The organism is Chryseobacterium nakagawai (assembly GCF_900637665.1).
Classification (GTDB): Bacteria; Bacteroidota; Bacteroidia; order Flavobacteriales; family Weeksellaceae; genus Chryseobacterium; species Chryseobacterium nakagawai.
Genome location: NZ_LR134386.1, coordinates 230,687 through 288,026, shown reverse-complemented (window position 1 = coordinate 288,026; position 57,340 = coordinate 230,687). Strand labels below are relative to the sequence as shown.

The following is a 57,340-nucleotide window of genomic DNA, read 5'->3' as shown; positions in this document are numbered from 1 at the left end:
AAAAATCTAATTATATAAACAGCTACATGCCTAATTATTATAAGGTAGAGATATCTGGATATTCTTTTTTATCAAGCTCGAGATATATATCTGGTTATTTTGATCAAAATGCAATTAATACATATTTCAATGAATTTACTCAGCCTGAAAACGGTAATATTCTCAAAAATAACACATTTACAAATGAAACAGGAAATGAGTTAGTATTAATATTTTCAACAAATGCAAAAGCTATTACAAATCAAATAGGATCAATTTCTAAGAGCCAAACTGTATTAAATTCATTAGCCTCTATTGTTGAAAAAGGCAAAACTGAAGAAAGTAAGAAAATTAATTCTCAATTGGAGATCTTAGATATAGACATTAACCAATTAAAGTCTCACGTAGATTTCTATTTAAAAGATATTGAAAACTTACCAGTTGAGCAAAAGAAACTAGCGATTGAACAATTAGCTCATACACTAAGAATAAAAGAGGAAAATAAATGAAAACAATAATTACTTTAATATTATCTGTTAGTATTCTTACAAGCTGTTGTAGTAAATTAAAAGTTGTTGTTAAAGTTGCTGATAGAGATAAAATTGCTGATAATCACAAGGATTATGGTAAAGAACAAGTTCTAGCTTCTATAATTTCACTTCAATCATATATTGATCACTGGGACAAAGAAAACATCTTAAAAACTATTTTTGATTTTGTATCCACATTAGGTAATAAAAATGGAGAAAAGGATAACATTGATGAAGTAAAAGAGAGCTATAGAAAAAAATTTTCAGAAAGATATGATCCACAAATTATACAGATCACAGAATATTTATCACAGGCAAATGCACTTTATATAAATAAAAAATATCAAGAAGCTTCTGTTTACAGTGAAATTGCATATTTGCAAATTGTCAGTATTAAAAATGAGCTAAAAACATACAATGTAGCTGGAACTAATATTGATATTTCAGATCATGTACCCGACATAAATAAATTACAAAAGCCAAGATCAAGATTTCCAATTTTAGGAGATCCTATCGCATCTTACATTGCGAAGGAAAACAATGACGAAATTTGGAAAAGTATTTTTAATAAGACTGTTTCTTCCAGTTTTTTAGGCAATTCTGATGTTGCTTATATTTTGAGATCTAATCCTCCTGAAGAGGAAGTTAAAAGTGGTGATTATAATAACAATTTTACCATTAAAGGAGTTAGAATGGATGCTGCCGATGTTACAAATGCCGTGTTTACAACACTAACTCAGACAATTAATTTTGTAGCTGCATCTCAAGGAGTGCCGTTAAGAAGCCAATCAAATACCGAAAATCCACAACCAGTACAGTCTCCTGAAATATTGAATCTAGCAAATGATCAAAAAAAATTAGAAATAAAATCTAAAAAATACAAGGATTACACTCATCTTTTACTTGAGAAGATTAATATGGAAAATATCCAAAATAAAGATGGAGAAAATTTAAATGAAGCAATTAAAAGGATACAAGAATATTGGGAATTCATAAAGAAAGATTTAACCTAAAAATTAATATGAAATGAAGGGAAAAACTTTTATTACAAATAAAAACATCAACATTAAAGATTTAAACTTTATTGTAAAAAAAGACAATACATTCTATGTTAAGGATACTTACATTTTGAAAAGTGGTTTAGAAATGGCAAAATTACAATTTGGTCAAATGAAAGGAGTTTACAGAATTCCAAGATTTGATATTCAAACGCTATTAGACACTAATTCATTAAGGCTCCCCACTCCCCCAATATTCCAAATAAATCAAATTGTATTTAATAATAATAAAGGGAGAGGTATCATTCTTGGTGCCGAATATGATCCAGTTCTCGAAAAATGTTGGATTTATAGAGTTTTATTTGATAATTATCCTTCAGTAAAATATAAAATATTTGAACGAGATCTACAACCAAGCAATTAAAAAAAATAAAAAATGGAAAGACTATACTACGAAAAAACAATTAACCCCAATCAACCTAAGGCATTTAATGGAGAAAAACAAGGGCTTGACGATTACCTAAACAAAGTAGCTCGTTTAGTTCCAAGTGAAATAATTGCAGGTTATTTAGCAGTAATTGGGATAATTGAATCAGCTAAAAATGCTAACTCAGAACGCATTCTGGTTTTGTTAACATTAATAATTTGTACTATTCTAACGCCCATATATTTAAACAAGGTCGCTAATCCTGAAAAGCCTAAGCGTAATCATTTAATTTTGTCTACAATTGCTTTTTTAGTATGGGCTTATGTTACAACAGGAAAACAAATAATTAAAGCAATTTCTCCAAATGACACAGAAATATTTGATCCTGTAATTGCTTCAGCAATAATGATTTTATTCAGTTTAATTAGCGCAGCAATACCATTAAATAAATAACCATGCAAGTATTTTTAGATTTCATTGAAGAAAATCCTAAATTAAGAAACATTTTTGAACAAGTTTCAACAATTGAGGGGCACCAAGGAAATATCATTTACTTATCAAGTGTATTTTTGGCATTCCAATATCTAACTGAGACCGGAAAGAGTGACGATTTTATTGATAACTTTTTTTACTCTCATCATAGATATGTCAAATGGGGAATAAGATCTGACCCACACTTCCTATCTCTACCATTGTCAGACATTTACAGCTCATCACACATTTATGACTCCAAAATAGAACTTTCTGATATTAGAAAATTTCAAATGCGAATACCAGAAAATTTAGATAAATCAGATTTTAGCCCTTTTGAAGTTATTATCAGTATTTTTAATGATGCTGAAAAAAAATCTTTTGAAAGAATTCTTAAGGAATATTCTAAAGATAATGATTTTACAATTGTAATTGAAAAAAGAAATAGAAATGTACTTTTAAACTCAAAGAAGTCCCATGATCCATTAATTGGTGGAATTAGTATTAGTGAGGACAAAAGTAATGTTTTTGGGACCTTAGGCGGTTTTTTGAAAGATAAAAATGGTGAAATATTCGGCGTAACTTGTGCTCATGTATTTAAATCCGGAAAACCATCTGTCCTTCAGCCTGCACTTTATGATTCACAACAAAAAACTAGAAAGATAGGAGATGTTGCATTTTGCAGTGAATTTATGTTTTCAGATCTTACTGCATCCTGTAATCCCCAAACATCTCAAGGCAATATGGATTTAGCTTTAATTAAAATCAAAGATGAAGAATGTGAGTTTGGAATCCATAAGTTGGGTAAAGTTAGTGGAATGAAAGAATTCAATCAAATTTATCAAGGAATGAATGTAGAATTTAATGGACGTTCAACAAACAAAAGAAAACAATTAGTAATAGGAGGCCTGTGCGTCTCATACAAAGTAGTATATGAGGTAAATTCTAAATTACAATATGCTTGTTTTACAAATTTAATTGAATTAAGAAATAAATCTCCTAAAAAAATAGGTTTCTTGGGGAATTATTACATCACGAAACCTCCTGCAAAAGATGGGGATTCCGGAGCTTGGATTTGTTCAAATGATTCAAAAGGGTATAATTGGTGTGGCATGTTAATATCTGGGGATTTAGATAGAGCATATTTTTTGCCATCTGAAGATATAATGAATTGGGTAACCAAAAACACCAATTTAGTGCTAGATTTATAACATATTCACTTTTCAAATACACAATTACCTATCTGACAAAATTAACAATATATATTTCATATCATTTCTCTTTATAACGAAATAATTATGAGATATTACTTGCTTGTCTTTTGTTTTTCAATTCTTTCATCTTCCAAAATATCAGCCATAATCTGTGCTTGTAGTTTACAATCATTAAGTTCAACTTTCAAACTATCAATTGTTTTATTTTTAGCAACGATAATTAACTTAGTTTCATTTTTTGAAGAACAGCCAACTGTTAATGTAAGACAAATTAAAAAGTACTTCATATTATACTATTTTAAATTAAAGATATATTTTCGCATCTACTCTGCAAATTTTTGCATTTACTTCGCTAATTCGCATTTACTCTGCAAAATCACACCCCCTACAAGGGCAACATCCGAAATTGTATGGTGTGGAGACCTAAAAGGGCGAACCGTCATTAATGACGCTTCTGTTCCTATCTTTCCTGCCACAGAATGTATTTTAGTAGTTTCCAGAGCCTCTTTTAATGTTAGTGGAGGCAAAATACTCGGAACCCTTTTTGCCAACATTGTTTTTCCGCTTCCGGGTGGTCCAATCAGAATGATATTATGACCACCGGCAGCAGCTACTTCCATGGCTCTTTTTGCCGCTTCCTGTCCTTTAACTTCTGAAAAATCAAATGGAAAATTATTAATTCTTTCCTGAAATTCTTTTTGGGTATCTAGTATCACCTTCTCAATCGATTTCCCTTCATTAAAAAAGTCGATGACTTCCTTTATATTTTTTACGCCATATACCTCAAGATCACTAACAATAGCTGCTTCTCTGCCATTTTGAATAGGAAGAATTATTCCTTTAAATCCTTCTTCTCTTGCCTGAATTGCTATAGGTAAAACTCCTTTGATGGGCTGTAGGCTTCCGTCTAAAGAAAGTTCTCCCATAATGATATAGTCCTGAATTTCTTCAGCCAGAATCTGATCCGAAGCCGCTAAAATTCCAATGGCTATACTGAGATCATAGGCTGATCCTTCTTTTCTCAAATCTGCCGGAGCCATGTTAATCGTAATTTTCTTTCCAGGAATTTTATATCCCACATTTTTCAATGCCGCAGAAATCCTGTAACTGCTTTCTTTGATGGCATTATCGGGAAGTCCTACCAAATGGTATCCTACTCCGCCAGTATCTACATTTACTTCAATCGTTATCGTCTGGGCCGCAACGCCATGAATGGCACTGCCATAAATTTTGATCAGCATAGTGTGTTTTTGAAGTAAATATAATTAATATACTATTTTAAAAATCTGATAGTTATACTGATAATTTCCAACAGAAAAAGGATTTTAAGAAAAATAAATAGCAAAATCTAATAATACAAAGATATAGTAGAGACACTTCGGGCAGATAAAACAAAACAGCGAAGAATAAATATATCTTCGCTATTATATTTTACATTAAAAAATATTTTTAATTTTCTAATTTTTTCCAACTCATCCATGTATTATCATTAAGTGCCTGCCTTGTCCACTTAACACCTAACGGGTCATACGGTAAAAAAGTCTGATAAACTACAGGTTTATTATTGTAATCTTCTAATCTTTCATTTCTGACTAATCCTTTTGTATTCCCAAGATAAGCTTCTGGAAAAACTCCTTCACTTTCAAATTCACTTTTGTGATACAAAATATTTGATGGTATCATAACAGCGCTATCATAATTATATGAATACCCTTGATTCATAATTGAATAGAAATCAATTTTAGGAATATTCCCAAGATATTCATTTCCTTCAATTATTGCGTTTCTAAGATTATCAACACTTGGATTAGTTAAAAGACACATACCAGGATTAGTTGAATTATAGAACTGATTATACTTTATAGTGCCAATTGGTTTTGACTCATTAACAGTTATTATATTGGTAGTAAAATTTTTAAAGATGCACTTTATAAAATCTATATATTTTCCACCACCAATAAAAGAAAGACCTGCGGGATTATTAACAGTATCAAATTCACATTGTTCAAATAAAACTTTATATCCCCCACCATCACATACTGATAGATAAGTACTTAAAATGTTTTTAAAAATAACATTAGAAACCTTTACTCTGCTAGCACTATTAAAATATATAGCTCTTTCCGCATTTAAAACATTCGAGTTTTCAAATACTACACTATACACTCCATTATAATCCTTATCATCGTTTGCCAGTGAATTATAATTACCATATACCGTTAAAGCACTATTAACGTCTTCAAATTTACAATTATCAATTTTAAAACTTTGACAATTTAATCTTTCATTCTGTTGAAAATCAATAATTAACCTATCTTTTGAAAAAATGCAAATTGCCCCCAAACCTTTTATATCATTAAAATAACAGTTAGTTATTAATCCATTATTGGTAATCGTTAAATTAGGGTCGTCGGATTCTACATCTATTGCACCAATCATTTTTTCTCTGGTCGTTCTATAGAAATCACAATTATCGATTATAAATCTATCGCAATAATAAATTGAAATAGCTTGTCGATTATCATGGTTTACCCCATCGAATTTACAATTTTTTATGATAACGTTTTTATTATAGGCGTTCCGATATCCTCCTTCAGTTAAGCCCCTACATATAGCAATTCCATCTCCTTGAAACCCTGTAAATGTACAGTTTTCAACAGTGAAATCACTTACGCCATGTGCAGCAATATGATGAGAAAGTTCATTAAAGTGCATGGTTTCAATATCTGTAAAAAAATTGAGCCCACTAATTTTAATGTTTTTTATTGAGTTTGACTCGTCTGATTGATTAGATACACCAGCTTCAAAAGCAAAAATTCCATCTGCCGCAGTATTTCTACCTTTTGTTAGTCCTATTAGTTTCGAATTATTTCCTATAATCTCAATATTTGAATAAGCTTTAGTCATAAAGTCAATATGATCAATGGCATAGCTGCCACTTGGTATTAATAATTTACCACCACCTATTGTACTTAAAAAATCTACAGATTTCTGAAATGATTGTGTGTCGTTTGTGACAGCATCTCCTACAGCACCAAACCATTTTACATTTACTGTATCTTTGATTAAAATCCTCCTATAAAATATATTGTTTATACTCTTGTATATAATATCATTGCACATTGCAAGAGTAATGGGTACTCCATTATAAGTAACAGAGGATTCTAAAAATACTGTCCATTCACCTGTAAATGGATCGTTTTGTTCTATTGTATTCATATATTTTATTTTGTTATTACAAATATCTATATAGGCCACGACAAAACTTGACGTATAAAAAGAGAACTTTAAGAAAAGTAGGTATTCAAAATCTATTTAATTCTTAGTTATTACAATTGGCAACAAACAGAGGTTTCCCTAACTTTTTTACAGCAACCCGAGGCTGTGAAGTGCCCGTAATTCTATCAAATTTCATCAATACATCATTATAATGATAGTCTTTACTTTTAAAATTCAGTTGTTTGACTGGCACAGCAGGATTTATGTATACATTCCTTAATTTGTCATATTTATAGTCATTCAAATCTATTGTGCCGTTCATATCATCATTTGTATTATAGGAATTGTTCACCAACTTATAATCTGCGGCAAAAGCCATATTGAAAGATTGATTCAAAAATTCTAATTCTTTTTCATTGGAAAACACCTCTTTAACAGAATGTTTTTTAATAATTTCATCTGAATCTCTATTCACATCTGACAACCCTTTTTTTGTAATTTTAAAAATAAAATCATGATGATATAAGCTATCCTGCATATGCTGAACAATAAAATCATTATAATCACCGGTTAAAAATTGATACATCAATTTTGGAATATCTACCTCTATCCTATTTTCAGAGTTTTTTTCTTCCAATAAGGTAATAGCAGAAAATTTTTCTTTGAAAATATGGACATTGGGATAATCCAGGCAGTTGGCTCCATCGTTGAAAAGAGATTGCATTTTGTTTGGAAATTCACCCACTACAATATTGCTATTTCCTATACCATCACCAGTAAAATTGACTCTCATTCCTTCTTTTATGTCAGGGTTTTTGCGGGCATACAAATAAAATTTAGCTTCTGGATTTATAGGCTTCAGATAGAGAAGATCTTTTTCAACAGTCCATGTTCCTTTTATCAAGGTTGCATAGGCAATGATCACAAATGTTTTATTTTTATTAATAACAAAGGCCGCTCCCTTTGCTTTATACACCCCATCGATGTTTTCTTCATTTTTTTGAGCATATACCAACACGGTACAGAATACCATCAAAGGCAAAAGCAGTTTATTAAGATTCAATTCCATCATTAAACATTTTGATAAATATCGTAAAAATCTCACGGCAGAACTCTAAAAATTTTCATAAAGGTGAATTTTCACTTGAATTGATCTAAAAAAATGATTGTAAACTAGACTTTTATAACCATACAAAGTATCATGAAATACATGGATCTGATTCGTTTGGAAAGGGTAAAGCCCATGGTAGTTTTATGTGAATGATGAATAATGGCAGAACAATCTCCGGATTCTTGCAAATTTTAGTTGTTGGATAAAGTATTATTTGATGATTTTTGCTTTATTCATAGAAGATATTATCAAACACGGCAAAAACACACTTCGGATAACTTATTAAAATAAAATACCTTACAATAAAAAATGATCCATAATAACAAAAAAACATACTCATTGTTTCATGTGAAACATAAAAAGTCTATTATTCTCATTTCATCAGGGCCATATTTCAATATCATTGATAATCAAACAGAAATACAATATTATATAAAATCAAGTTCAAATAACAAAGTCTTTATCCCTATATACAAAGCAGATATATAGATAAATCTTTCAATTTATAGCTGTTTTTTATAAGATACTCATCACAGAATTATAGATAATCTGTATCAAAATAAAATCGGCACAAATACATGTACCGATTTAACCACTATTAAAAACTAACGAAAAGATTATTTAATCCTTTATTTTTTTATGAATTTATTTCTATAAACTTCTCCTTTACTACTTTTAGAAACGATGATATAATTTCCGGGAACCAAATGGCTTACATCAATGGCTTGTCTGTATTGATGGTCATTTTTCTTCAAAATCAGTTTCCCGGACATATCCATAATGTTAATCTCTTTATATTCTTCTGATTCTTTGCCAATATAAAGGAACTGTGCTGTAGGATTGGGGTATATATTTAATTTATTTTCTTTAGGTTTTACTTCTCCTGTTCCTAATTTTCCACAGAACTCCCAATTACCATATTCTAATTTTACAAAGGCAAAAGGATCTAACATTTGGCATTGATTGGGACAATATTCTGTACAGGCATAGAAACCATATTCTCCAGGTTCAGAAGTGGTATAGCTATCCCCGGTCTGATTAGGAATTACACAAGGATCTCCGGTAAATGGGGCCGTAGTTGTCGGAACACATTTGAACCATGTATGAGGGCCATACACTAAAGGAAATACATCATCAAACTTTACAGGAGCTTCATTGCATACATGGGCTATTCCACCATCTACAATCTCATAAGTTCCGGGAACAAAGGTAGACATCATGGCAGGAAGACCATAAACATACCCATCTGCCATTACTGCAGGACTTTCTTCAATACAATCTCCTTGTGTAACTTTTACTTTAAAATAATACAATTGATCATTCCCATTGATCGTTAACTGCTGTGATGTAGCTCCGGGAATGACCTCCCAAGGATTATTATTAGGACTTTGCCAGGTCCATTCCTGTTTGTACCACTGATAAGAAGAGTACGTCTGTGTAGTAGAAAGAATTTCATCTTCACTTTCACAAAACAGGATTTTATCTGCAAAGATAGCCCCCAGCCTTGGACTGGTAATAGTAGGGTTACACTGCGCCTTTACAATCAGAAGGTTAAATAATAAAAATGTTAAAAAAATCAGTTTTGTTTTCATATATATTGACATTTAAGTTGATTTCTGTTTTAAAAGTCATCAGCATTAATCAATCAACAATCTGATCCCGAATTTCACATTAAAATGCAGGGGTTTTTCTTTATAAATGGTGTTGGGAGAATTCTCATCTTTGAAATGATAACCAATCCCCGGCTCCGCATAAATTCCTAGTCTATTAACCACTTTCACCTGGAGCCCTACTGCCGTATTCACTGAAAATGACAGCGGTTTATGATCCAGATTTTCCTTAGAAGTCTCCTTTACCTCATCATGTACTACATAACTTGTTGTAATACTCCCTGCTATTGGTTTTTCTACCAGTGCACCTCCTGTAATATACCCTGTAAACCTTCCTTTCTGAATAACATTATAATTAACCTGAACAGGAATTCCGAGATAGTGAACTTTCTGCTCTCCTTTAATATAATTATCATTGCTTCCTGAATGAAGTTCTGAAGCCAGTTTGGTATAATTCAAACCTGTCCCAATTCCCCATCTTTTTCCCAGATTATAATACACCGATAGCCCGAATGTTACCGGAACTTTATGTTTGATCCTGGCTTCTACCGGCTTACTTTGGTTGGCCAATAGTATTTGTGTCAAAGGATCATCTACATACTCGGAAGCGCTCCATACCTGCTCAAAATTCATTGGTTTTCCGCTGACAGAAGCATAACCATGAAACTGCTGCTCTGCAGAATTGGAGGAGGCATTTCCTGTAAGCATACTGAGCATCCATTTCCTCTCAGAACGAGCCTTTATATTCTTCACTTTAGCATTATCTGCATATTTTTCAGATAGCTCATTTTCCACCTTATTTATCTCTTTTTCAGCCTCTTTATTCTCTAGTTTATCATTCGCCAGAGGCATTTCCTGCGGTTTATTATCATAAATGGATACTGATTCCTTTGTTACAGGTATTTTGATAATAACCTGATTATTTCCTTGATTTTCAGCGCTTCTTTTCTCTTTCTCTTCAGCCTTTGTGTATTTTATATTTTTGACAGGAGAATCTATTGTATTAAAATCATTTTGTGCTATAGAAAAATCCGCCTTTGATTTCTCCTCAATCTTTATATTCTCCTGCTGTTGTTCATTTTTCAAAGGCAGCTTTCTATCTGTTCCTTTATCAGGATCTGACGAATTTTGTGTAAGTTTTTTTTGATTTTCTTCCGGCCACATCTTTATCATCATAAAAATCAGAACAGCTGCTGCAGCTACACTTCCGATACGATAAAGCCAGATTGTACTTCCAACACCTCCTCTATCGGTCTTCTTTTCTTCATTTTCAGTGTCGGTTGCAGGAATAATTCCTGTCACCAGCTTATTTTCCTCTTCTCCTGAGAACAATTCATCCTTGATGTCATCCCACAATCCTTCCGGAACCTCTTCTTCATGGTTCTCCATTCTGCTTCGCAGGTTATTGAGCCATTCGTTATTCATATTGTGCTTTTTTTGACATTTTAAATTCCTTTACTTTCTGAACCAACAGCCCTTTTGCACGGTGAAACTGTGATGCTGAAGAGTTTTCTGCAATTCCCAGCAACAATGCAATTTCCTTATGACTTTTCTTTTCAAACACGTATAGGTTGAAAACAGTTCTATATCCATCTGGAAGAGAATGAATTAACTTCATAATATCTTCTTTCGGAATTTCCTCAAAATCAGGTTCTTCTTCATTGGGAAGATCAGGAAGCTCCTCTACTTCAACGGAAGATTTAAAGTCTCCTTTCTGCCTGATATGCTTCAGAGATTCATTTACGGTAATACGGGTAATCCATGCTCTAAGAGAACCATCACCTCTATATTCAAATGACTCTATGGAGCGAAACATTTTGATAAAACTGTTCTGAAGGACATCATGCACATCTTCTTTTTCTGTTATATACCGGGAGCACACATAGGACAGATTACCTGAATAAGCTCCAAAAAGCTCCTTCCAGGCGGTTTCCTCCTTCTGCAGAAGGCGGTTTACCAACATCTGTTCTTTACTTTCTCCCATGTACTGCTCCAGTATACGATATTTTGATTAAAATTTTAAAGCTAAAATAGATTGCATCGTATAAATACAATCTATTTATAGTAATAACCGTTAATTAATATTTTACACAGAACGGAAAATTATAATTAATAGCTTCATAAGGGGCAAGTACTGTACCGTCTACGGTAATTTTCTCTGCTGTTAAAGCAAATCGCAGTGAGCCATCCATTCCCACATAAAACCCTTTCTGCTTTGCATTCAATACCACTTCTGCCTTTTTGTTCACTCCATCTACAGGAATCAGAATCATCAATGGTTTAGGACTCAAGGATAATTCAATCACATTATTGCCTGCATTTATAGACGCTGTATATTTAATATCATATTTTACCTTTCCTACTGCTTTAATCGCTGCTTCTGCTTTTAACGGATCTTTCACCACTGTTTTCACAATTTCATCCACCGGAAATTCTGAAAACATAATCGTATCTTTTTTTGCTTTAAAATTTTTTATTTTTTCTGACTTGCTATCTCCTTGTATGGTAATAAGTCTTCCTTTATAATTTCCATTCACATCTTCCAGTTTTACGGGTCTTATTTCCGGACCATCAACACTGCATGAATACAAAGAAAACCCTGTTAATACGATTAAAATAGCTGTTAAAAATTGAGTTACTGTAAATTTTTTCATTCCATTATTTTTTTTCATTAAACATTAATTATTTTGAGTACTCATTGATATAAATCTCATTTCCCGGAAATCTTGCATGTTTTTTTCAAAAAATATCAAATCTTTACGTAACTCATTGATTTCATGAATAGAAAAAATCAAATCAAATGATTAGTTTTTCAATAAAAAATGATAGTTGTTCTGGAATTCATATTGTCGTGTTTAGGTTTTCGATCCACTTATCCCTTAATAGTATATGATCTCTGTAATCAAAAAAGGAAGCTACATTGTGTAACTTCCTTTCCTCTGTTTTCATCTGCATTTTACTCTACACCACCACCTAGGGCACGGTATAGATCTACCTCAGCATTTAATCTTTCCAACGTTACGTTGATCGCTTCCAGATCGTTCTGAAGCTTATTATTCTGAGCTGTAATCACTTCAAGATAGGTTGCCATTCCGCTTTTATACAGCTTCAGCGCATCGCCGATTCCTTTATCTAAAATGGCTGTTCTCTGTTCTAAAAGCTGTAATCTTTCTGAAGTACCCTGGGATTTCGCCATGGCATCAGAAACTTCTCCAACAGCCGTCATTACTGACTGTTTAAAGTTGATTGCTGCTTTTTCCTGTTCAATTAATGCCGTTTCATAAGCTGTTTTCAGTTGTTTTTTCTGAAAAATTGGTGCTGCCAGGTTCGCCGCAATTGCTTTAGTAATAGAACCCGGAATATCAAACCATGAACTGAATTTATTTGAGTTTACTCCAATCTGTGGGCTCAAACTAATGCTTGGGTACATCGCTGCTTTTGCCAATCCTGTTTTTGAATTCAGGCTTATCACATTAAATTCAGCCATCTTAAGATCCGGTCTGCGGCTTAATAGTTGTGCTGGAAGTCCTTCTGAAAGTTTATTTCCCGGGATCATCATTTTCAAATCTCCTGATCTTTCAATCTTCGCTGGATACTCTCCACAAAGAATACTCAAAGCATTCTCCTGAATGGATATATTCTGTTTGGCTAAAGGAATCAAAAGTTCTGCTGTTTTCTTCTGCGCTTCTGATTGCTGTACCGCTAATGAGTTGATCTGTCCTGCCTTAAACTGAAGATCCATCATTTTCAGGGTATTATTACTTAGTTCAATATTCTGCTCCGCGATTTTCATCTGCTCATCCAAACTTATCAGATTATAATACGCCTGGGCCACCTGAACAATAATTCTGCTTTTTACAGCATTTAAATTTTCTTTTTGAGCAAAATATTCCGCTGCCGCCGATTCTTTCTGCATTTTCGCTTTTCCCCAGATATCAACCTCCCATGAAAGTCTCAGATTGGCACTGAAATCATCCATGTGCGTTGTTCCTACAAACTGCTCATTAAGCGATCCGTTAAGCGTATTTTTAGAAGCCCAGCTTCTGTTGGCTCCGGCATTGAGATCCAATGTTGGAAGAAGAGATAACTTCGCTTGCTTATACATCAGGTCAAGTTGTTCTATATTTTTCAGCGCAACGTTTACTTCATTATTTCTTGTTAAAGCTTTATCTATTAACCCAATCAGTTTAGGATCTTTGAAGAACGTTTTCCACGGTAGCACTACAGTATCTCCTGTTACCTGCACAGATTCTTTGTAGGATTCCGGCACCTGAAGCTCTGTTCTTGCATAAGGTTTTCCTACAGTGCAGGACACCAGTACCGCTACCATTGCGCCTGAAATAAGGAAATTCTTTATATTAAATATTCTCATTTGTCAATTGATTTTGGATTACGGGATACTTCTTTTTAGATGAAAATTTCTCATCAAGATATTGGAAAAACATATACAGGATAGGAATTATAAATACTCCTAACACCACTCCACTCAGCATTCCTATAGCCGCACTCACACTGATAGATTTATTTCCTGAAGCCATTCCTCCTGTAGAGATCATTAATGGAATCATTCCCACAATAAAGGCTAATGATGTCATAATGATCGGGCGTAATCTTGCCTTCGCTCCTTCCAATGCAGAATCCATAATGGAAAGCCCCGTTTTTCTCCTCTGGACAGCGAACTCCACAATAAGAATTGCATTTTTAGCCAGCAATCCGATAAGCATAATCAATCCTACCTGTACATAGATATTATTATCCAATCCAATAGCTTTGATTCCCAGGAATGCTCCTACAATTCCCGTTGGGATAGAAAGCATTACTGCCAATGGAAGGATGTAACTTTCATATTGTGCTGCAAGAAGCAGATATACGAACAGTAAACATAATCCGAGGATTACAGCCGTCTGGTTTCCTGCTGATTTTTCTTCTAAACTTAATCCGGTCCATTCATAACTATAATCAGAAGGAAGTTTATTCAAGGTTGGTTCAATTTTATCCATCAAAGCTCCGTTACTGATCCCTGGTTTTGGGACCACATTAATGTTCAATGAATTATAAAGATTATATCGTTGAACGGATTCCGGACCATATACTTTTTTCAAGGTGATTAAGGTATTGGCAGGAACCATTTCTCCTTTATTATTTTTCACGAAAATATCATTAAACGCCTGTTCATCCATTCTAAAAACACCATCAGCCTTGATATTTACTCTGTAAAATTTTCCAAATCTTGAGAAGTTCTGAGACTGATCTCCTGAGAAATACGTCTGAATAGATCCTAATAAATTAGCGATACTTACTCCTAACTGTTTGGCTTTATCTTCGTTTACTTCAAGCTCAAGCTGTGGATAATCTGCTCTGAACATCGTGTAGGCATAAGCTACTTCCGGTACCTGCATCAATTGTCCGATCACATCATCTGCTTTTGCCTTAAGAACCTGTGGGTCTCTACCCATACGGTCCTGAAGAACGATCTCTGCATCATTCGTTACTCCATATCCTTCAACCGGAGGCATTCTGAAGCTCATTACACTTCCTTCTTTGATAACAGACAGCTTATCATTAACGATATTCATGATTTCATCAATATCCTGAACGGCTCCCCTTTCTTTCTTAGGTTTTAATTTCACAAACCCCATGGCATAAGCTGGTCCGGCGCTGTTACTTAACAAGTTAAATCCTGTAATGGAAGTATTTTCCTGAACGGCATCTACCGTTTTTAAAATGGCATTGATCTTATTGGAAACTTCTGTAGTTTTTGTCAATCCGGTTCCCGGAGGCATACTCAATGAATAAATAAAGAATCCGTCATCTTCCATTGGAACAAAACTCTTGGTAGTACTCGTCATCAACCATGCTGAAAGCCCTATAATTCCAGCCACTAATCCTGCTGCAATCCATTTACGACCAATTAAAAATCTTACACCTTTTGCATAACGTTCTGTCATATTATTGAAGCCTGCATTAAAAGCAACGGCGAATTTTTGTCCGAAGCCTTTTTTCTTTTCGCCTTCTTCTGCATGGTGATTTTTCAAAAATACCGCACATAAAGCAGGCGTTAAAGTAAGAGCGTTTACCGCAGAAATAATAATTGCTATGGCTAATGTATAAGCAAACTGCTTATAGAATAACCCGGCAGAACCAGACATAAACCCAATGGGAATAAACACTGCAGACATCACCAATGTAATGGAAATAACAGCGCCTGTAATTTCACCCATCGCTTTGTGTGTAGCATCTCTTCCTGAAAGGTCTGTCCCTTCCATATTACTATGAACCGCCTCTACAACGACAATTGCATCATCGACGACAATACCGATCGCCAGTACAAGAGCGAACAATGTCAATACGTTAATTGTAAACCCTAATACCAAGAGGAAGAAAAAAGTACCAATAATGGCTACCGGAACTGCAATCGCCGGAATAATGGTAGACCTGAAATCCTGTAAGAAAATAAATACAACAATAAACACAAGGATAAATGCTTCTATCAGGGTAGATTTCACCTGTCCTGTTGCTTCATCCAATCTTTCCTTGGTACTCATTACCTTGGTATATTTAATACCTGGCGGGAAGGATTTTGAAAGCTGGTCAATCGCTTTATTGACTCCTATTTCAATTTCATTGGCATTAGACCCTGTGGTCTGCATAATGGCTACGGTAACCGCATTTTTACCATTGGAAAGGTTATCTCCACTGTTATTAATGGATCCAAATTCTACCCTGGCAACATCTTTAAGCCTGATTACATTGGTTCCATCATTTTTAACCACGATATTTTCGTATTGTTCTGGCTTATTCTTCTTTCCTTTGTATCGGATTACATATTCCAATGCAGCATCTGATTCTTCCCCCAATTTACCAGGAGCAGATTCTAAACTGTGATCGGCAATTGCATTGGAAACATCTGTTGGTTCCAATCCATAAGATGCCATTTTCTGAGGATTCAGCCAGATTCTCATGGAATAATCTTTAATTCCAAAAATCTGTGCCTGCCCTACTCCTTTTACCCTTTTAATCTGTGGGATAAGGTTGATGTTGGCAAAGTTCTGCAGAAAAGTTTCATCATATTGTTTATTATCTTCAGTATAAATATTGAAAATCAATACCATACTATTCTGTTGCTTTGAGGTCGTTAATCCCATTCTTACCACTTCCTGAGGTAATATCGGTGTGGCCTGCTGTACTCTGTTCTGTACATTTACCGCCGCCTGATCAGCATTTACTCCCTGCTTAAATATTACAGAAATGGTAAATGTTCCGTCATTACTTGCTGTAGACTTCATGTAGCTCATGTCTTCTACCCCGTTGATCTGCTCTTCCAAAGGGGTTACCACAGAACGGATTACCGTTTCACTGTTTCCTCCTGGGTACGACCCTGAAACGGTAATGGTGGGTGGAGAAATGTCCGGGAACCTGGTCACTGCCAGCTGGTTTAACCCGATGATCCCTAAAATGACAATGATAAGGGATATTACCGTCGCCAGTACCGGACGATCTATTATCTTTTTTAACATTTTCGAATTTTCTAAGAATGATTATAAAATTATTTTGAAGGAGATACTTTAGCCACAACCTGTGCCCCATTTGCAAGAGCATCTATTCTGTTGATGGCGATTTTGTCTCCTGCATTCACTCCATTTTTCACAAAGTAATCTTGAGAAGTGCTTCCTGATACTTCAATCTGCATCATTTTCACTTTATCTTTACCTTCTAATTTATAGACGAAGAACTTATCCTGAATATCTTTTACAGACGTTTTCGGAAGCTTTACTACACCATCTAATGCATTGTGTATCATCACACGTCCTGTTCCTCCGGATCTTAGAAGTTTATCCGGATTCTGGAACACAGCTTTCATCTGGATACTTCCTGTATTTCTATCAAAGTTCCCACTGGCATTTTCCAACCTTCCTTTAAAACCATAGGTAGAACCGTCTGCTAAAATAAGCTCTACATTCTCTGTGTTTTCACCTGAAGCAGCAGCTCTGCTATGAGCAATAAAGTCCGCCTCATTCATTGAGAAATAAACATTTACACTGCTTATGTTAGAAAGTGTTGTTAATGGTGATGCATCAGACGGGCTGATGAGGTTTCCTACCCTGTTTGGGATTCTTCCTATATAACCGCTCACCGGTGCCTTAATGTATGTGAAATTAGCATTGATCTTTGAAGAACCTAAAGAAGATTGTGCCTGAGCCACTTGTGCTGATGCTGCCTTTAAACTTGCCTGCGCTGTTTTCAGCTGCATATCAGAAACTACTTTTCCTTCTACAAGAGGTTTTAGCTTTTCAACTTCCAGTTTTGCTGATTCCTGAGCTGCTAAAGCTGATTTCAAAGCAGCTGCATTGGTATTTACCTGTTCATTGTATACGGATGGATTAATTCTAAACAGCGTTTGCCCTTTGCTCACATATTGTCCTTCTTTTATGTATACAGCTTCCAGGTATCCTGTTACCTGAGCTTTTATTTCTACATTGTCCTGCCCCTCTATACTTCCGGGATACCCTGTTGCAACATCTTCATTTCCAGACTTCACCTGGATAAAGTCAGTAGGAAGCGCCTGTACCTGCTGCGCATTTTCCTGCGCGTTTCCCGAACCGCAGGAGTACAATATTGCTGCAGCTATAAGTGAAAGTGCCAGATATCCTTTTCTGTAGTTCATAACATTTGTTTTTAAATTTTACAACAGCAAAATAAGTTCATATAATAAGGATGTGCATGTAAAAATCCGGTGAAACGTAGTTAATCGCAGATGAAACGTATGATACCAAAAATGAAAGGAAAAGTGGTTATTTCTGCCATTCAGATCAATAAAAAAGGGCTTTATCACCTTAGTATTTCAAAAATACGGTTGAGGCTTCAATTTATACGTTTCACTTTTAAAACTCATCGTTCAGGTTATTTTCCCTTCTAATTTCGCAGTATCAAAACATCAAAAAATAAGTCAATAATTTAAATTTTTATCAAATGAAAAAGTTTTTAGCAATCACAGCGATCGTATTAGGATTAGGAGTACAGGCTCAAACTACAACACCGAAAAAGGAATCAGGGATAGAATTAATTCCAAAGGCCGGAATCAATATTGCCAATCAATCTATTAAAAATGTAAATGGTGAGAAATCAAAAACATCCTTTCAGGCTGGCTTAGGAGTAAATATTCAAACAGGAATAAAAAACTTTTCTGTACAGCCTGAAGTTAACTTTATCAGCAAGGGAACAAAGTTTAAAAACAGCTTTGGAAGTGAAACGTACAACTTTAATTATTTGGAAATTCCGGTGTTAGCCAAATACAGCTTTGGTCCGGTGTATGTAAATGCAGGACCTTCTATAGGTTTCCTGATGGGAAAGAATGATAAGATAAAAGCAGCCTATGGTAAAACCAACTCAATAGATTTTGGATTACAGATGGGAGCTGGTGTAGCTATTCCCGCAGGACCCGGAAAAGTAATTGTAGATGGCAGATATAATTTAGGATTAAATAATATCTCCGATGAGAAAGGAGTAGATGTAAAAAACAGAGGTTTTGCAATTTCTTTGGGATATGCTATTCCGTTGTAATCTTTAGCTCATAGCTTTTTCTTCATATGATCCCTTCATGAGTAATTCCTGAGGGGATTTTTAATTATAAGATTGGAAGCAGGAGGCTGGAAGTTACTATTGTGCAGACAAAATCTAATAGCTACAGAAAGGTTTGAGGCTCTCTGAAAAGCCTTAATTAAATTGATTTTCTTTTGTTTTCAGTCTTCAATAACCTCCAGCTTCCTATTAATAATCCATCCAGGATTTAAAAATAGAAGCCTTTTCCCGGCTCACGATCACTTCCATCTCAGGTTGTTTTCTCAGTTCCAGTTTCAGTTTTCCATTGAAGTGATTTAAAATCTGCTTTACAGAATCAATATGTATGATAAACTGCCTGTTGGCCCGGAAGAAGAACTTCGGATCCAATTGTTTTTCAAGCTCCTCCAGTGTTTGGGGAATATTTTCCACTACGCCCGTGTTCAGCATTGCTTTGCTGATCCCCAATTCCGTATAGAAGTACAGAATGTCTTCTGCCAACACGGTTTTGTATCCATCACGGTGAACAATAAGGAATCTTTTTCTGTAATCTTTTGGCTGAATATAATTAAGTAATCCTTCAATGGCTGATCCTACAACAGGAACCGACTCCATAAATGTTTCATATCGCTTTAATGCCGCATCCAGTTCTTCTTCTTCTATAGGCTTCAGAAGATAATCTATACTGTTATATTTAAAGGCCTGTACAGCATATTCATCATATGCTGTTGTAAAAATTACGGCACTTTTAATTTCATGTTTATTAAAAATTTCAAAGCTTAAACCATCTGCCAGGCGAATATCCATCATAATGATATCCGGAACGACATTGTTTTCCAGCCAATTAACAGTGGAGGTTATTGAGTCTTCTACGGAAAGAATTTCAATGTGTGGTCTTAACTTTAGCAACAGCCTTTTTAACCGGTCTGCATTAGGTCTTTCATCCTCGACTATTAAAATTTTATTAATCTTCATATCAATGGAAGTTTTACAATAAATTTATTTTCAGTTTTTTCTATAATCGGTTTTGTATAGCCAAGGATCTCATACCTTGCAACGATATTGGTAAGCCCAACTCCAGAGGAATCCGGCTTATTAAGTAATGGTAAAAAAGTATTGGCAACTACCAATTCTTTTTCTGAGTTTGTATACACATGTATTTCCAGTGGGTTAGCCCTTGAGATTTGGTTATGTTTAATAGCATTTTCAACCAACAGCTGCAGAGATAATGGAAGAGTGTACATCGTTCTATATTCTTCCTGAATATCAATTTTAAATAGTACTCCTTCTCCAATTCTTTTTTCAATCAGGAAAATATAGGAATCTAAAAATTTTAGTTCTTCTTCTACGGCTATGATATCTTTTTTAGAATTCACCAGCAAATACCGATACACTCTTGCAAACTTTTCTGAATATTCATATCCCAACTGCTGATCTTCCAGAATCAGTTCGGAAAGGACACTCAGGTTGTTAAAAATAAAATGCGGGTCGATCTGTAATTTAAGGGCCTGAAGTTCAGCGGCCATGGCTGCCTGTTTATGTTTGGAAGCCCTGAGTTTATGCTGAGCCGCTTCTACAGCGGTTTTCTTCCAGTTTTGAAGCAGATAATCCACTGTATTCAAGCCACTTATAATCAAAGAAATCACAATATTGGTGGCCACCCATTGTCCCAGCAACGTATATTCTTTTCTGGAATCCATTTCGGGTAAATTATCTGAAGTGCAGTCCACAATAGTATTAATAATCATTACAATCAAAACACTTCCTACAATCTGAAGAAATCCCTGAATGAGTAATCGTTTAATGGTTCTGTCTTTCCATGGAAGCCATTTATTGAGCATCATATCAATCAGTAGACTAACCTCTGAAATGATGATTGAAAAAAAGAACACCCACAAAGCATCTTCAATGAACATCTTCAAAGGAGTTTCCCAATAGCTTTGCCAAACCGGATCAAAGGGATTAATAAGATAAGAAAATCCACAGAAAGCAATTACTGCCACTGCCCAAATTACCAGCCTCCTTTTCATGGCGGAAAGGATCTTTTTACTTCGTACTAAATTTTTTCTAATTGCAGAAACCCTATTCATATCCGGGACTTTGTGAATGTAAATATAGAAATAGATTTTAGAAAGCGGTCTCCTATTTTAAACGAGACCGCCAAAACTGTCCCTGAAGCGTAAAATAGACACGTTCAAATGAAACCTTACGGTTCATCACCTGAAAAATACATTTCATCATCATTTTATGCAACATCACATTATTTTTAATAAAAGACTAGGGGCTACTCACCTAGTTTTGCAGTATTAAAATCGGTACAATGAAAACAATAATTGTCTGCACAGATTTTTCCCAGGAAGCTGAAAATGCAATTCATTATGCGGCTTCTATTGCCAAGGAAAACCAATATCATATCATTCTGTTTAATTTACAGAGCATTTCTATCCATGCTCTGAATGCTCAGATTTCTGCTGATTTTTTTTATGAACAGACCCTTAAAAATCAACAAAAGCTTACTGATAAATCTATTGAAATAAACAGATTATATGCTGTAAAAACAGCCTATTATTTGGCCTCAGGAAATTTTATTGACGAACTGAATAACTGCATTCAAGCTACAAATGGGGACTTTATTGTCATGGGAATGGGAGACAAAACCATTGAACAGAGGCTTTTAGGAAATAATGTAATCAAAGCCATTCACAGAGTTAAAAAACCGATATTAATTATTCCAGGACATATCGAGTATACAGGAATCCAAAAGATTCTCTTTGCTTATGATACTCATAAATCGATTACCTGGTCTGCAATGAATGATATTTATTCTTTCATTAATGAGTTCAATGCAGAAATTGAAGTATTTAATGTAAGTGAAAGTGTTGAGGATTTTACGGAAGTGCTTCATGATATTGATTTGAACTCGGGTTATGATCTTGATGATATTAAATACAGCTTCAAGATGATCAAGTCTATTGAAATCATTAAAGCGATTGAAGAGGAAGTAAAACTGACCAACGCAGATTTATTGACTATGGTTCCTTACCGATATAATCTTGTAGAATCTCTTTTCCATCGAAGCAAAACAGCCATCATGGCCTATAAAAATAAAGTTCCATTACTATCAATCCCCCTAAACATAGATTAAGGCCAATCAATAAAAATCATATTTGAATTATCCTTTTTTGCCTTTTTAAGGTTAAATTTTACACTTAATCTTGTTTAATAAGACCGGAGCTTTCTTCGGTCTTATTTTGATTTTAACCTCATTCACTGTAAATTATTTACTGTTCAAGATCATAAAGTTCTAATAATAAAAATCTTCTACGCTATCAACGTAGAAGATCATCCTTAATATAATAATATAAAATTATCAGGAAATCAAAGTCATTAATGCCTGATAATAATTTTCTTGTAATTCACTGCTGCCATTAAGGAACAAATAAGGCTCAATAAGCTCCAGTTCCATTAAATGGAATGAATTATTGATTAATACACCATCTACTCTCGCGTACAATGTTGATTGGGGTAAAGTTTTTAAATACGTCCCAGCCTGTTCTATATGCGCCGGATCCGGGGTTGGATAACTGATACTTCCGCCATGATAATGCTGCACTCTGAAATCACCTTGTTTAGGCGTTTTTAATGAACAATGACTATATTTTCCGTTGAAAAACAGGAATGACCATTCTCCATTTTTAATTTCCTCTACAAAAGGCTGTACCATATAATCCTGTTCTTTCAGAAATTCATTAATTTCTTTAGAGCGTTCGTCAAAATTATCTCGGTTTATGGTTACCGTATTTTGAGCTCCAGCACTCACACAAGGTTTTACAACCAATTGATCAGCTCCAAAAACTTCAAAAAAATGTTTACCAAAAGAAGATCCTTTTTCCAGATATTCTGAGGCAATGACCGGAAGTTGCTTATCGGCAATATCTTTCAGGTAATGTTTATCAGAATTCCATTTGATGATTTCCACTGGATTTAACACTTTAATTCCTAATCTTTCAAGATGATCCAGCCAGTTCAGAAATTCATGCAAATGGTTATGATAATCCCACGGAGACTTGATAATAGCCACATCAAACTGACTCCAGTTCAGGTTTTCATCATTCCAAATGGTGGGAACAATATTCAGACCTTTGTTGTTCAGAAAATTAATCAGTTCCGTATCCTCATCATTGGCTACTCCCACCGAAAAACGGTCTTCTTTTTTAAAGCCTACTAGTGTAATTTTCATGCGTCTGTTATTATACGTTTTTCTTGGTGTAAAGTTGCAAAGAACTTATGAATGAATACAGACACAGATTTTTATATTTGGAAGGGTACAATTGAAAATCTATTTAATAATCCCTTTTGTTGTTTTTTGAGTTTTGAGGCGCATTATCTAATTCTATTTGATTGTTCCCCATAATTTTTTTTCAATAAAGGTTATCTTTCAAAACATACTCTAATTCTCAATATTTTAATACATTTGTTATAAAACATACTTCAAATGAATTTCGAGCAGGTAAATCTACACCTTGAAGCCTATAAAGAACATAATCAGATTCTGGATGCGGCAAAATATCTGATTCATTCTTTTGATCTGGAACATGACAATTTTGCAGGGTTTGGTTTCAGGGAAGAGCTTTCCCCTACTTCGATGCTTCTTACTGCAGAAGGAGAATTGGGAGGACCTCAAACCGTGATGATTCCTAGAAATTTATTTGATTTTGATCTGAATCTTGTCCTCAATATGGTAGCCCACGAAATGCTTCATGTAAGACAAAAGGCTCCGGGGCAGGTAATTGAAGATAAAAATGAAAGAGAGTTTCAGGCTTACTATGAAATGCTTTTTCACAAGGTTTTCCCACAAGTTCCTGAGGTTTCGGCCTTTCATAAAAAGTTCTTTGGCGGAAAAGCCCTGGAATATTATAAAAGAATGGGCGAAGGTTCAGAATTACAACAGAAATATGCAGAACAGAAAATAGAAGTGGAACATTTAATTAATACATTACCATGAACGTAAAACCAGACATAACCTGGGCAGATTTTGAAAAAATAGACATCAGATGCGGAACCATTCTTTCAGTAAATGATTTTGAAAAAGCCAGAAACCCTTCCTATCAATTGGAGATTGATTTTGGTGACTTAGGAATCAGGAAATCATCTGCACAAATCACTTCTCTTTATCAGAAAGAAGAATTGGTAGGAAAACAGATTCTGGCAGTGGTTAACTTTCCTAAAAAACAGATTGCCAACTTCTTCAGCGAATGTTTAGTTCTCGGATTATATGGAGAAGATAAAAATGATGTCACTCTTTTAGCCCCTTCATTACCTACTAAAAACGGAATGCAGGTAGGATAGTAAATAAAAAACACACAATGATACAAAACATACCATTAGAAAAGGTCTTATTCCTTGATATTGAAACCGTTCCACAGGCTGGATCATGGGACGATTTATCTGAAACAGATCAGCATCTTTGGGATAAGAAAACCAGATTCCAGAGAAAAGAAGATGTTTCGGCAGCTGAATTTTATGACAGGGCCGGAATTATGGCAGAATTCGGTAAAATCATCTGCATCACGATCGGAATGGTGGAGAAGAATGAAACTTTAAAGATCAAAAGCTTTTCAGGGCATGATGAAAAAAAAATGCTCCAGGAATTTGGAGAACTCTTCAACAGTCCAAGGCTTTATAATGTCATTCTTTGCGCCCACAACGGAAAAGAATTTGATTTTCCATGGATTGCACGAAGGTATCTCATCAACGGAATGCAGCCGCCTGCTCCTTTTCAGATGTTTGGGAAAAAGCCGTGGGAAATTCCTCATATAGATACAATGGAACTGTGGAAATTCGGGGACTATAAAAGTTTTGTATCACTGGAATTATTGGCTCATGTCTTTGGTATTCCCACTCCAAAGGATGATATCGATGGCTCAATGGTTTCATCAATTTACTACATAGAAAAAGACTTGCAGCGAATTGTTGATTATTGTGAAAAAGATGTCTTAACTTTGGCAAATATTTTCCGACGCATGCGTCAGGAAGATTTGTTGAAAAGGAATATCAATTTAGATTAAAAAATGAAATTTACAGACGATCAAATTGCAGACATTGGTGAAGAAATCATCACCGTGCTAAAAACCGTATATGATCCCGAAATTCCGGTAGATATTTACGAATTAGGGCTTATTTATGATGTACAGATCTCCGATGATGCTGACGTAAAAATAATAATGACCCTTACCACTCCAAACTGCCCGGTAGCAGAAACACTTCCTCAGGAAGTAAAAGATAAAGTAGCAGAAGTAGAACATGTAAAAAGTGTTGATTTAGAACTTACTTTTGAACCGAGCTGGAATAAGGATATGATGAGCGAAGAAGCAAAATTTGAATTGGGAATGCTATAAACCTTAAGCATTTTCTACTCAGATAAAATTAATATTACTAACTATTTATTCAGTAATTATGGCAAAAAAGATAGGAGCAATACTCCTCGCTTTCTTAGGTATATATATGCTTTATCTGGGATCTAAAATGCAGGCTCAGCCTCCTTTTATAACCGGAATAGGGTTTATCATTATCTCACTGCTGCAATTGGGTAAAAAGTAATATGAAAATATAAAAGGATGTCATGGTATGACATCCTTTTTTGTATTGCTGAACCTCAAATTCAGGGTTGCTCTTACACTTCTTTTGCGATTGCTTTTCCTTCTCTCCTGCTCCATTCACTCCATGAACCTACATAAAGATTAGGGATTTTAAACCCTGCATAAGCTAATGCTAAAATAGTATGACATGCCGTAACTCCTGAACCACAGTGAATAATCAGGTTCCCAGGCCTATTTTCCAGTAATCGGCTATATTTTTCCTTGAGAACTTCAGGGTTTAGGAAGAATCCATTTTCATCCAGATTTTCAGAAAAAGGAATATTGATTGCCCCCGGAATATGTCCTGCAACCAGGTCAATAGGTTCAGATTCTCCTCTGTACCGGTAAGCATCTCTTACATCAACAACGGTGGAAACATTGCTTTTTAATTCATTTTCAACGTCTTCCAAACTTGAAATAGGAAGAGTCCAATTTTCTTTTTTTATCGTTGGAGCTTTTTCAAAAGTCTCTTTTCCTGATGAAAGTTCTATCGCATTATTTTCAGCAGCCTGGATTCCGCCATCCAAAACCTGTACGTTTTCAAAACCAAAGGATCTGAGCATCCACCATGCTCTGGCAGCAGCATTTGAACCGTTTTTATCATCATATACAACAATATGAGAGTTTTCAGCTATTCCAAGGTCGGATAATGTTTCTGCAAATTTTTCTGGTGTTGGAAGCGGATGTCTTCCTCCAAAAGCAGCATCTGGTCCTATTTCAGCCAGATCTTTATCCAAATCAATGAACCTTGCTCCTTTGATATGCTTTTCAAGATAGTTTTGTTGTACATCTTTCCCTACTCTTGCATCAAGAATGATGAGGTTTTCCGTTGGAAGTTTTTTTAAATCAGAGGGTGAAACTATTGGAGACATTGTGTTGATTTTAGGTTATTGTAATGAAGTTTGGGCCAAAGCCAATGGATTAATGAATATAGTAAAGCGGACTTTAGTCCGCTCCTATTTATATTTTGATTTCAAGCAGATCCTCATTTTCCAGTGTCTTATCTGCGTAATTTGCTATATCTGCCAGAGATTCTAAGTCATTTTAAAAATGAAAAATATCCTTAGCCTTATTATAAGAGCTTTCAAAGTTTAAAAGATTCAGCTTGTGATCTGCTTTTTCAACACTCATAAAATTAATCACCTGTTCTGTAGGCATATTTCCTACCAGATCATCTTTTGCCATAGGACATCCGCCAATTCCTTTGATGGCACTGTCAAATCTTCTGCAACCTTGATCATAAGCTGCCTTCAGTTTTGAATATGATTCTTCATAACGGTTATGGAAATGCCCACCGAAATTAATTCCAGGATATTTTGACGGAATTTTTTCAAAAAGAAGAGCAATGGTTTCAGGTGTTGCGACTCCTGTGGTATCAGAAAGCAGAATATCTTTAACACCGATATCCGAGAATCTTTGTGCCCACTGGTCTACATCTTCCCACTTCCACATTTCTCCATAAGGATTTCCAAAGGCCATAGAGAAATAAATATTCAGCTGTTTTCCTTCAGTTTTTACCAACTCAAGCATCTTAATGATCTCATCAAAAGCTTCTTCCTGACTTTTATTGGTATTTCTATGCTGAAATGTTTCAGAAATAGAGAAAGGAAACCCCAAGATATCTACAGACTCATGCTTTAAAGCTTTTTCAGCCCCTCTATAGTTTCCTATAATAGCAGAAACTTTGGTCTTGGAGCGGGATTTATCAATATTTTCAGCCACCTCATCAGAGTCAGCCATTTGGGGAATTGCTTTGGGAGAAACAAAGCTCAGACAATCCAATACATCAAAACCAACATCCATTAAGGAGTTGATATAATCTATCTTTTTATCAGTAGGGATAAACTCTCCCCATCCCTGCATTGCATCTCTAGGACATTCGGTAAGAAACATTTTTACTTTTTGATTTTCTCAAATATAATAAAACTAAACTACTTAGTATACTGTACATACAAATCTAAGATTATTTTGATTTTCAAAGTTTTATATCTGATTTATAATTTCGATAACTGATATTAACTCGCAAATAATGTATTCTGAGCATCAAATTTGCTAACTTTGTTAAAATTTATGATAAATCTGATGAGTACAATAGAATTCAATCCATTATGGAAAGAGAAATTACTGAACCGTTTTCTTAGCTATGTAAAAATATATTCAACAAGTGATGCTGAAAGTGAATCAACACCTTCTACTGAGCGCCAGTGGGATATTGCCAATTACATTACAGAAGAGCTGAAAACAATCGGTTTGGAAGATGTTTCAATTGACGAACACGGTTATATTATGGGCTATGTTCCTTCTAACCTTGAAAATGATGACAGGCCTACGATTGGGTTCATTTCACACTACGATACATCTCCTGATTTCAACGGTGAAAATGTAAAGCCTCAGGTTTGGAAAAACTATGATGGAAATGATCTTTTACTGAACCAGACCACAGGATTTACTTTATCACCTTCAAGATTTGAAAGTTTAAAAAAATATATTGGCCAGACGTTAATTACTACAGATGGAAATACCCTTCTTGGAGCTGATGATAAAGCAGGTTGTGCAGAAATTGTAACTGCAGCGGAATATCTTATCGCTCACCCAGAAATTAAGCACGGAAGAATTGCTGTAGGATTTACTCCTGATGAAGAAATCGGGAGAGGTGCCCACAAATTTGATGTGGCTAAATTCGGGGCTGAATGGGCCTATACAATGGATGGTGGAGAAGTTGGAGAACTTGAATACGAAAACTTTAACGCTGCCGGAGCCGTAGTAAAAATCCACGGATTAAGTGTACACCCTGGTTATGCTTATGGTAAAATGATTAATGCGGCTTTGTTAGCTGCAGAGTTCGCTCAAACATTACCTGCTAATGAAACCCCAGCAACCACTAAAGGATTTGAAGGATTCTATCACTTAATGGACATTACAGCTGATATTTCTGAAGCAAAACTTCAATACATCATCCGTGACCACGATGCTGATAAATTTGAAGCAAGAAAGAAATTCATGGAAGAAAAGGTGGCTGAATTCAACCAAAAACATGGTGAAGGAACCGCTGAAGTGGAGATCAAGGAGCAATACAGAAACATGAAACAGCAGTTTGAAGGCAAAATGCACATCGTAGATCTTGCTGCCAAAGCAATGACTGAAGCTGGTATTGAGCCTAAAATCAAAGCCATCAGAGGTGGTACAGACGGTGCTCAGCTTTCCTATATGGGACTTCCTTGTCCGAATATCTTTGCTGGAGGAATCAACTTTCACGGACCGTATGAATATGTTGCCTTGGAAAGTATGGAGAAGGCAACAGAAGTAATTATTAATATTGTAAAAGCATAATGAGATGAAAAAACTCTTAGCATTAGCCTTCATATTATCTTTTGCTTTCGGAAGTGCTCAGATATCTGCATTTCAGAAGGCCGATTCTAAGTATGAAAGAAAAAAAACGGCATTGTACAACAAATACCCTAAGCCCAATGATCTGAGAACTAAGCTAGAGTGGCTTCTTACAGAAGACAAAATAACATCTTATAAAAATGCTCTGGATAAGATTTCCGAAAACGATAAGAAAGCAGTGGCCAATGACCCTCCAGTCAAAACTAAATTGACGAAAGAAGCGGAATACGAGGCTGGAAAAACAGCTTTTCAAAAGTCATTGTATGAAGCAGTTGATCTTGTTTTCTTAAACTACGCTTCGAATTCTTATAAAGCAACATTAAGCTTTGTAGTAGACTCTAAAGGAAATGCTTTAGATGCTCAGGCAAAGGGAAATAACGAAGATGTGAATGCGTTTATTGAAGCTGCCTTTTATCGTATTAAGGAAAAAGGCAAGTGGAAACCCGCAGAAATTAGTGGGAAGCCGGTATCATCTACGGTATCTCTACCACTGGTTTTAACATTTAAAAAATAAATACAATAGACCCGCTTCACAGTGGGTTTATTTTTTACCTCTTACCCATCCCAACTTATATTCCATTCATTTACGGAGAGTTAAAAGCAGAACCAATCTCATTTTTCATTATATTTACTGATGACAGATTAACAAAACTATTAATTTTAATATCAGATTACATTATGAAAAACATGAAAAAACTTTTGAGAAAGGATCTTTCAACGATTCTTGGTAATGGAATAGACAACTGCCATATGGGGGGAGATTCCTATAACTGCCAGAGTGACTGCCAATGTGCCTGGGGAAAAGCCTGCGAAATGTATGACGACGGAAGTCCGGGACAATGTATTGCCGTCGGAGGCGGTGGAAATCCTGGTGGTGGAGGTACCGGTGGATGTATTCCACCAATTGACTGCACAGAACAGCCTTATTAAAAATAAATCAAATAATAATCTACGGAAGCTACAATGGCTTCCGTTTTTTTATTCATCCAAAACCGAATTCTTATCAAAGCATCTCTACCATTCATCAAATAAAATTTCCATCGTTCTTTAAGATTCTTTGCTTTGTATCAAATTTTTAAAAGCAATCAATTTATGAAGCAACAATTTTTAGCATTCTGCTCACTGTTATTATGTATCACTTGTTCTATGGATACACAGGCCCAGCAGACTCCATCTATTCACATCGGAATAAAGGGAGGTACAAATTTTACAAAAACCTCAACGGAATCTTCTTCCTTGGAAGGGAAATACGGCTTCGGTTATCAGGCAGGTGTAATGGCAAGAGTGGATATTGGAAGCCTGTATGTACAAGGAGAAACTTTATTCAACAAAAGAAAAACAACGTACGAATCAAAGGATTCCGGTTCTGCCAAGCTAACATGGAATGCCGTTGATGTTCCTATAGTAATTGGGTATAAACTTGTCAAAACCGACGATTTTAATCTAAGAGTATTTGCAGGAGGTGTATACAGCTATGCTTTCAACAACAAATTATCCACTTCTGAATCAATCCAAGAAGGTTTTAAAAAATTTGACAAGTCAAATATCGGAATTACAGGAGGAATAGGCATAGACTATAAAAATTTCACGGTAGACCTGAGATATGAAAACGGGCTTTCCAATATCAGTAAGGAATTTAAATCCAAACCTCACAGCTTTAGTCTTGGGATCGGTTATTTCTTATTCTAAAAACTTAAATTATCTTTGACTGATTAGAAACTGTGAATCTGCAGTTTCTAATTTTTTATAACCCATTCCAATCGTTTTATGACAAAACCCTTTGTGTTAAAAGAATATATTTTCTCTATTATTTTTTGGCTTGTGCTAGGCTTTGTACTGTGGTGTAATATTCAAGTTTCAGCAACAGGTCTATCCGCCCTAATTCAGGCTATAATTATCGTCTTAAGTTCTTTTGCATTCACTCACTTTCTTACCAACACCCTACTTCCCAAAGCCTTAAGATTAAAAAAAATGAAACAATTCCTTATTCAGGTTACTGTTATCACCTTAATTTTAAGTTTAATTTACGCTTTGGTCTTTACCTATGTTGATGAAGCAGATAAAGGAACTCTTCCTTCAGATTTCCGGGATCAGATTCCCTTTTTATGGCGAGGCTTTTATATGTCCTTGCCTGCATCGTTTCTGATCAATGGTTCTGCCTGCGGCATCCGCTTCTACCAAGAACATGGAAAAATAGAACGTGATCACATCCTCCTTCAGCAGGCTCACCTAGAAAATCAACTCAAGCTTCTTCAGGATCAGATTAATCCACATGTGGTATTCAATATTCTGAATCACATTCATATCCTTATGAAACATGACACTGTGCTTGCCGATTATTTATTAATGAAATTCTCAGATATTCTACGGTATCAGCTCTATCATTGCAATCAAAATCTGGTACCTCTTGACAAGGAAATTGAGTATCTCCAAAATCTGGTGGAGGTGGAAAAATTAAGATGGGGAAATGAACTGGATGTAAAATCAACTTTTAAATTGAATGATAAAAAAGTTCTTATTGCTCCATTACTTTTAGTTCCTTTTATTGAAAATGCCTTTAAATATGTCTGCAGGCTCCCCGGGCAGACCGGCTATGTTAAGATCTTCTGTAAAGAGGAAAACAATGCCCTTTATTTTTATGTCGAAAACTCATATTCCGAAATAGCTGTTCATAAAAAGAAAGATAGTGGAATTGGGCTTCAAAATGTACAAAAACGTTTAAAATTACAATATCCCAATGCTTATGATCTTACCATTGAGCCTGATAATCTAGTATACAAAGTCACTTTAACTTTAAAATTATCTGAAAAAAATGAGCAGTAATATTCCCAAAATGAAATGTCTGATTGTAGATGATGAACCTCTGGCAAGATTCCATCTTAAAGAACTGGCAGACAAAATTGATTTTTTATCTGTAGAAGGAACTTATGCCACTGCACTGGAAGCAGATGCCAAAGTAAAGGAAACTGAAATAGACCTTCTTTTTCTGGACATTAATATGCCTTATCTGAATGGTATTGATTTTCTGGAGCAGCTTGAAAATCCGCCTTTATGTATTTTTACAACGGCTTATTCTGAGTATGCATTAGAAGGATTTAGGCTACAGGTAGTAGATTATCTTTTAAAGCCGATTGCTTTTAACCGCTTTTATCAAGCTGTTAATAAAGCTCAACAGCAATTTATTATCAGTGAAAAATTAAAGAAAAATACCTCTTTGGATGATCCTTTTCTCTATGTAAGGCAATCTGATACCTTTATCAAGGTTTCCTGGGTAGATATTTTATATATTGAAAGTATGCAGAACTATACCAAACTGCATTTTAAAGATAAATCCCTGGTTATTCATCAGACGATGAAAGCCATTGAAGAATCCTTGCCTTCTGAGCATTTTTTCAGGATTCACAAGTCATTTTTAATCAATATCATCCACATTGATATGATCTCCGGAGGCCGCTTATTTATTAATAAAACAGAGCTTCCCATTTCCCGTACCCGAAAAGAAGAATTGCTTAATCAGGTGGTGTATAAAAAGCTCATTAGTAAATAAAAAAGAAAAGCCGGAAGGGTGTTGGGGGAATTATTCAAGTTAAAAAATAGATCAAATAAATACATTCCGGCTTTTTTGCTCTCATATCTTAAGGAAGATTCCAGCGTAGGGAGACCGCTGCATAGAATGTACTGGAAAACTTCGGGTCTGCAATTTTTTTCTCTTTAAAGATACTGCTGATTTTTCGTTCACTTTCAGTGAAATTTCTTATCAGGGTTGATCCTCCCGTGATCCCTATACTCAGCTTATCATTGATCTTTATTTCCGGTCTGAGACCTGCGGTGATCTGCTGATACCCAAACATGATAGATTTCCCTTCTTTATTTCTCTCTACAGTCATTCCGCTGAGGTTAACCACAGCTTTTAAGGTAAAAACATCTGAGAATTCATATCCGGCTTCTGCACCTTCCGGGAAATTAAGTCGGAATTTAACCTTTCCATTGGTTTTCCAATCAAAATAGATCCATGGAAGAATCATAGGTGCTCCAAATGCCGTTGTAAGAATCAGCCCTCCACCTAATGCTATATTACGATTAAAATGTCTGATAAACAGTATTCCACCCTGTCCTAATACATCATCAAAGTTAATTTGCTCCAGATCCGTATACAGGCCTACCGATGCCATCATCATCATACTCCATTTCTTACCCAAAGGCCGTATATGCTGTAATCCCACTTGAGCATTCAGCATTTGATCTGGAAATAACGGAGTTTCATAGTTTTTATGCGACATTTTTGCATAGGAACCACTCACTAGCATAGACCATGCTTTGACCCTACCATCTTTGTCTTTTTTTACTGATAATGGAATACTCAGATTTAGGCTTGCCCTTTTAAAATCACTTTTAGAATTCGTCTTTACACTGTCTTCCGGACGGATATAATTAGAGGACGGTATGTATTCTGTTTTGAGCTCAGCAGAGATTCCCGACTGGGCATTTACCCAATATCCTAGCGGCAGCAGACAGCAAAAAGCCGTCAAAAGGTTTCTTTTCATATTCTAAATTTTATGCAAAGAGAACCTTTTGACTATTTTTTACAAAAATTACTTGATTAAGTGTCTAATTAGTATGACCAATAGAAGCAATGGAAGGATAAACATTTTCATTCGGAATGAGGAATGGGAAATTTAGCAACTCTCTGTTTTCAATAATATCTATTCTTTCCCCTTCCCTACTCATTTAAGCAACAGATTGCTGTATTGTAGTTTTTTTACTTTTAAAAATCTGATATCCAAACCATACAGCCACCACCGCCATTCCGGTGCGTGTAACCACCATTGGTATAATAGAATCTGCTTCCAGGAAACCCAATAATCCCGAAATTAAAAAGGTTACCATAAGCTGCATGAATCCTAATAATGCAGCAGCAGTCCCTCTTCCTTCTTTAAAAGGAGATAAAGCGTGTGCCGAAGTAATAGGAAAAAGAATTCCTATGGCCAGCAATGATAAATACAGCATTGCTATTTCCAATGCTACAGAAAGACTTCCTGCTGCAATCAGAATATGCAGTGCACATACCAGCAACAACATTAAGGTAGCTCCAAATAAAAGATCTGAATTACTAATTCTTTTAATCAGTCTCGGTGTAATATAAGCCGCAGTTATCAGGGCTAGTGAATTAAATGCAAATATAAAACTGAAAGTCTCACTGGAAAACCCGTGAAGTTCCATAAATAAAAACGGAGCATTTGAAATATAAATAATCAGAGAAGCAAACGCAATACTTCCAACCATTGTACTGTTGATAAACTCTTTGTTGGAAATAATCATTTTCAGCTGATCTTTTAACCCTTTTTCATCAGCTCGTTCATGATCAGGAATACTGATTCTTGTATTCGTTTCCGGAACATATTTGTATACCATAAAGAAGGTAATGAGTCCCATGATACATAAAAACGCGAATGAACTGTTCCAGCCCCAATATTTCAGAAATACACTTCCCATCAAGGGTGCTACAATAGGGGCAATCCCACTGATCTGAGATTGCTGCGCGAAAATGGTTACTGATTTTTGTTTATCATAAAGATCAATAATAATTGCTCTTCCAATAACAATCCCTGCACTTCCTCCAAAAGCCTGTAAGAAACGCATGGTCCATAAAACGTAAATGTCTGAGGTAAAATAAATGGCCGTTGCTCCTATGATAAAAAGGAGAAGCCCGCAATATAACATCGGTTTACGGCCTGTTTTGTCTGATAAAGGTCCCCATAATAATTGTCCAAAAGCAAATCCGGCAAAGAAAACAGAAATAGAAATCTGGATATGCCCGATATCGGTTTTAAAAATTTCAGCCATGCTTGGAAATGCAGGCAGATAAAGATCTATACTTAAGGATTCTAACGTGTTGAGTAATGCTAAAATAAACACTACAATACCTAACTTCTTCATAAATTGTAAGCCTTCACAGGCGATTTTTTTCAGAATGCAAAATTGCCTTAAAAAGCAAAAAAGCACAATAAAAGAATTGAAGGAAGTATAGGACAAACTGAAGATTTAAATACAGAAACAAATGAAAACAATCAGTTTTGGCTTATCAAAATTGTAAATACTGAAGATTATCTTTTTTCATTATTCTTAAAATTTTCAGGGTTTTGACCGGTATGTTTCTTAAAAAACCTTGAAAAATATGAAGCATCGTTAAAACCAAGTTTAAAAGCAATCTCCTTCACAGTAAGTGCTCCAAAACTGAGTTCTCTTTTGGCTTCCAGAATAAGGCGTTGAGCAATCATTCTCTTTACCGTTGTTCCCCTTAAAACACGCACAATATCATTAAGGTGATGGGAGCTTATCTTCAATTTTTCAGCATAGAAATTTGTTTCTTTGTGCTCTATATAATGTTTCTCAATGAATCCTATCAGGTCTTGAATACGCTGACGGTCATTCAATAAAGGTTCCTGAGATTTAATTTGTTCCCCAATGATGATACAAAACGCTTTCAGATAGGCCTTTAAAAGTTCTGTCCTTGAAGTGCCTCTATATTCCTGTTCTATCAATGATAGGATTGTACTGCACGTTTTCTCATTTTTAGGATCTAAAAAAAACGGAAGCACTCCTCCGGTAAGTACAGATTCAATATCACAGGCTTCGTTGAAGATTTCACGGCTTATCGCCATGGCATATCCTTCCTCTCCTTCTATTTTCATATTGAAAGCCTGTCCTGGTGCAATAATACAGATCTGATTGTTTTCAAGTGTATAGCTTTCAAAATCCAGTTCTAAACAACTATTTTCATACACTTCTCTGAACCAGATAATTTCAAAAAAATTATGCCGGTGAACATCATGAAAATTCTCTGGCCCAGCCGCACTCAAAGTACTCATCTGAAATTTTTCAGAAGTCAGATGATGCATTGGTATTTCTTTTTCTGGTATAATCATCAATGTATTTTTTAATCGTTACGCTATAAACAAAAACCACAGCAAAAAAAGTGCTGCGGTTTTCTACAATATTTAAAATTAAATAATTTTATCCGTTCTGGTTTCCTAAAAAGGCATCCCATCCCTGAGCAGTAAGAGCGACCAATTGGTTTGACCCTCTTGCTACCATAAAGTTCCCTTCTTCTTTTTCAACAGCATGTCCTATGATGGTAAAATCAGGATGATTTCTAATTTTATCAAAATCGTCTGGTGAAATTGTGAATAGTAATTCATAATCTTCACCGCCGCTTAATGCCGTCATTACAGGATTTAAGTTCATTTCGTCTGCGGTAGAGATGGTAAGGTTATCCAACGGCACCTTTTCTTCATACAGCCTGAATCCTACTTTAGACTGATCGGAAAGATGAAGGATTTCAGAAGCTAAACCGTCTGAAATATCAATCATGGAAGTCGGTTTAATATCCAACTCTTCCAGAATTGCTTTAACATCTGTTCTTGCCTCAGGTTTCAATTGTCTTTCCAGGATATAATCATACCCTTCCATTTCCGGCTGCATATTCGGGTCTGCAAGGTAAACAGCATGTTCTCTTTCCAGAATTTGCAGTCCCATATAAGCTCCTCCTAAGTCTCCTGTTACCACAAGAAGATCATTAGGTTTTGCTCCACTTCTCTTCACGATATTTTCATCCGCTTCAATTCCTACTGCTGTAATGCTCATTACCAATCCAGAGTTGGAACTTGTGGTATCTCCACCAATCAGGTCTACTTTATATCTTGCACACGCAGCCTGAATTCCTGCATAGATTTCTTCCAAAGCCTCTACCGGAAAACGGTTGGAAACTGCTAAAGAAACCAAAATCTGTGTAGGAACCGCATTCATAGCTGCAATATCACTCAGATTTACAACTACTGCTTTATAACCTAAATGCTTTAATGGAACATACCCTAAATTAAAATGCACGCCTTCCGCCAGAACATCCGTAGTAAGAACTACTTTTTTATTATCTGGGTTAATCACTGCTGCATCATCTCCTACTCCAAGCTCCGAAGATTCATTGGATAGAGGAAAATGCTCCGTCAAATGCTTAATAAGACCGAATTCTCCTAATTTAGAAATGGGCGTCAGCTCCTGGGATTTATCTTCAAACATAAAATTTCTTTTTTGTACAATGTTCACGGCAAAATGGTATAAAGCTTTGGAAGTCTGTTATACCATTGAACTCTGAACTTTAAACGTTGAATTACTTTGTAAATTCTGCCGGATCAACATTGTGTGGATGAAAAGGAAACTTTTTAAAGTCTTCTTTTGATAGCACCACAGTTTCCGGCGTTTTGTATTTATTCATTGCTTCCACCACATCATCTGGTGGTGTTGTCATTTTTCTTAACATCATATCGATCCAAACTCCCGTAGCTTCGGCAGTAGCACAGTGTGCCCCATCCGGAGTGTAGAATTTATGAACGAAACGATAGATAGCAGAATCATCTGAACATCCATCTATTTCTACGCTTACCATAACTATCTGATCAGCATAGATCTCCTTGAAGAAAGAATATCTTTCGTGCAGGATAACAGGACCGATTCCCCATCTGCTTAATTGGGTAACCCCCATTTTCTCTTTGGTCATAAAAGCCATCCTGGCTTGCGCACAATATTGTACATATGATGAATTGGCTAAGTGCTTGTTGGCATCAAGGTCGCTCCAACGCACTTCAAATTTATGGTAGAAAATCATACTGAAATCGTTTTGGGTATAATAAAAAATTATAATCTTCAAAAATACTCAAATAAGATGGTTTATAAAAATTGTACTTTTGAAAAAATAATCTTCAGCATAGGATTACCCATACATGAAACAGATCATTATTATCGGAGGTGGTGCTGCAGGCTTTTTCTGCGCATCCAACCTTGACGAAAAGAAATATAAAATTACGATTTTAGAACAGAACTCAGATGTCCTTCAGAAAGTTAAAATTTCCGGAGGTGGACGCTGTAATGTTACCCACGCCTGCTTTGATCCAAGAGAACTGGTACAGTTCTATCCTCGTGGAAACAAGGAATTATTGAGCGTTTTCACCAAATTTCAACCGGGAGACACCATGGAATGGTTCGATCAGCGTAATGTTCCGTTGAAAATAGAAAATGACAACAGAACCTTCCCTGAAAGCAACTCTTCACAAACCATCATCAATACTTTTCTGAATGAAGTTCAGAAGAAAAATGGAGTTGTACAAACAAAATGTACGGTAAAAGAGATTGAGAAGCAGGATGAAAAATATCTTGTAAAAACCAATTCAGGAGATTTTGAGGCAGATTATATCGTATATACTACCGGAAGTTCACCCAAATCTTTAAAAATTGTAGAAAATCTGGGCCATAAAATCGTAGACCTTGTCCCTTCTCTTTTTACTTTTAATATTAAGGATGAACTTTTAAAAGATCTTCCGGGAACAAGCTTTGAAAACGCAGGAATTTCTATTCCTAAACTGAAAACCGATGAAAGCGGACCTCTATTGATTACCCATTGGGGACTTTCAGGACCTGCTGTTCTGAAGATTTCGGCCTGGGAAGCTATAAGTCTCGCAAAACTTAAGTACAATTTTGAAATTGAAGTAAATTTCGCTTCGATAGATATAACTGATGCTGAGGAAATGTTCCATAACTTTAAACAGAGCAATCCTAAAAAAACCATCGGACAATCGAAGATTTTTGATATTACGAACAGATTCTGGCAGAAAATTCTGGATATTTCAAAGGTAGACCTCAATAAACAGGTAGCTAATATTTCCGGAAAGGAAATGCAAAAAATCCTTGAAAATCTATGTAAGAAAAAGTTTCAGGTAACCGGGAAATCAACATTTAAAGACGAATTTGTAACGGCAGGAGGTGTTGATTTAAAGGAGATTAACTTTAAAAACATGTCTTCAAAACTTCTTCCTAATTTTTATATTGCCGGAGAGGTATTGAATATAGATGCCGTAACCGGAGGATTCAATTTCCAGGCATGCTGGAGTGAAGGCTGGTTGATTGCACAGGATTTAAATTCCCTATAAAAAATCACTAAAAATAAGGATAACGACACATGAAAAAATTAATATTTCTATTATTTACGTTTGGGTTCACATTGTTTTTTTCTCAGGCAAAACAGGACCCGGCAGAATCCCCTGTAAAAGATTACACCAATAAAGCAGATATAAGACCTGAATTTCCAGGAGGAATTGCTGTATTCAAAACACTCATTATGAGTAAATTAAATTTTAGTACCATTACAGACTCAGCAAACTCAGAGGTACGGTTTCTAATTGATTCCAAGGGAGAACTGAGCTCTGTGACAGCGAACGGAGAGCAGGAAAGCTTTAATAAAGAATTGATACGGGTCATCAATACCATAAACAAAAAATGGGAGCCCGCAGTTTATAAAAACAAACCTGTAGACTATTGGTATACCCTTCCAATGTCGATAGATTTTGATTAAAATATGGGTATGCTTTCAGCCAAAAGAAATATCACTTTTTTCAAAATCCTGCTCATCATAGGATTTATATATTTCTTTTGGCTGATGGTTATGATTACTCTGGAATATATTCCTTTGAATCCTAACGTTAGCTTCCTGATGATTAAACAAACTGAAGTGGAGCACAGGCCGGAATATCTTTATTTTTTCTACGCTCATGTATACACCAGCATTTTTGTACTTCTTTCAGGGTTTCTTGCAATACTCCGAAAAGATTTCAGGCTAAAAAATTTCCACAGAAATATAGGAAAGCTCTATATTCTTCTTATATTGTTTTTGGCTGCCCCTTCCGGAATTTATATGGGGTTTTTTGCCAATGGAGGGCTTTTTTCAAGGATTTCATTCGTTATACTGGGCTTTTTATGGTGGTTTTCTACCTTCAAAGCTTATCAGCTGGCCAGACAGAAAAGGTTTAAAGAACACAAGCAATGGATGTGGCGGAGCTTTGCTTTTACATTATCAGCCATCACATTACGGATGTGGAAAGTTATTATCGTATATTTATTTCATCCCAATCCTATGGATGTTTACCAAATCATTGCATGGCTGGGCTGGATTCCAAATATCCTTTTCATTGAATATTTAATCACAAAAAAACAGATATGAAAATTTTAAATTACACCTTTATTTCTCTTCTTGCAGCAGCGCTTATTAGCTGTAAAAAAGATGGAAAAACGAATGAATCCAACAAAGATTCTCTAACAGCAAAAAAAGACTCTGTCATTATTCCTGAAGTTCATAAAGAATATTACGGGATTTACACCGGCGATTTTGCAGGAATGGAAAAAATGGTTGACGATGTAGATGGCTCTGAATATAATGAGAGCGTCTACAAAAAAATTTCTCTAAAAATCAACAGGATTACCAAAGACAGTGTGTATGGACAAAGCATTGTGAATGGAAACCAACGCCCTGTAAGAGGAGTTTTTAATGAAACGTCAAAATCTTTTGTACTGGATGAGCCGGGTAATGATAAAACAGATGGCAGATTTGAGGTAAAACTGAGTGGAGACAGCTTAACGGGAAAATGGAATGCCTTCAACACAAAAGGAGTAAAAGCCCCTCTGAAATCACTCAAACTCATTAAAAAGGAATTTGTTTATAACCCCAATTTTATGCTTGATCCGGAGTCCAATCTGGTAGACTGGAATAATCCTAAGTCTTTTGTTGAGAAGTACACAGATAGTGATGGGAAAACCGAAAGCTATACAACATCAAAAAATCGGGTAGCTTCTGATGCCGTCTTTAAGCTGAATGCCTCTAAACAAAAACTCAATGAAAAAGACCTTAAAAACTTAAGAAAACTGGATCTGGAGATTATCAAGAACTCCGTATTTGCAAGACATGGGTATTCCTTTAAAAAAGAAACTTACAGGGATTTCTTTGAACAGACCAATTGGTATATTCCGGTTTCCAATAATGTAGATAACGAGCTTTCCCCTATGGAAAAAGACAATGTGGCACTCCTGAACAAATTTATTAAATATGCTGAAGATAAATATGACAGCTTTGGAAGATAGAAAAAACTAGGAGTTTGAAGGTGAGATTAAGTTTTCATTTTTTTGTCAGCTTTACAAACACATAGAGGAATACACAGCCTGCGACATAACACAGAATATCAATCCAGGAAAAAGAATTTCCAATCACAATATACATCAGGCTTCCAGGACGGAAGCCTAGTTTTTCCGCAATATTGAAATATTGGGCAAACTCTACAAAGCAGGAAAAAATTAAAACCCCGAGAATAAGTTTTTCATTATTAACCCTGAAAAAGCTTTTCACCAAAGTATAAAGAAGTATGACAACAATGACATCTCCAAGATAAGCTCTTACAAAGAAAATATCCTTTAATTTTGTTGCGATAAGTACCTCAACAAGGAAAATAAAAACGGAGATAATGAGATATTTCAGGCTAAATTGGAATTTCATGTGTATGTTTTATTAAAAGTTAGGACATAAAAAATCGGCATTCATTAAAAACACCGATTTTTATTCTAACAAATATATTATTTCTTTACCTTGATTGTACAGCCGATAGCAACCGTTTTTGTCATTTTTACTGGTTCACTTTTTATTAGAGCATTTACCGCGTCCTGAGCATAGTATTCTGATACATCATTAGGATTATCATAATTGTTATCAATAGCGCCTATATATTTTACAATATTCTTCCCGTTTTCCTTCTGTAGTATAAAAACATGCGGAGTTTTGGTAGCTCCATACTGCGGATAGATCTTCTGCCCTTCGTCCACCAGATATGGAAAAGTAAATCCTTTCTGTTTCGCTCTATCGATCATCTGCTTGTAGCCGTCTTCAGGCTGTACATTTGGATCATTTGGATTGATTGCTATGACCGGATATCCCTGATCTTTATATTTCTTATCAAGCTCAATGATTCTGTCTTCATACTTCTTGGCATACGGACAATGGTTACAGGTAAAAATAACAATGAACCCCTTGGCTGTTTTAAAATCACTCAGGGAAACCATTTTTCCATCAATATTTTTAAGCTTAAAGTCAGTAGCCTCATCTCCCACTTCGTAGCCTTTTACAGCTGAAATACTTTCTTTTTGAGGTTTATTTTTATCGTGATTCATTGTTGTAAAGCTTAATAAGCCTAATCCAGCGATAAAAGCTGCCATTAAAATTTTCAGATTTTTCATAATCAATTATTTATTGTAGGTTTTCAGTAATTGTTTTCCCAAGATCCTCTTTACTCATTTCTCCGTCATTGAAATATACTTTTTCTCCGTTTTTATAAAAAATTGTTACAGGAATATTTCCATCCCACTTTTTTTCAAATCTTGGAATCCAGGTATTCATTCTTTTAATATCATCTAAAAGCACAACTTCAGCGGTCAGATTTTTGTTTTTAATGAATTTTAAAACCCTTTCTTTATCTACCAGCCTGTCTAATGAAACCAGAATCATCTTAAACTTAGAATTACCGGCATATTGATTATTGATTTCCATAAAATGAGGAAGCTCTTTCACACAAGGAGCACAGGTGGTTGCCCAAAAATTAACAATCAAAAGGTTATCTTTTTCCAATTGGATTTTCTTTTCCAGATCTTCGTATTTCAAAACAGAAATTTCCGTCTGTTGAGCTTTACAAATTGTACAAAACAGAAAGATTATCAGGATTTTTAATACATTCTTCATGTTCAAATTTAATAAAATAATGTAAATCAAATATGCACAAAACAAAATTACTTCAAAACAGATTCTTTTCATTTATGAAATACACAAAATAACTTAATTATCTCTTTTTTAATACCTTATACTCTATATTTTCTCACAATCAATAGAATTATTTGAATAATTTTGTATATTTGAATACAATCAAAACAAATTATTATGAAAAAATCAACCGTTCAAAAAAAGAAGCTTACTAAAAGAGAAATGAAATCAATTAACGGAGCAGGGCCAATCTGCCCGTTGGTATTAAGCTGTACTGACAGAAATACAGGAGAAGAATTATATGGAGTTTATGGCATTCAGGATGGACCTTGCTGCTAGTTACAGATTAATAATACCCAATTAAAAGATATGAAAAATTCATTCACTCAAAAAAAGAAGCTTACCAAAGCTGAGCTTAAAGAAATCAGCGGTGGTGCTAAGGCCAACTGTGCAGAAGATCTATGCAAACTCAGAGGAGTAAGCAGTCATTTTATGATTATCGGTCCTAGAGGTAAAGACGGATACTGCTGTTAATCAATTTTAAATATTAAAAATAAAAAATGATTGGATTATCCTCCAATCATTTTTTTTATGGCGTTGAGCTTCATTAAAGCTTCAATCGGTGTCAAAGTATTGATATCTATCTTCGTAAGCTCTTCCCGAATATTCTCCAGAACCGGATCATCCAGCTGGAAGAAAGAAAGCTGCATATTTTCTTCGGTTACCCTTTTGATATTTTCTGAAGATCCCCCTTCCTGGCTTCTACTCGCCTCAAGGGTTTTAAGAATTTCATTCGCTCTGTTTACTACTTTGGCAGGCATCCCGGCTAATTTAGCCACATGAATACCGAAACTGTGCTCACTGCCTCCTGGAATCAATTTTCTCATGAAGATAATGTTCCCTTTGTTTTCCTGAATAGAAACGTGGAAATTTTTTACTCTTTCAAAATTCACAGTCATCTCATTCAGTTCATGGTAATGAGTCGCAAATAAAGTTTTAGCCTGTGTAACATGTTGATGAAGATACTCCGCAATAGCCCATGCAATGGAAACCCCGTCATACGTAGACGTTCCACGCCCAATTTCATCCAAAAGGATAAGACTTCGTTCTGATATATTATTCAAGATATTGGCTGCTTCATTCATTTCCACCATGAAAGTAGATTCTCCTGCAGAAATATTATCTGTAGCTCCTACTCTTGTAAATATCTTGTCCAGCAGCCCGATTTCCGCATGTTTAGCAGGTACAAAACTTCCAATCTGAGCCAAAAGACATACAATAGCCGTCTGACGCAAAATTGCAGATTTACCAGCCATGTTAGGACCTGTAACCATAATAATCTGCTGGGAATCTTTATCCAGAAAGATATCGTTCGGAATATATTTTTCTCCTAACGGAAGCGCATTTTCAATGATCGGGTGCCTTGCTTCTTTCAAATCAATAGCATAGCCGTCATTTAGGATAGGCTTAGTATAGCTTTCTGACACCGCTAATTCAGATAATCCTGCAGCAACATCAATCTGGGCAATAATACTGGAGTTTCCTTGAATCTGATCAATATACACCATAGTTTCAGCACATACATTTCTGTACAGCTGGCTTTCCAAAGCGCCTATTTTTTCTTCAGCACCCAGAATCTGGCTTTCATATTCCTTTAACTCTTCGGTGATGTATCGTTCCGCATTCACAAGGGTTTGTTTTCTCACCCAGTCATCCGGAACTTTGTCTTTATGAGTATTCCGGACTTCAATATAATATCCGAAAACATTATTAAAATCAATTTTAAGGCTTGTAATACCTGTTCTTTCAATCTCTCTCTGGCACATTTCATCCAGAAATCCACGTCCTTTGCTCTGAAGATTTCTCAATCTGTCAAGTTCTTCAGAAACCCCATCTTTTACTACATTTCCTTTAGCAATACTTACCGGAAGCTCTTCATTCAAACGACTTTGCAGCAATTTGATCAATTCTTCAAGATCAAACAGAGGCTCTAACCATGCCAGTACATCTGCGTGAGGATGCAATAATGCTTTGATTTTATGAATATTGATTAAACTTTGACGCAGATGTCCTAATTCCCTAGGCGAAATTTTCTCTGCCGCCAGTTTCCCCATCAATCGGTCAAGATCGGAAATTGACTTTAATAGCTGCCCTATTTCATATTTAAGATGATCGTTTTCGTTTAAGAAATCAATCAGGGAAAGTCTTCTCGAAATTTCATCAACAGATTTTAAAGGAAGAATAATCCTTCTTCTTAGCAACCTTCCTCCCATTGGGGTTGAGGTTTTATCAATAATATCCAGCAATGATTTCCCTTGTGGGTTGCTTGGATAAACGATTTCCAGGTTTCTTAATGTAAAATTATCCATCATCAGATAATCTTCCTGTGGAATGATCTGAAGTTTGGTGATGTGAGAAAGTAATTTATGGTGAGTGTCTTCTACAAGATAAGCAAAAATAGCTCCTGCTGCGGTAATAGCTAACGGAAGGGTTTCCACTCCAAATCCTTTTAAGGAATTCGTTTTAAAATGATTGGTTAATTTCTCGTAGGCAAAACTGTATTGAAAAGCCCAGTCTTCTAACTTAAAGGCATTTTTATTCTTAATTTGCTCAGGAGTCTGTACACTTCTCTGGAAAATGATTTCACTGGGATCAAAAGTATTGACAATATGCAGTAGCTTTTCAAGATTACCCTCACTTACTAAAAATTCACCCGTAGAGATATCTACTAAAGCAATTCCATATTTTTCCTTTTCTTTATGAAGGGAAAGCAGGAAGTTATTTTTCTTGGAATTTAAAACCTGGTCATTGAAAGTAACCCCTGGGGTTACCAATTCTGTAACTCCCCTTTTTACAATGCCTTTAACCATTTTGGGATCTTCCAGCTGATCGCAGATAGCCACCCTCATTCCGGCTCTTACCAATTTTGGAAGATAAGAATCTATTGAATGGTGAGGAAATCCTGCCAATTCTACACTTCCTTCTCCGTTATTCCTTTTGGTAAGAACAATACCCAGTATCTGAGAGGTCTTCACGGCATCTTGCCCAAAAGTTTCATAAAAATCTCCTACTCTGAAAAGCAAAAGTGCATCCGGGTATTTACCCTTGATGGTATTATATTGAGTCATAAGTGGAGTTTCCTTCTTCGATTTTGCCATAGTAAAAAATGAGCCCCAAATTTAAAAAAATAAATCCAGGGTTACGGAATTGTTTCACGGTTATCCCTGAATAACTTTTCCTTATCAGGAATTAATTGTATTTTCACCATAAAATCACATCCATGGAATTTCCTGTTTTAGAAACTGAAAGACTTGTTTTACGCCAACTTACCCTTGATGATACCCAAGACCTATTCGAATATTTTTCTTTGGAAGAAGTTATGGAGTACTATGATCTTGAAGCCTTCAAATCTATTAAAGATGCTCAGCAAATTATCCAGCATTTCAACAGTGAATTTGAGAAGGAAAAGGGCTATCGTTGGGCTTTACAGCTAAAATCAGATGGTAAAGTAATTGGCACTTGTGGTTATCATAACTGGTACAAAGAACATTTCAAAGCTGAAATTGGATATGAACTCAATCCCCTTTACTGGAGACAGGCTTATATGAAAGAGGCTATTCTTCCTATTCTTACATTCGGTTTTGAAAGTATGAGATTACATCGTGTAGATGCTTTTATTGATCCCGCTAATATTTCTTCCGAAAAGCTTCTAACTTCTGTGAAGTTTCAGGAAGAAGGAACGCTAAGGGATTACTTTTTCGAAAAAGGAAAATTTGTGGATGCTAAAATCTTTGGATTGATTAATGAATAAGGCTGGAAGCCAGAAAGAGGAAGGTATTATTTGTCTGTAAACATCTACTTATCATTCTAAACATCCGTAAGGTTATAAAAGATTCTTCCTTCATCAGAAATTGAAGATTCGGTGTAGCCAATGACAATGATTCACCATTGGATCTAAGAATCAAATACTTTTTATGAAAGGCTTACTCTAACTTTTCGGCAAAAATAACAGCTTCCCATCTCCATCTTCCACCCTTTAAGACTAATTCCCTTTCTGTAAATGTCTTTCCAATGCTTCTGAACTCTTTTTATATGCCCACTTTTGCTTATAATCCACCCATTTTGATTTAAACATCTTGCGCATAATCTTATCTGTATATCTCATAATAAAAACATGATACAGCATATTGGCAAAAACATTCGGTTTATTGGGAAGCGCTCTTAACGATAGTGAAAATCCAGGCTCAAGGTATCGGTTGAAATGCCAGAATGCTCCCGGAATAAAAAGAGCATCACCATGTTCCATAAAGATTTCATATCCTTTCGCGTACTTCAAAGCTGGAAATCTTTCGTAATCAGGATTCTCGTAATCTACCTCATAGATGGTATGAACAGATAATGGAACTTTATATAAAAACGGCGACTGTTTCTGATCGAATAACAAAATTCTCTTTTTCCCTTCAAAATGGATGTGCATAAAGTCCCCCAAATCCACATCATAATGCATCAAAACATGGGCTTCACTTCCTCCAAAGAACAAAGTAGGGAGTCTTTTGAAAAATTTTATTCCAAGATCCGGATAGGTGAAATTTTTAAGCAATTCCGGAAGTTTGTCTGTAATAATATAAAAGAAAATCCTGAGGTCTGAAGGTTTACTTTTTATCGTATCAATATAATCCTTCATTTTCATATTGGCTACCGGAGCATCGGAACTTTTAGCAGCATCAGCAGGTTTATTATCATACAAAGGAACATTCTGATCACCTGCCTTTTCTCGGATATAGGCAAGATTCCATAGGTCAAAGCCCTCCCAACGGCTCGCAAAATTCTTGATTAAAAGAGGTTTCTGCTTTTTGAAATAATTCTTCTGAAAATCTTCTTTACTGATATCATTGACTACATCTACGTTTTTGAGAATCATGCACTTTGTATTTAATATGAATTAAAAATAGTGTTTTTTTGAAAACTGCAAAAATTAAGATAAAAAGGCTGGAAACTGGAAGGAGGGGACGGGAGGTAAATGTTGACTCAAAAAGAATTCGGCTACAATATAATTGACTGAATTAGCCAAAGACATTAAAATGTTCTTTCGCTTCAATTACTTCTTTCTCCAGCTTTAGACTTTCTTACTTTATTAGCAGAGCTCAGATGAAAAATTTATATTTGTGATATTAAGCGATTTTATGAGAGTCTACAACACAAAACATTTCCTTAAAATTCTTTTCAGTTTACACAAAAGTGATACCCTGAAAATTCTTTTTCCAAGTATGATTATGGTTGGATTATATTCCTGGGGAATTCAATATCTGGAAGTGGGATATTTTCATCTTACTGCAAAATCAGGCATCAGTAATGTAGGGATGATTCACTCCCTGCTGGGATTTGTATTGTCTCTTTTACTGGTCTTCAGAACCAATACGGCGTATGACAGATGGTGGGAAGGAAGAAAACTTTGGGGAAAACTGGTGAATGATACCCGAAACTTTGCTATAAAAATCAATACCATCCTTGGAGATAACCGTCAGGATGCAGAACAGGTTTCAAGATATTTAAAATATTTCCCTCACTTTTTAGCCAAACATCTTTCTAAGGAATCTACGCGCCTGGCTTTAGACGAAGATTATTCTGAGATTGAAAAAACGTTGAAAAACCATGGGCCAAGTGAGATTATTATTCTGCTAAGTCATAAACTTAACCAACTCAAGAAAGAAGGTAAGGTTTCAGAAATTGAAATGCTGTATCTGGACACTCAACTGTCAGGATTTCTTGAAGTGTGTGGTGGATGTGAAAGGATTAAAAATACTCCTATTCCCTATTCTTATTCCTCGTTTATTAAAAAATTCATCATCCTATATGTACTTGCTCTTCCTATTGCTTATGTGATTACGATAGGGCTTTTCATGATACCCCTTACTGTTTTCGTCTATTATGTACTGATGAGTCTTGAAATGATTGCTGAAGAGATAGAAGATCCTTTCAACAATGATGAAAATGATATCCCAATGGAGACAATAGCCCAGAATATTGAGAAAAATGTTCATCAGATCATGAGCAAAAAATAAGAAATCAACCTTTAAAGGTTGATTTCTTTGAGTTCTCCGTCTTGTTTAATTTCTACAAACTTACTTTCTCTGTTGGCAGCATCATAACCGTAGAAAAAAGTGGAATAGATTGGCGATGAATACAAATAAGAACCCAATCCATTATAAGTATCCGTTGTTCCGGTCTGTTGTTGATAACTTCCTGTTGCCGTAAAGTTCACAATCGTTTCAAGATAATATTTACCTGGCTTCAGTTTTTCAAATTTAAATCTCCCATGGTCATCCGTTAAAGCTTCTACCCTATATTTAAAAGCCTCTTCAGACATATATACCGTTGTTTTTTTATTTTCATACTTTTTCCTCATATTATAAAACTCTTCAAAATAGGGCGTTACCGGAAAAAGCATGATCACTGTTCCTTTGGGAGCGTAATGTTTCTGTCCCAGCAATGGTTTGATACCCCAATTATTTTTTTGTTTGGTAGAAGCTACTCCCTCAATCGTTGAATTTCCGAAAGCAAGCATATCGCGGGCTAATTTTTTATCAAAGAAAGCTTGTGGATAATAGGTATTTTGTGCCTGTGCTTGTAAAAAAGCAAACATCAATATGAATAAAGTGAATAATTTTTTCATGGGATATTTTTGAATCAAATATAAGTATTTTACTATTTTTGAAATAAAAATAGCTATGAAATACATTTTTCTATTGTTTTTTTCTTTTTCCATCATGGGTCTTGCACAGAAACCTTGTGGATATAAAGACGGATTGCAGGAAGGAAACTGCAAGGAATTCTATGACAACGGACAGGTAAAAAATATAATTGAATGGAAGAAAGGAAAGAAAGAAGGGGATGCTGTTTTTTATCACGATAACGGAAAAGTAAACGCAAAAGGTGAATTCAAAAAAGATTTCAAAGTAAAAGAATGGGTTTATTATGATAAAAATGGAACGCTTACTGCTAAAGAAATATATAGAAATGGAGATAAAAATGTTTATGATAACAGCTTTACCGCTACCTTTTATTCTCCCAAAGGAGTTGTAGAAGAAGTTTCTAATTATAAATTTGCAAAACTGAATGGAGAAACCAAACTTTTTCATGAGGACGGAAAATCCATAAAACAGACCGGATTATATGATAACGGTCTTGCCACCGGAAAATGGAAAGTATTTTATCCATCAGGCAAGCTACAGCGTGAAACAGAATTTGTCAATGATAAATGGAATGGCAACAGAATCCATTACCGTGAAGACGGAAGCATTGAAAAAACAGAGGTCTATAAAGACGGAAAATTAATCTCAACAAAATAAGACAATTGGTACAGAAACTAAAACTGGAGGAACTGAACAGAATAGATGTAGAAACATTTAAGAAAGTTGAAAAAATTCCGTTGGTCGTCATTTTAGATAACATCAGAAGTATGCACAACGTAGGTGCAGCCTTCAGAACGGCAGATGCCTTTTTAATAGAAAGAATAATTCTTTGCGGAATTACCCCACAACCGCCCCATCGTGAAATTCACAAAGCGGCTTTGGGTGCAACAGAAAGTGTGGATTGGTCTCATGAAGAAGACACCAACAACGCTATTGCAGATCTGAAAAGCAAAGGATATCAAATCATAGGAATTGAACAGACTACCGGCAGCCAGATGATTACAGATTTCGTTATTGACAAATCAAAAAAATACGCTTTGATTTTAGGAAATGAAGTGGAAGGAATCAGTGATGAGGTACTCCCTAATGTGGATGTATTTCTAGAAATTCCACAGCTTGGCACCAAGCATTCTCTTAATGTAAGTGTATGTGCTGGAATTGTAATGTGGGAGTTTGCAAAAGCTCTAAAATAAAAAAACTGCATATGTCATTAGTAGACAGTGCAGTTTGAAATAAATCTAATAAAAAGTAAAAATGAAAGGCGACAAAGGTACTTTTTTTTTGTTTACAAACAAATTTTAACGGCATTTTTTTTGTTTTAACTTAAAAAAAATCGTGTTTTCAGAAACAGTTTCGTTTAATTTTTTATAAATTAGCACAATGTTTATCAAGGACTATATCTCAAAAGATTTTCCATGTTTTAGCTTGTCGGACTCTATAGAGTCGGCAAGAAATACATTGGAAGCCTTCGGATATTCTCATATTTTCATCAAAAAATCCCACCACTTTTATGGAGCCCTTGCTAAGGACTTTTTATACGAAGAGGAAGGGGGAACTTTGAAGGATCTTGAGCATCAAATCGAACGATTTGCCATTTTGGATGATAATAATATTATGGACAGTATCCGTCTGTTTTATACGTTTAGCACCAATGTGATTCCGGTAATTAATAAGAGTGAAAAGTATTTGGGTTATATTACCTGTGATGATATTTTTCAGGACCTTTCCCGTTATCCCCTATTTTCAGAATCAGGAGCTATTCTTACGATAGAGACGCCTGCCAGAAAATACTCAATGACGGAAATTGCCAATATTGTGGAAAGCAATAATTCGAAATTTTATGGGGGATTCATTAGCTTTATGTCAGATGAGGTCATTCACATTACCATCAAGATCAGCAATGAAAACTTAGCCTCGATAGACTCAACTTTTGACCGGTACGACTACAGAATTGTTGAAAAATACTATTCTGATGAGAAATCCGATCTGTTTAAAGACCGCTTCGGTTTTTTCCAAAAATTTATAGAAATATAACATGAAGGCAGCCATATATTCTCAGAAAAAAGATCTTGATACTTTTTTATATTTAAGCAAGTTTATCTCTGAACTTGAAACCAGAGGGGTAAAATCTGTTCTGTATGATGAAATGGCTGAAGCACTTCAGTTTTCAAAAATTTTCGAAACGTTCAATAATAAACAGGACCTTTTAGATAAGGAGGTAGATCTTTTCTTTACCTTCGGTGGAGATGGAACCATTGTAAATTCCCTTACATTTATTGAAGATCTTGAGATCCCAGTCGTAGGTGTAAATACCGGAAGATTAGGATTTCTTGCCTTTTTTACCAAAGAAGAGGCCTTTAAAGAACTGGATTCTATCTTAAAAGGAGATGTAAAAACAAGTCGCCGTTCAGTTATTGAAGTAGTTTCTCCCAATCTGGAAGGATCTTTTCCTTATGCCTTAAATGACGTAACTATTTCAAGAAAGGAGACCACCTCCATGATTACGGTAGATTCTTATATTAATAATGAATTTTTAAATGTATTCTGGGGTGACGGCGTAATTATCTCCACTCCTACCGGATCTACAGCTTATTCTTTAAGCTGTGGTGGTCCTATCATCTCTCCGAATAACGAAAACTTCGTCATCACTCCTATTGCCCCTCACAATCTGAATGTGAGACCATTAGTGGTCAATGACAAAGTGGAAATCAAATTCAGAGTAGAAAGCAGAGTACCTCAATATTCATTGTCTTTAGACTCCAGACTGATCCATATTGAAACCGATAAGGAAATCATCATCAGAAAAGCAGACTTTCAGCTTCTTCTGGTACAACCCAACAATTTGAGCTTTTACGAAACCATCCGTCAGAAGCTGCTTTGGGGGCGTGACAAAAGAAATTAATGATTTCTTAAAAATGATTACCTTTACACGAAATTAAGCACCTAATAAATTTATAATAAAAAGTAAAACATGAGCAGAATTTTTCCGGCAGGAGTTGCCACAGGTCAGTTAGTTACTGATATTTTTCAGTATGCTAAAGAAAACAAATTTGCATTACCTGCAGTAAACGTAATTGGATCAAGCAACATAAACGCTACAATGGAAACTGCAGCGAAATTAAACTCTCCTGTAATTATTCAGTTTTCAAACGGTGGAGCGGCTTTCAATGCAGGAAAAGGATTAAGCAATGACGGACAAAAGTCTGCAATCTTAGGAGCTATCGCAGGAGCAAAACATATTCATACTCTTGCAGAAGCTTACGGGGCAACTGTAATTCTTCACACAGACCACTGTGCAAAGAAATTATTGCCTTGGATTGACGGATTAATGGATGCTAACGAAGAATTCTTCAAGCAGACAGGAAAATCTCTTTACTCTTCTCATATGTTAGACCTTTCTGAAGAGCCTTTAGAAGAAAACATTGAAATTTCAGCTCAATATTTCGAAAGAATGGCTAAACTTCAGATGACTCTTGAAGTAGAAATCGGAGTAACCGGAGGTGAAGAAGATGGTGTTGACAACTCAGACGTTGATAACTCTAAATTATATACTCAACCTGAAGATGTAGCTTATACTTATGAAAAATTAAAAGCTATTTCTGACAACTTTACGATTGCGGCTGCATTTGGTAATGTACACGGAGTTTATAAACCAGGAAACGTGGTTCTTACTCCAAAAATCCTTGACAACTCTCAGAAATATGTTCAGGAGAAATTCGGAACTGCTGATAAGCCAATTAACTTTGTATTCCATGGAGGTTCAGGATCTACTTTGGAAGAAATCAGAGAAGCAATCGACTACGGAGTAATCAAAATGAATATCGATACTGACCTTCAGTTTGCATACACAGAAGGAGTTAGAGATTATATGGTAAATAATATTGATTATTTAAGAGCTCAAATCGGGAACCCTAAAGGAGAAGAAAAACCAAATAAAAAATTCTATGACCCAAGAGTTTGGGTAAGAAAAGGTGAGGATACTTTCTCTACAAGATTGGTACAAGCATTTGAAGATTTAAATAACGTAAATACTTTAAAATAAGAACTGTACATTTGTATCAATGTAAAACGTATTCCTGATGAATATAATTACATTGGTACATTTTACATTTATACATTAATACAATTAAAAATGGCATTCGACTGGTTTAAAAGAAAAGCAAAAAACATTACCACCTCTACTGATGAGAAAAAGGACGTTCCCAAAGGTCTATGGCATCAGACTCCATCCGGAAAAGTTGTGGAACATGATGAATTAAAGAGAAATAGTTATGTTTCTCCTGAAGACGGATTTCATGTAAGAATAGGAAGTGCGGAATTTTTTGACATCCTTTTTGACGGTGGTAAATTTACCGAACTGGATGCCAATGTTGAAAGTATTGATATCTTAAACTTCAAGGATACAAAACCTTATAAAGACCGTTTAAAAGAAGTAAAAGCAAAAACAAAACTTACAGATTCTATCAGAAACGCTGTAGGAACTGTAAAAGGAACTGAAATGGTAGTTTCTTGTATGGACTTTGCTTTTATCGGAGGATCTTTAGGTTCTGTAATGGGTGAAAAAATCAGAAGAGCAATAGATTACTGCATCAAGCACAAACTTCCATATATGATTATCTGTCAGTCTGGAGGAGCGAGAATGCAGGAAGCTACTTATTCTTTGATGCAATTGGCGAAAGTACAAGCTAAATTGGCTCAACTTTCAGAAGCTGGTCTTTTATACATCGCTTACCTTTGTGACCCAACTTTTGGTGGAATTACAGCATCTTTCGCGATGACTGCAGATATCATCATGGCCGAACCGGGAGCATTAATCGGTTTTGCAGGCCCAAGAGTAATTCGTGAAACCATTGGTAGAGATTTACCGGAAGGATTCCAGACCTCTGAATTCCTACAGGAAAAAGGATTTGTTGACTTCATTGTAAAAAGAACTGAAATTCAGGACACTGTAGCTAAAACTGTTAATTTATTAGCTGCTAAAGCATAGTTTCTGTAACAAAAACAATACAGTCTCTCTCTAATTAGGGAGAGATTTTTATTTTATGAGGACTTTTAAAATATTTTTCAATACCATCAGGAGTATGAGTTTTAAGAAGATCATCCGTCTCTTATCACTGATTCTCCCCCATCCTCTTTTTGCCATACTCAGCTTTCATGCTACCGTTAAAGCATATACTATTGCACAGACAAAATTTCCTGCTACTGCCTCTAACAATGGGATAGGAAATGCTTTCAGGCATGCGCTCTGGTGCTGTTTCATTATGATGTATTGCAGCAAAATTTCTTCGCCTAAAAAAGCTTTGGATTTCTGTAAAAGAATGACCGATATGCATGAAGAATTATTTCCCAATCAACCTCTGGAAACCAAAATGGATCTTCATAATAACAAGTTCGGAATGGATTATTTTATGGACCTATTGCCAGGAGTCCACCGCCAGTTCTTTGAAAAAAGCTTTTTTATAGACGGATTAGTAAAAAAGATGGATGATGCCAAGGTGTTAAAAAACCTGGATGATGATTTTGAAGGACATCTTGTTTATCTGGAAGAGTAATTTTTAATAAGTATATAAAATTTTATATTGCTCTTATGGGGTAGTCATGATGTTCTGTCATTTTTAATGTAACGAATTCAAATGAAGAATCTAAGGTATCATTGAGATTCTTCCTTTCTCAGAATTACAATGATGGGTGCCTGTTATTTTTATTTCAAACGCTAAAAATGCACAAATAAACAATAAAGCCTTGTGGGTATTTTTCGTTCGCAAGGCCACTTCATTCAGCAATGGACTCTGATAATGATCTCTGCTAAGTGCTAACGCCTCTGCAAACGTAAAATTTACATTTTCAAATAAGGCTTTAGCGAGGATCATATTAAAACACATGATTATCAAACACTTAATAATATCTATAACAAAACTCTCTTACCTTTTTAAAAACTAAGTACTTAATTCTTTTGTGACTTTTGCAGTTTAAAGTATTTTTGATAAGTTTAAACAATTAAATCAATCAAATGGTTCTTAGTAGAATTTGGTCGGCTTTCATTATCATTGCCATTGCCATTGCCAGTATAAAATACATTTCATCAAGCCATTACAAAACCATTTTTAATGATATGGTGGTAGGAAAAGGTGGTGATACAGTAAAGATCGCGACCCAATCTATGAGTACCCTGTCTCCAATTGTGAAAGACAGCCTGATGAAAAAAAATGATTTTGCAGACAGCAGAATTCATTATAAAACAGATTCTTTAAAGCAAAATGTATCCGTTTACCGCGTTCAGGAAGCAGATGGAGTTATTGGAACTTCAGAAACTGCAGTAAAAATATGTTTGGGATTGATTGGAATCATGACCCTTTTTATGGGATTTATGAGTATTGCTGAAAAAGCAGGCGGAATTAATCTTTTAAGCCGATTCATTCAACCTTTTTTCTCTAAATTATTTCCAGATATTCCTAAGAACCACCCGGCATTTGGCCATATGCTGATGAATTTCAGTGCTAATCTTCTGGGGTTGGATAATGCTGCTACTCCATTCGGACTGAAAGCAATGGAAAGTCTACAGACCTTAAATCCCAATAAAGATACTGCCAGTAATTCTCAGATCATGTTCCTGTGTCTTCACGCAGGAGGAATGACCCTTATTCCAGTGTCAATTATTGCCATCAGGGCTTCGATGGGTTCCAAAACCCCTACCGATATTTTCCTGCCCTGTATGATTGCTACTTTTGCAGCCACTCTAGCCGCTATGATTATTGTTTCTTTATACCAAAAGATCAATCTTCTTCGACCGGTAGTTATTGCTTATGTGGGGGGAATTTCAGCGATTATCGGATTATTAGTTGTCTACCTTGTACAATTGAGCAAAGACGAACTTGATGACTTCAGCAAAGTATTAAGCAACGGCCTTATTCTGTTTATTTTCCTTGCGATCGTACTTGGAGCTGTGTATAAAAAGATCAACGTTTTTGATGCCTTTATTGAAGGGGCTAAAGAAGGATTTACCACCTGTGTAAAGATTATTCCTTACCTGGTTGGAATGCTGATCGCTATCTCCTTATTAAGAACTTCCGGAGTTTTCGATGTTCTTATTGACGGCATGAAATGGATCGCCAATGCAGCCAACCTGGATCCGAGATTCGTGGATGGGCTTCCTACAGCATTAATCAAGCCTTTATCAGGTTCCGGAGCCAGGGGAATGATGGTAGACACAATGGCAACTTTTGGAGCAGACAGTTTCCAAGGGAAGTTAGCAGCCGTTCTTCAGGGAAGTTCAGATACTACATTTTACGTAATTGCGGTATACTTTGGTGCCGTAGCTATAAAGAACACGAGATATACGGTAATAGCTATGCTTCTGGCCGATTTGGTAGGTATTATTACCTCTATAGCGCTTGCTTATTTATTCTTTGCTTAATATAGTTGCTGGTTGTCAGTTGCTGGTTCTTACCGTTAAGAAATGATATATGAGCTACAATAAACTTGATATTTATAATATTGCTTTTGAATTGTTTATTGAAACACATCAATTGTCACTTCAACTACCAAAGTATGAACTATATGAACTTGGAAGTCAATTAAGACGCTCAGCAGACTCAGTTGTCACAAATATTGCAGAAGGCTATGGAAGAAATAATTACAAAGGAGACTTTATCAGATTTCTCACTTATTCTCAGGCAAGTTGTGATGAAACGGTATGTCACTTATCAAAAATCACAAGACTTTACCCTGAATAAGCCAAGAATTTAAAGACAAATCTGAACAATATAAACTATTAGGAGGAAAAATAAATAATTTTATAAAATATGTTCAGCTAAGCTGGCGTACATAATCCAATAACTAGCAACTAAATTACCCCTTATGATTACAGATAAAGAATTCACATTAA

At 35.4% G+C, this 57,340-nt stretch carries 62 protein-coding genes and 1 pseudogene (2 of these 63 cut by a window edge); 36 read left to right on the top strand and 27 right to left on the bottom strand.

All coding sequences use genetic code 11. The annotated features are described in order from the left end of the window. The 5 genes in view from EL260_RS01375 to EL260_RS01355 are tightly spaced (at most 13 nt apart) and all read left to right on the top strand, a layout consistent with a single transcriptional unit that may run on beyond the window. A protein-coding gene (locus tag EL260_RS01375; RefSeq protein ID WP_123858509.1) for a hypothetical protein crosses the window boundary here: on the top strand, nt 1-488 show its 3' portion. It extends 106 nt beyond the left edge of the window; 488 of the gene's 594 nt are visible here — the last part of the coding sequence; the start codon falls outside the window, past its left edge; the stop codon is at nt 486-488. Next, entirely contained in the window at nt 485-1,522 is a 1,038-nt protein-coding gene (locus EL260_RS01370; RefSeq protein ID WP_123858508.1) for a hypothetical protein, read from the top strand. The genes EL260_RS01375 and EL260_RS01370 overlap by 4 nt, the downstream gene beginning before the upstream one ends. A 13-nt stretch (nt 1,523-1,535) precedes the next feature. Beyond that, a complete protein-coding gene (locus EL260_RS01365) occupies nt 1,536-1,931 on the top strand; it encodes a hypothetical protein (protein ID WP_123858507.1) in 396 nt (131 codons plus the stop codon). Between the two features lie 12 nt (nt 1,932-1,943). Further along, nucleotides 1,944-2,387: a hypothetical protein gene (locus EL260_RS01360; RefSeq protein ID WP_123858506.1), complete on the top strand. Its 444-nt coding sequence runs from the start codon at nt 1,944-1,946 to the stop codon at nt 2,385-2,387. A 2-nt stretch (nt 2,388-2,389) separates the two neighbouring features. Beyond that, complete coding sequence (locus tag EL260_RS01355) at nt 2,390-3,616, top strand: hypothetical protein (RefSeq protein WP_123858505.1); 1,227 nt, start codon at nt 2,390-2,392, stop codon at nt 3,614-3,616. 95 nt (nt 3,617-3,711) lie between these two features. Here the strand turns inward: EL260_RS01355 and EL260_RS01350 are convergent, their stop codons facing one another. The 11 genes and pseudogenes from EL260_RS01350 to EL260_RS01300 form a co-directional block, all read right to left on the bottom strand. Further along, nucleotides 3,712-3,906, bottom strand: coding sequence for a hypothetical protein (locus EL260_RS01350; RefSeq protein ID WP_123858504.1), 195 nt, complete (start codon nt 3,904-3,906; stop codon nt 3,712-3,714). A 93-nt stretch (nt 3,907-3,999) separates the two neighbouring features. Continuing rightward, nucleotides 4,000-4,860, bottom strand: a pseudogene (locus tag EL260_RS01345) (YifB family Mg chelatase-like AAA ATPase); the annotation flags it as partial. A gap of 208 nt (nt 4,861-5,068) precedes the next feature. Next, complete coding sequence (locus EL260_RS01340; protein WP_123858502.1) at nt 5,069-6,838, bottom strand: glycosyl hydrolase family 28-related protein; 1,770 nt, start codon at nt 6,836-6,838, stop codon at nt 5,069-5,071. Nucleotides 6,839-6,941: 103 nt separating this feature from the next. Beyond that, nucleotides 6,942-7,910 (bottom strand): hypothetical protein, encoded by a 969-nt coding sequence (locus EL260_RS01335; protein WP_232534821.1) that lies wholly within the window; start codon nt 7,908-7,910, stop codon nt 6,942-6,944. Nucleotides 7,911-8,578: 668 nt separating this feature from the next. Then, nucleotides 8,579-9,541, bottom strand: coding sequence for a T9SS type A sorting domain-containing protein (locus EL260_RS01330; RefSeq protein ID WP_123858501.1), 963 nt, complete (start codon nt 9,539-9,541; stop codon nt 8,579-8,581). Between the two features lie 45 nt (nt 9,542-9,586). Next, on the bottom strand, nt 9,587-10,984 hold the full coding sequence (locus EL260_RS01325) for a porin family protein (RefSeq protein ID WP_123858500.1): 1,398 nt from the start codon (nt 10,982-10,984) through the stop codon (nt 9,587-9,589). Beyond that, nucleotides 10,977-11,543, bottom strand: coding sequence for an RNA polymerase sigma factor (locus EL260_RS01320; RefSeq protein WP_123858499.1), 567 nt, complete (start codon nt 11,541-11,543; stop codon nt 10,977-10,979). Before EL260_RS01320 ends, EL260_RS01325 begins: the two co-directional genes overlap by 8 nt. Before the next feature lie 94 nt (nt 11,544-11,637). Next, nucleotides 11,638-12,213 carry a DUF4840 domain-containing protein gene (locus EL260_RS01315; RefSeq protein ID WP_123858498.1) on the bottom strand — a complete coding sequence of 192 codons (576 nt, stop codon included), beginning with the start codon at nt 12,211-12,213 and terminating at the stop codon, nt 11,638-11,640. A 302-nt stretch (nt 12,214-12,515) separates the two neighbouring features. Beyond that, nucleotides 12,516-13,931 carry an efflux transporter outer membrane subunit gene (locus tag EL260_RS01310; RefSeq protein WP_123858497.1) on the bottom strand — a complete coding sequence of 472 codons (1,416 nt, stop codon included), beginning with the start codon at nt 13,929-13,931 and terminating at the stop codon, nt 12,516-12,518. Beyond that, nucleotides 13,918-17,076 carry an efflux RND transporter permease subunit gene (locus tag EL260_RS01305; RefSeq protein ID WP_123858496.1) on the bottom strand — a complete coding sequence of 1,053 codons (3,159 nt, stop codon included), beginning with the start codon at nt 17,074-17,076 and terminating at the stop codon, nt 13,918-13,920. Before EL260_RS01305 ends, EL260_RS01310 begins: the two co-directional genes overlap by 14 nt. Nucleotides 17,077-17,105: 29 nt before the next feature. Next, on the bottom strand, nt 17,106-18,224 hold the full coding sequence (locus tag EL260_RS01300; protein ID WP_123858495.1) for an efflux RND transporter periplasmic adaptor subunit: 1,119 nt from the start codon (nt 18,222-18,224) through the stop codon (nt 17,106-17,108). A 305-nt stretch (nt 18,225-18,529) separates the two neighbouring features. Between EL260_RS01300 and EL260_RS01295 the strand changes: the two genes are divergently transcribed. Further along, nucleotides 18,530-19,120, top strand: a complete 591-nt coding sequence (locus tag EL260_RS01295) for a porin family protein (RefSeq protein WP_123858494.1) — start codon at nt 18,530-18,532, stop codon at nt 19,118-19,120. A gap of 207 nt (nt 19,121-19,327) precedes the next feature. Here EL260_RS01295 and EL260_RS01290 read toward each other — a convergent pair whose 3' ends face one another. Next, nucleotides 19,328-20,092: a LytR/AlgR family response regulator transcription factor gene (locus tag EL260_RS01290; RefSeq protein ID WP_123858493.1), complete on the bottom strand. Its 765-nt coding sequence runs from the start codon at nt 20,090-20,092 to the stop codon at nt 19,328-19,330. After that, nucleotides 20,089-21,207: a sensor histidine kinase gene (locus EL260_RS01285; RefSeq protein WP_123858492.1), complete on the bottom strand. Its 1,119-nt coding sequence runs from the start codon at nt 21,205-21,207 to the stop codon at nt 20,089-20,091. The genes EL260_RS01290 and EL260_RS01285 overlap by 4 nt, the downstream gene beginning before the upstream one ends. 230 nt (nt 21,208-21,437) lie before the next feature. On the opposite strand from EL260_RS01285, the gene EL260_RS01280 reads away from it, so the two are divergent. Then, nucleotides 21,438-22,262: a universal stress protein gene (locus EL260_RS01280; RefSeq protein ID WP_123858491.1), complete on the top strand. Its 825-nt coding sequence runs from the start codon at nt 21,438-21,440 to the stop codon at nt 22,260-22,262. Between the two features lie 225 nt (nt 22,263-22,487). Here the strand turns inward: EL260_RS01280 and EL260_RS01275 are convergent, their stop codons facing one another. Then, on the bottom strand, nt 22,488-23,357 hold the full coding sequence (locus tag EL260_RS01275) for an ATP-grasp domain-containing protein (RefSeq protein WP_123858490.1): 870 nt from the start codon (nt 23,355-23,357) through the stop codon (nt 22,488-22,490). Nucleotides 23,358-23,612: 255 nt separating this feature from the next. Here EL260_RS01275 and EL260_RS01270 point away from each other — a divergent pair, with 255 nt between their 5' ends. The 5 genes from EL260_RS01270 to EL260_RS25420 are packed head-to-tail and all read left to right on the top strand — an operon-like array spanning nt 23,613 to nt 25,717. Then, nucleotides 23,613-24,122 carry a hypothetical protein gene (locus tag EL260_RS01270; RefSeq protein ID WP_123858489.1) on the top strand — a complete coding sequence of 170 codons (510 nt, stop codon included), beginning with the start codon at nt 23,613-23,615 and terminating at the stop codon, nt 24,120-24,122. Beyond that, the gene (locus tag EL260_RS01265) at nt 24,119-24,466 is read left to right on the top strand and encodes a tRNA-binding protein (RefSeq protein WP_123858488.1); all 348 of its coding nucleotides are present in this window, start codon (nt 24,119-24,121) and stop codon (nt 24,464-24,466) included. The genes EL260_RS01270 and EL260_RS01265 overlap by 4 nt, the downstream gene beginning before the upstream one ends. Before the next feature lie 17 nt (nt 24,467-24,483). Continuing rightward, nucleotides 24,484-25,185 carry a 3'-5' exonuclease gene (locus EL260_RS01260; RefSeq protein WP_123858487.1) on the top strand — a complete coding sequence of 234 codons (702 nt, stop codon included), beginning with the start codon at nt 24,484-24,486 and terminating at the stop codon, nt 25,183-25,185. A 3-nt stretch (nt 25,186-25,188) separates the two neighbouring features. Next, entirely contained in the window at nt 25,189-25,515 is a 327-nt protein-coding gene (locus EL260_RS01255) for an SUF system Fe-S cluster assembly protein (RefSeq protein WP_123858486.1), read from the top strand. Between the two features lie 58 nt (nt 25,516-25,573). Next, a complete protein-coding gene (locus EL260_RS25420; RefSeq protein WP_164464420.1) occupies nt 25,574-25,717 on the top strand; it encodes a hypothetical protein in 144 nt (47 codons plus the stop codon). Between the two features lie 73 nt (nt 25,718-25,790). On the opposite strand, the gene EL260_RS01250 is transcribed toward EL260_RS25420, so the two are convergent. Together EL260_RS01250 and EL260_RS01245 are read right to left on the bottom strand one after the other, a co-directional pair. Continuing rightward, on the bottom strand, nt 25,791-26,627 hold the full coding sequence (locus tag EL260_RS01250; RefSeq protein WP_123858485.1) for a sulfurtransferase: 837 nt from the start codon (nt 26,625-26,627) through the stop codon (nt 25,791-25,793). A 172-nt stretch (nt 26,628-26,799) separates the two neighbouring features. Then, nucleotides 26,800-27,648, bottom strand: coding sequence for a hydroxymethylglutaryl-CoA lyase (locus EL260_RS01245; protein WP_123858484.1), 849 nt, complete (start codon nt 27,646-27,648; stop codon nt 26,800-26,802). A gap of 189 nt (nt 27,649-27,837) precedes the next feature. On the opposite strand from EL260_RS01245, the gene pepT reads away from it, so the two are divergent. The 6 genes from pepT (at nt 27,838) to EL260_RS01215 (ending at nt 32,689) form a co-directional block, all read left to right on the top strand. Then, nucleotides 27,838-29,085, top strand: coding sequence for a peptidase T (pepT, locus tag EL260_RS01240; RefSeq protein ID WP_123858483.1), 1,248 nt, complete (start codon nt 27,838-27,840; stop codon nt 29,083-29,085). A gap of 4 nt (nt 29,086-29,089) precedes the next feature. Further along, on the top strand, nt 29,090-29,656 hold the full coding sequence (locus EL260_RS01235) for a hypothetical protein (RefSeq protein WP_123858482.1): 567 nt from the start codon (nt 29,090-29,092) through the stop codon (nt 29,654-29,656). 173 nt (nt 29,657-29,829) lie between these two features. Next, nucleotides 29,830-30,072: a hypothetical protein gene (locus EL260_RS01230; protein ID WP_123858481.1), complete on the top strand. Its 243-nt coding sequence runs from the start codon at nt 29,830-29,832 to the stop codon at nt 30,070-30,072. 162 nt (nt 30,073-30,234) lie between these two features. After that, complete coding sequence (locus tag EL260_RS01225) at nt 30,235-30,831, top strand: porin family protein (protein ID WP_123858480.1); 597 nt, start codon at nt 30,235-30,237, stop codon at nt 30,829-30,831. 282 nt (nt 30,832-31,113) lie between these two features. Beyond that, complete coding sequence (locus EL260_RS01220) at nt 31,114-31,965, top strand: sensor histidine kinase (RefSeq protein ID WP_228445263.1); 852 nt, start codon at nt 31,114-31,116, stop codon at nt 31,963-31,965. After that, nucleotides 31,955-32,689 carry a LytR/AlgR family response regulator transcription factor gene (locus EL260_RS01215; protein ID WP_123858478.1) on the top strand — a complete coding sequence of 245 codons (735 nt, stop codon included), beginning with the start codon at nt 31,955-31,957 and terminating at the stop codon, nt 32,687-32,689. The genes EL260_RS01220 and EL260_RS01215 overlap by 11 nt, the downstream gene beginning before the upstream one ends. Nucleotides 32,690-32,777: 88 nt before the next feature. On the opposite strand, the gene EL260_RS01210 is transcribed toward EL260_RS01215, so the two are convergent. The 5 genes from EL260_RS01210 to EL260_RS01190 all read right to left on the bottom strand — a co-directional run bounded on the left by EL260_RS01210 (nt 32,778) and on the right by EL260_RS01190 (nt 37,804). Further along, nucleotides 32,778-33,686, bottom strand: a complete 909-nt coding sequence (locus tag EL260_RS01210; RefSeq protein WP_123858477.1) for a DUF6268 family outer membrane beta-barrel protein — start codon at nt 33,684-33,686, stop codon at nt 32,778-32,780. Between the two features lie 184 nt (nt 33,687-33,870). After that, nucleotides 33,871-35,079, bottom strand: a complete 1,209-nt coding sequence (locus tag EL260_RS01205) for a multidrug effflux MFS transporter (protein WP_123858476.1) — start codon at nt 35,077-35,079, stop codon at nt 33,871-33,873. 167 nt (nt 35,080-35,246) lie between these two features. Beyond that, complete coding sequence (locus EL260_RS01200) at nt 35,247-36,068, bottom strand: helix-turn-helix domain-containing protein (protein WP_123858475.1); 822 nt, start codon at nt 36,066-36,068, stop codon at nt 35,247-35,249. 88 nt (nt 36,069-36,156) lie between these two features. Beyond that, nucleotides 36,157-37,218, bottom strand: coding sequence for a thiamine-phosphate kinase (gene thiL / locus EL260_RS01195; protein WP_123858474.1), 1,062 nt, complete (start codon nt 37,216-37,218; stop codon nt 36,157-36,159). Between the two features lie 91 nt (nt 37,219-37,309). Beyond that, nucleotides 37,310-37,804, bottom strand: a complete 495-nt coding sequence (locus EL260_RS01190; RefSeq protein WP_123858473.1) for an acyl-CoA thioesterase — start codon at nt 37,802-37,804, stop codon at nt 37,310-37,312. A 115-nt stretch (nt 37,805-37,919) separates the two neighbouring features. Between EL260_RS01190 and EL260_RS01185 the strand changes: the two genes are divergently transcribed. The 4 genes from EL260_RS01185 to EL260_RS01170 are packed head-to-tail and all read left to right on the top strand — an operon-like array spanning nt 37,920 to nt 41,103. Beyond that, a complete protein-coding gene (locus tag EL260_RS01185; RefSeq protein WP_123858472.1) occupies nt 37,920-39,122 on the top strand; it encodes a BaiN/RdsA family NAD(P)/FAD-dependent oxidoreductase in 1,203 nt (400 codons plus the stop codon). A 29-nt stretch (nt 39,123-39,151) separates the two neighbouring features. Continuing rightward, the gene (locus tag EL260_RS01180; RefSeq protein WP_123858471.1) at nt 39,152-39,544 is read left to right on the top strand and encodes an energy transducer TonB; all 393 of its coding nucleotides are present in this window, start codon (nt 39,152-39,154) and stop codon (nt 39,542-39,544) included. A gap of 9 nt (nt 39,545-39,553) precedes the next feature. Beyond that, complete coding sequence (locus EL260_RS01175; protein ID WP_123858470.1) at nt 39,554-40,189, top strand: DUF2306 domain-containing protein; 636 nt, start codon at nt 39,554-39,556, stop codon at nt 40,187-40,189. Then, nucleotides 40,186-41,103, top strand: coding sequence for a YARHG domain-containing protein (locus EL260_RS01170; protein WP_123858469.1), 918 nt, complete (start codon nt 40,186-40,188; stop codon nt 41,101-41,103). Before EL260_RS01175 ends, EL260_RS01170 begins: the two co-directional genes overlap by 4 nt. A gap of 34 nt (nt 41,104-41,137) precedes the next feature. Here the strand turns inward: EL260_RS01170 and EL260_RS01165 are convergent, their stop codons facing one another. The 3 genes from EL260_RS01165 to EL260_RS01155 all read right to left on the bottom strand — a co-directional run bounded on the left by EL260_RS01165 (nt 41,138) and on the right by EL260_RS01155 (nt 42,745). After that, complete coding sequence (locus EL260_RS01165) at nt 41,138-41,512, bottom strand: ribosomal maturation YjgA family protein (protein ID WP_123858468.1); 375 nt, start codon at nt 41,510-41,512, stop codon at nt 41,138-41,140. A 77-nt stretch (nt 41,513-41,589) separates the two neighbouring features. Next, the gene (locus tag EL260_RS01160; RefSeq protein WP_123858467.1) at nt 41,590-42,246 is read right to left on the bottom strand and encodes a thioredoxin family protein; all 657 of its coding nucleotides are present in this window, start codon (nt 42,244-42,246) and stop codon (nt 41,590-41,592) included. Between the two features lie 10 nt (nt 42,247-42,256). Further along, nucleotides 42,257-42,745 (bottom strand): TlpA family protein disulfide reductase, encoded by a 489-nt coding sequence (locus EL260_RS01155; RefSeq protein ID WP_123858466.1) that lies wholly within the window; start codon nt 42,743-42,745, stop codon nt 42,257-42,259. Nucleotides 42,746-42,940: 195 nt separating this feature from the next. On the opposite strand from EL260_RS01155, the gene EL260_RS25415 reads away from it, so the two are divergent. Both EL260_RS25415 and EL260_RS01150 read left to right on the top strand, forming a co-directional pair. Continuing rightward, a complete protein-coding gene (locus tag EL260_RS25415; RefSeq protein WP_164466587.1) occupies nt 42,941-43,102 on the top strand; it encodes a hypothetical protein in 162 nt (53 codons plus the stop codon). 30 nt (nt 43,103-43,132) lie between these two features. Further along, the gene (locus EL260_RS01150) at nt 43,133-43,297 is read left to right on the top strand and encodes a bacteriocin (RefSeq protein WP_123858465.1); all 165 of its coding nucleotides are present in this window, start codon (nt 43,133-43,135) and stop codon (nt 43,295-43,297) included. A gap of 35 nt (nt 43,298-43,332) precedes the next feature. On the opposite strand, the gene mutS is transcribed toward EL260_RS01150, so the two are convergent. Next, entirely contained in the window at nt 43,333-45,921 is a 2,589-nt protein-coding gene (gene mutS, locus EL260_RS01145) for a DNA mismatch repair protein MutS (protein WP_123858464.1), read from the bottom strand. A 122-nt stretch (nt 45,922-46,043) separates the two neighbouring features. Between mutS and EL260_RS01140 the strand changes: the two genes are divergently transcribed. After that, the gene (locus EL260_RS01140) at nt 46,044-46,574 is read left to right on the top strand and encodes a GNAT family N-acetyltransferase (protein ID WP_123858463.1); all 531 of its coding nucleotides are present in this window, start codon (nt 46,044-46,046) and stop codon (nt 46,572-46,574) included. Between the two features lie 231 nt (nt 46,575-46,805). On the opposite strand, the gene EL260_RS01135 is transcribed toward EL260_RS01140, so the two are convergent. After that, on the bottom strand, nt 46,806-47,684 hold the full coding sequence (locus EL260_RS01135; protein WP_123858462.1) for a cupin-like domain-containing protein: 879 nt from the start codon (nt 47,682-47,684) through the stop codon (nt 46,806-46,808). Between the two features lie 244 nt (nt 47,685-47,928). Here EL260_RS01135 and EL260_RS01130 point away from each other — a divergent pair, with 244 nt between their 5' ends. Continuing rightward, nucleotides 47,929-48,825, top strand: a complete 897-nt coding sequence (locus EL260_RS01130; protein ID WP_228445261.1) for a bestrophin family protein — start codon at nt 47,929-47,931, stop codon at nt 48,823-48,825. Nucleotides 48,826-48,836: 11 nt separating this feature from the next. On the opposite strand, the gene EL260_RS01125 is transcribed toward EL260_RS01130, so the two are convergent. Next, nucleotides 48,837-49,436: a hypothetical protein gene (locus EL260_RS01125; RefSeq protein WP_123858461.1), complete on the bottom strand. Its 600-nt coding sequence runs from the start codon at nt 49,434-49,436 to the stop codon at nt 48,837-48,839. 55 nt (nt 49,437-49,491) lie between these two features. Between EL260_RS01125 and EL260_RS01120 the strand changes: the two genes are divergently transcribed. From EL260_RS01120 to EL260_RS01070, 10 genes are all read left to right on the top strand, one after another. After that, nucleotides 49,492-50,112 carry a toxin-antitoxin system YwqK family antitoxin gene (locus EL260_RS01120; protein ID WP_123858460.1) on the top strand — a complete coding sequence of 207 codons (621 nt, stop codon included), beginning with the start codon at nt 49,492-49,494 and terminating at the stop codon, nt 50,110-50,112. A gap of 5 nt (nt 50,113-50,117) precedes the next feature. Then, nucleotides 50,118-50,648 (top strand): RNA methyltransferase, encoded by a 531-nt coding sequence (locus EL260_RS01115; protein ID WP_123858459.1) that lies wholly within the window; start codon nt 50,118-50,120, stop codon nt 50,646-50,648. Nucleotides 50,649-50,835: 187 nt separating this feature from the next. Beyond that, on the top strand, nt 50,836-51,489 hold the full coding sequence (locus EL260_RS01110; protein ID WP_123858458.1) for a CBS domain-containing protein: 654 nt from the start codon (nt 50,836-50,838) through the stop codon (nt 51,487-51,489). A 1-nt stretch (nt 51,490) separates the two neighbouring features. Beyond that, nucleotides 51,491-52,357 (top strand): NAD kinase, encoded by an 867-nt coding sequence (locus EL260_RS01105; RefSeq protein WP_068941078.1) that lies wholly within the window; start codon nt 51,491-51,493, stop codon nt 52,355-52,357. 69 nt (nt 52,358-52,426) lie between these two features. Then, on the top strand, nt 52,427-53,497 hold the full coding sequence (gene fbaA / locus EL260_RS01100) for a class II fructose-bisphosphate aldolase (RefSeq protein ID WP_123858457.1): 1,071 nt from the start codon (nt 52,427-52,429) through the stop codon (nt 53,495-53,497). 90 nt (nt 53,498-53,587) lie between these two features. After that, a complete protein-coding gene (gene accD, locus EL260_RS01095; protein WP_123858456.1) occupies nt 53,588-54,442 on the top strand; it encodes an acetyl-CoA carboxylase, carboxyltransferase subunit beta in 855 nt (284 codons plus the stop codon). A gap of 55 nt (nt 54,443-54,497) precedes the next feature. Continuing rightward, complete coding sequence (locus EL260_RS01090) at nt 54,498-55,007, top strand: DUF6973 domain-containing protein (protein ID WP_123858455.1); 510 nt, start codon at nt 54,498-54,500, stop codon at nt 55,005-55,007. 458 nt (nt 55,008-55,465) lie between these two features. Then, a complete protein-coding gene (locus EL260_RS01080) occupies nt 55,466-56,869 on the top strand; it encodes a nucleoside recognition domain-containing protein (RefSeq protein WP_123858453.1) in 1,404 nt (467 codons plus the stop codon). Between the two features lie 49 nt (nt 56,870-56,918). Beyond that, nucleotides 56,919-57,188: a four helix bundle protein gene (locus tag EL260_RS01075; RefSeq protein WP_228445259.1), complete on the top strand. Its 270-nt coding sequence runs from the start codon at nt 56,919-56,921 to the stop codon at nt 57,186-57,188. A 124-nt stretch (nt 57,189-57,312) separates the two neighbouring features. Next, nucleotides 57,313-57,340: the beginning of a hypothetical protein gene (locus tag EL260_RS01070; protein WP_123858452.1), read on the top strand. Its footprint extends 365 nt past the window's final position; only the first 28 of its 393 coding nucleotides appear in the window; its start codon is at nt 57,313-57,315; its stop codon lies off the right edge, out of view.

Excerpts from the sequence above, each read along its gene's own strand:
- EL260_RS01310 (WP_123858497.1), bottom strand. The coding sequence starts at position 13,931 with ATGAGAATATTTAATATAAAGAATTTCCTTATTTCAGGCGCAATGGTA.
- EL260_RS01230 (WP_123858481.1), top strand. The coding sequence starts at position 29,830 with ATGAAAAAACTTTTGAGAAAGGATCTTTCAACGATTCTTGGTAATGGA.
- EL260_RS01150 (WP_123858465.1), top strand. The coding sequence starts at position 43,133 with ATGAAAAATTCATTCACTCAAAAAAAGAAGCTTACCAAAGCTGAGCTT.
- accD (WP_123858456.1), top strand. The coding sequence starts at position 53,588 with ATGGCATTCGACTGGTTTAAAAGAAAAGCAAAAAACATTACCACCTCT.
- EL260_RS01175 (WP_123858470.1), top strand. The coding sequence starts at position 39,554 with ATGCTTTCAGCCAAAAGAAATATCACTTTTTTCAAAATCCTGCTCATC.
- EL260_RS01350 (WP_123858504.1), bottom strand. The coding sequence starts at position 3,906 with ATGAAGTACTTTTTAATTTGTCTTACATTAACAGTTGGCTGTTCTTCA.
- EL260_RS01325 (WP_123858500.1), bottom strand. The coding sequence starts at position 10,984 with ATGAATAACGAATGGCTCAATAACCTGCGAAGCAGAATGGAGAACCAT.
- EL260_RS01080 (WP_123858453.1), top strand. The coding sequence starts at position 55,466 with ATGGTTCTTAGTAGAATTTGGTCGGCTTTCATTATCATTGCCATTGCC.
- EL260_RS01165 (WP_123858468.1), bottom strand. The coding sequence starts at position 41,512 with ATGAAATTCCAATTTAGCCTGAAATATCTCATTATCTCCGTTTTTATT.
- EL260_RS01190 (WP_123858473.1), bottom strand. The coding sequence starts at position 37,804 with ATGATTTTCTACCATAAATTTGAAGTGCGTTGGAGCGACCTTGATGCC.
- EL260_RS01185 (WP_123858472.1), top strand. The coding sequence starts at position 37,920 with ATGAAACAGATCATTATTATCGGAGGTGGTGCTGCAGGCTTTTTCTGC.
- EL260_RS01340 (WP_123858502.1), bottom strand. The coding sequence starts at position 6,838 with ATGAATACAATAGAACAAAACGATCCATTTACAGGTGAATGGACAGTA.
- EL260_RS01285 (WP_123858492.1), bottom strand. The coding sequence starts at position 21,207 with ATGAATAGGGTTTCTGCAATTAGAAAAAATTTAGTACGAAGTAAAAAG.
- EL260_RS01220 (WP_228445263.1), top strand. The coding sequence starts at position 31,114 with ATGAAACAATTCCTTATTCAGGTTACTGTTATCACCTTAATTTTAAGT.
- EL260_RS01295 (WP_123858494.1), top strand. The coding sequence starts at position 18,530 with ATGAAAAAGTTTTTAGCAATCACAGCGATCGTATTAGGATTAGGAGTA.
- EL260_RS01105 (WP_068941078.1), top strand. The coding sequence starts at position 51,491 with ATGAAGGCAGCCATATATTCTCAGAAAAAAGATCTTGATACTTTTTTA.
- EL260_RS01210 (WP_123858477.1), bottom strand. The coding sequence starts at position 33,686 with ATGAAAAGAAACCTTTTGACGGCTTTTTGCTGTCTGCTGCCGCTAGGA.
- EL260_RS01160 (WP_123858467.1), bottom strand. The coding sequence starts at position 42,246 with ATGAAAAATCTGAAAATTTTAATGGCAGCTTTTATCGCTGGATTAGGC.
- EL260_RS01250 (WP_123858485.1), bottom strand. The coding sequence starts at position 26,627 with ATGTCTCCAATAGTTTCACCCTCTGATTTAAAAAAACTTCCAACGGAA.
- mutS (WP_123858464.1), bottom strand. The coding sequence starts at position 45,921 with ATGGCAAAATCGAAGAAGGAAACTCCACTTATGACTCAATATAATACC.
- EL260_RS01235 (WP_123858482.1), top strand. The coding sequence starts at position 29,090 with ATGAAAAAACTCTTAGCATTAGCCTTCATATTATCTTTTGCTTTCGGA.
- EL260_RS01120 (WP_123858460.1), top strand. The coding sequence starts at position 49,492 with ATGAAATACATTTTTCTATTGTTTTTTTCTTTTTCCATCATGGGTCTT.
- EL260_RS01215 (WP_123858478.1), top strand. The coding sequence starts at position 31,955 with ATGAGCAGTAATATTCCCAAAATGAAATGTCTGATTGTAGATGATGAA.
- EL260_RS01265 (WP_123858488.1), top strand. The coding sequence starts at position 24,119 with ATGAACGTAAAACCAGACATAACCTGGGCAGATTTTGAAAAAATAGAC.
- EL260_RS01075 (WP_228445259.1), top strand. The coding sequence starts at position 56,919 with ATGAGCTACAATAAACTTGATATTTATAATATTGCTTTTGAATTGTTT.
- EL260_RS01365 (WP_123858507.1), top strand. The coding sequence starts at position 1,536 with ATGAAGGGAAAAACTTTTATTACAAATAAAAACATCAACATTAAAGAT.
- fbaA (WP_123858457.1), top strand. The coding sequence starts at position 52,427 with ATGAGCAGAATTTTTCCGGCAGGAGTTGCCACAGGTCAGTTAGTTACT.
- EL260_RS01275 (WP_123858490.1), bottom strand. The coding sequence starts at position 23,357 with ATGAAAATTACACTAGTAGGCTTTAAAAAAGAAGACCGTTTTTCGGTG.
- EL260_RS01180 (WP_123858471.1), top strand. The coding sequence starts at position 39,152 with ATGAAAAAATTAATATTTCTATTATTTACGTTTGGGTTCACATTGTTT.
- EL260_RS25415 (WP_164466587.1), top strand. The coding sequence starts at position 42,941 with ATGAAAAAATCAACCGTTCAAAAAAAGAAGCTTACTAAAAGAGAAATG.
- EL260_RS01225 (WP_123858480.1), top strand. The coding sequence starts at position 30,235 with ATGAAGCAACAATTTTTAGCATTCTGCTCACTGTTATTATGTATCACT.
- EL260_RS01370 (WP_123858508.1), top strand. The coding sequence starts at position 485 with ATGAAAACAATAATTACTTTAATATTATCTGTTAGTATTCTTACAAGC.
- EL260_RS01280 (WP_123858491.1), top strand. The coding sequence starts at position 21,438 with ATGAAAACAATAATTGTCTGCACAGATTTTTCCCAGGAAGCTGAAAAT.
- EL260_RS01125 (WP_123858461.1), bottom strand. The coding sequence starts at position 49,436 with ATGAAAAAATTATTCACTTTATTCATATTGATGTTTGCTTTTTTACAA.
- EL260_RS01355 (WP_123858505.1), top strand. The coding sequence starts at position 2,390 with ATGCAAGTATTTTTAGATTTCATTGAAGAAAATCCTAAATTAAGAAAC.
- EL260_RS01260 (WP_123858487.1), top strand. The coding sequence starts at position 24,484 with ATGATACAAAACATACCATTAGAAAAGGTCTTATTCCTTGATATTGAA.
- pepT (WP_123858483.1), top strand. The coding sequence starts at position 27,838 with ATGAGTACAATAGAATTCAATCCATTATGGAAAGAGAAATTACTGAAC.
- EL260_RS01330 (WP_123858501.1), bottom strand. The coding sequence starts at position 9,541 with ATGAAAACAAAACTGATTTTTTTAACATTTTTATTATTTAACCTTCTG.
- EL260_RS01205 (WP_123858476.1), bottom strand. The coding sequence starts at position 35,079 with ATGAAGAAGTTAGGTATTGTAGTGTTTATTTTAGCATTACTCAACACG.
- EL260_RS01335 (WP_232534821.1), bottom strand. The coding sequence starts at position 7,910 with ATGATGGAATTGAATCTTAATAAACTGCTTTTGCCTTTGATGGTATTC.
- thiL (WP_123858474.1), bottom strand. The coding sequence starts at position 37,218 with ATGTTTGAAGATAAATCCCAGGAGCTGACGCCCATTTCTAAATTAGGA.
- EL260_RS01320 (WP_123858499.1), bottom strand. The coding sequence starts at position 11,543 with ATGGGAGAAAGTAAAGAACAGATGTTGGTAAACCGCCTTCTGCAGAAG.
- EL260_RS01170 (WP_123858469.1), top strand. The coding sequence starts at position 40,186 with ATGAAAATTTTAAATTACACCTTTATTTCTCTTCTTGCAGCAGCGCTT.
- EL260_RS01300 (WP_123858495.1), bottom strand. The coding sequence starts at position 18,224 with ATGAACTACAGAAAAGGATATCTGGCACTTTCACTTATAGCTGCAGCA.
- EL260_RS01090 (WP_123858455.1), top strand. The coding sequence starts at position 54,498 with ATGAGGACTTTTAAAATATTTTTCAATACCATCAGGAGTATGAGTTTT.
- EL260_RS01110 (WP_123858458.1), top strand. The coding sequence starts at position 50,836 with ATGTTTATCAAGGACTATATCTCAAAAGATTTTCCATGTTTTAGCTTG.
- EL260_RS01140 (WP_123858463.1), top strand. The coding sequence starts at position 46,044 with ATGGAATTTCCTGTTTTAGAAACTGAAAGACTTGTTTTACGCCAACTT.
- EL260_RS01270 (WP_123858489.1), top strand. The coding sequence starts at position 23,613 with ATGAATTTCGAGCAGGTAAATCTACACCTTGAAGCCTATAAAGAACAT.
- EL260_RS01255 (WP_123858486.1), top strand. The coding sequence starts at position 25,189 with ATGAAATTTACAGACGATCAAATTGCAGACATTGGTGAAGAAATCATC.
- EL260_RS01155 (WP_123858466.1), bottom strand. The coding sequence starts at position 42,745 with ATGAAGAATGTATTAAAAATCCTGATAATCTTTCTGTTTTGTACAATT.
- EL260_RS01245 (WP_123858484.1), bottom strand. The coding sequence starts at position 27,648 with ATGTTTCTTACCGAATGTCCTAGAGATGCAATGCAGGGATGGGGAGAG.
- EL260_RS01305 (WP_123858496.1), bottom strand. The coding sequence starts at position 17,076 with ATGTTAAAAAAGATAATAGATCGTCCGGTACTGGCGACGGTAATATCC.
- EL260_RS01315 (WP_123858498.1), bottom strand. The coding sequence starts at position 12,213 with ATGAAAAAATTTACAGTAACTCAATTTTTAACAGCTATTTTAATCGTA.
- EL260_RS01290 (WP_123858493.1), bottom strand. The coding sequence starts at position 20,092 with ATGAAGATTAATAAAATTTTAATAGTCGAGGATGAAAGACCTAATGCA.
- EL260_RS01360 (WP_123858506.1), top strand. The coding sequence starts at position 1,944 with ATGGAAAGACTATACTACGAAAAAACAATTAACCCCAATCAACCTAAG.
- EL260_RS01200 (WP_123858475.1), bottom strand. The coding sequence starts at position 36,068 with ATGATTATACCAGAAAAAGAAATACCAATGCATCATCTGACTTCTGAA.
- EL260_RS01135 (WP_123858462.1), bottom strand. The coding sequence starts at position 47,684 with ATGATTCTCAAAAACGTAGATGTAGTCAATGATATCAGTAAAGAAGAT.
- EL260_RS25420 (WP_164464420.1), top strand. The coding sequence starts at position 25,574 with ATGGCAAAAAAGATAGGAGCAATACTCCTCGCTTTCTTAGGTATATAT.